This is a genomic window from Acinetobacter sp. ANC 4173 (genome assembly GCF_004331255.1).
GTDB lineage: Bacteria > Pseudomonadota > Gammaproteobacteria > Pseudomonadales > Moraxellaceae > Acinetobacter.
The window spans coordinates 115343-173013 of record NZ_SJOF01000007.1 but is presented as its reverse complement, the minus strand read 5'-3'; the positions used below and the strand labels follow the sequence as shown (position 1 = coordinate 173013).

At 40.1% G+C, this 57671-nt stretch carries 61 protein-coding genes (2 of these 61 running past the window's edge); 37 read left to right on the top strand and 24 right to left on the bottom strand.

Going from position 1 to position 57671, the window contains the following annotated elements; all coding sequences use genetic code 11:
• The 7 genes from E0H94_RS18695 to E0H94_RS10335 form a co-directional block, all read left to right on the top strand.
• Positions 1-165, top strand: the 3' portion of a protein-coding gene (locus tag E0H94_RS18695; protein ID WP_227548573.1) for an NAD(P)-binding protein. The gene continues 105 nt to the left of window position 1, outside the view; 165 of the gene's 270 nt are visible here — the last part of the coding sequence; its start codon lies off the left edge, out of view; it ends in the stop codon at positions 163-165.
• Positions 166-287: 122 nt separating this feature from the next.
• Positions 288-404: a GMC family oxidoreductase gene (locus E0H94_RS18690; RefSeq protein ID WP_264757556.1), complete on the top strand. Its 117-nt coding sequence runs from the start codon at positions 288-290 to the stop codon at positions 402-404.
• 45 nt (positions 405-449) lie between these two features.
• Positions 450-584: a hypothetical protein gene (locus tag E0H94_RS18905; RefSeq protein ID WP_264757555.1), complete on the top strand. Its 135-nt coding sequence runs from the start codon at positions 450-452 to the stop codon at positions 582-584.
• A gap of 508 nt (positions 585-1092) precedes the next feature.
• Positions 1093-1848 carry a thermostable hemolysin gene (locus E0H94_RS10350; protein ID WP_131326451.1) on the top strand — a complete coding sequence of 252 codons (756 nt, stop codon included), beginning with the start codon at positions 1093-1095 and terminating at the stop codon, positions 1846-1848.
• A gap of 5 nt (positions 1849-1853) precedes the next feature.
• On the top strand, positions 1854-3377 hold the full coding sequence (locus tag E0H94_RS10345) for an AMP-binding protein (protein ID WP_131326450.1): 1524 nt from the start codon (positions 1854-1856) through the stop codon (positions 3375-3377).
• Positions 3378-3467: 90 nt separating this feature from the next.
• On the top strand, positions 3468-4346 hold the full coding sequence (locus E0H94_RS10340) for a TauD/TfdA family dioxygenase (RefSeq protein ID WP_131326449.1): 879 nt from the start codon (positions 3468-3470) through the stop codon (positions 4344-4346).
• Between the two features lie 35 nt (positions 4347-4381).
• Entirely contained in the window at positions 4382-5203 is an 822-nt protein-coding gene (locus tag E0H94_RS10335; RefSeq protein ID WP_131326448.1) for an SDR family oxidoreductase, read from the top strand.
• Positions 5204-5272: 69 nt separating this feature from the next.
• Here E0H94_RS10335 and E0H94_RS10330 read toward each other — a convergent pair whose 3' ends face one another.
• Positions 5273-5947, bottom strand: a complete 675-nt coding sequence (locus E0H94_RS10330) for a GntR family transcriptional regulator (protein ID WP_016166428.1) — start codon at positions 5945-5947, stop codon at positions 5273-5275.
• A gap of 137 nt (positions 5948-6084) precedes the next feature.
• Between E0H94_RS10330 and madL the strand changes: the two genes are divergently transcribed.
• Genes madL through E0H94_RS10285 form a run of 9 tightly spaced genes read left to right on the top strand, consistent with a single transcriptional unit; the run spans position 6085 to position 13353 of the window.
• Positions 6085-6483 (top strand): malonate transporter subunit MadL, encoded by a 399-nt coding sequence (gene madL / locus E0H94_RS10325; RefSeq protein ID WP_131326447.1) that lies wholly within the window; start codon positions 6085-6087, stop codon positions 6481-6483.
• Positions 6484-6543: 60 nt separating this feature from the next.
• A complete protein-coding gene (gene madM / locus E0H94_RS10320) occupies positions 6544-7305 on the top strand; it encodes a malonate transporter subunit MadM (RefSeq protein WP_131326446.1) in 762 nt (253 codons plus the stop codon).
• Between the two features lie 21 nt (positions 7306-7326).
• The gene (gene mdcA, locus E0H94_RS10315) at positions 7327-8982 is read left to right on the top strand and encodes a malonate decarboxylase subunit alpha (RefSeq protein WP_131326445.1); all 1656 of its coding nucleotides are present in this window, start codon (positions 7327-7329) and stop codon (positions 8980-8982) included.
• Between the two features lie 5 nt (positions 8983-8987).
• Entirely contained in the window at positions 8988-9296 is a 309-nt protein-coding gene (gene mdcC / locus E0H94_RS10310; protein ID WP_131326444.1) for a malonate decarboxylase acyl carrier protein, read from the top strand.
• Between the two features lie 3 nt (positions 9297-9299).
• Complete coding sequence (locus E0H94_RS10305) at positions 9300-10187, top strand: biotin-independent malonate decarboxylase subunit beta (RefSeq protein WP_131326443.1); 888 nt, start codon at positions 9300-9302, stop codon at positions 10185-10187.
• 4 nt (positions 10188-10191) lie between these two features.
• Entirely contained in the window at positions 10192-10908 is a 717-nt protein-coding gene (mdcE, locus tag E0H94_RS10300; RefSeq protein WP_131326442.1) for a biotin-independent malonate decarboxylase subunit gamma, read from the top strand.
• Between the two features lie 10 nt (positions 10909-10918).
• Positions 10919-11599: a malonate decarboxylase holo-[acyl-carrier-protein] synthase gene (gene mdcG / locus E0H94_RS10295; protein ID WP_131326441.1), complete on the top strand. Its 681-nt coding sequence runs from the start codon at positions 10919-10921 to the stop codon at positions 11597-11599.
• Positions 11577-12452 (top strand): triphosphoribosyl-dephospho-CoA synthase MdcB, encoded by an 876-nt coding sequence (gene mdcB, locus E0H94_RS10290; protein ID WP_131326440.1) that lies wholly within the window; start codon positions 11577-11579, stop codon positions 12450-12452. The genes mdcG and mdcB overlap by 23 nt, the downstream gene beginning before the upstream one ends.
• Entirely contained in the window at positions 12430-13353 is a 924-nt protein-coding gene (locus E0H94_RS10285) for an acyltransferase domain-containing protein (protein WP_131326439.1), read from the top strand. Before mdcB ends, E0H94_RS10285 begins: the two co-directional genes overlap by 23 nt.
• Positions 13354-13753: 400 nt before the next feature.
• Here E0H94_RS10285 and E0H94_RS10280 read toward each other — a convergent pair whose 3' ends face one another.
• Positions 13754-14746: a helix-turn-helix transcriptional regulator gene (locus tag E0H94_RS10280; protein WP_131326438.1), complete on the bottom strand. Its 993-nt coding sequence runs from the start codon at positions 14744-14746 to the stop codon at positions 13754-13756.
• Positions 14747-15004: 258 nt separating this feature from the next.
• On the opposite strand from E0H94_RS10280, the gene E0H94_RS10275 reads away from it, so the two are divergent.
• The 5 genes from E0H94_RS10275 to E0H94_RS10255 all read left to right on the top strand — a co-directional run bounded on the left by E0H94_RS10275 (position 15005) and on the right by E0H94_RS10255 (position 19230).
• The gene (locus tag E0H94_RS10275; RefSeq protein WP_131326484.1) at positions 15005-16552 is read left to right on the top strand and encodes a circularly permuted type 2 ATP-grasp protein; all 1548 of its coding nucleotides are present in this window, start codon (positions 15005-15007) and stop codon (positions 16550-16552) included.
• 28 nt (positions 16553-16580) lie between these two features.
• A complete protein-coding gene (locus E0H94_RS10270; protein WP_131326437.1) occupies positions 16581-17183 on the top strand; it encodes an alpha-E domain-containing protein in 603 nt (200 codons plus the stop codon).
• Positions 17180-17962: a transglutaminase family protein gene (locus E0H94_RS10265; protein WP_131326436.1), complete on the top strand. Its 783-nt coding sequence runs from the start codon at positions 17180-17182 to the stop codon at positions 17960-17962. Before E0H94_RS10270 ends, E0H94_RS10265 begins: the two co-directional genes overlap by 4 nt.
• A 19-nt stretch (positions 17963-17981) precedes the next feature.
• Positions 17982-18716, top strand: coding sequence for a proteasome-type protease (locus tag E0H94_RS10260; protein ID WP_131326435.1), 735 nt, complete (start codon positions 17982-17984; stop codon positions 18714-18716).
• 91 nt (positions 18717-18807) lie between these two features.
• Complete coding sequence (locus tag E0H94_RS10255; protein WP_131326434.1) at positions 18808-19230, top strand: BLUF domain-containing protein; 423 nt, start codon at positions 18808-18810, stop codon at positions 19228-19230.
• Between the two features lie 76 nt (positions 19231-19306).
• Here E0H94_RS10255 and alr read toward each other — a convergent pair whose 3' ends face one another.
• From alr to ppsA, 12 genes are all read right to left on the bottom strand, one after another.
• Positions 19307-20377, bottom strand: a complete 1071-nt coding sequence (gene alr, locus E0H94_RS10250; protein ID WP_131326433.1) for an alanine racemase — start codon at positions 20375-20377, stop codon at positions 19307-19309.
• A 278-nt stretch (positions 20378-20655) separates the two neighbouring features.
• Positions 20656-22101, bottom strand: coding sequence for a replicative DNA helicase (gene dnaB, locus E0H94_RS10245; protein WP_116759547.1), 1446 nt, complete (start codon positions 22099-22101; stop codon positions 20656-20658).
• Between the two features lie 201 nt (positions 22102-22302).
• Positions 22303-22749 (bottom strand): 50S ribosomal protein L9, encoded by a 447-nt coding sequence (gene rplI / locus E0H94_RS10240; RefSeq protein WP_116759545.1) that lies wholly within the window; start codon positions 22747-22749, stop codon positions 22303-22305.
• A 9-nt stretch (positions 22750-22758) separates the two neighbouring features.
• Positions 22759-22986 carry a 30S ribosomal protein S18 gene (rpsR, locus tag E0H94_RS10235; RefSeq protein WP_004278792.1) on the bottom strand — a complete coding sequence of 76 codons (228 nt, stop codon included), beginning with the start codon at positions 22984-22986 and terminating at the stop codon, positions 22759-22761.
• Positions 22987-22997: 11 nt separating this feature from the next.
• Positions 22998-23387 (bottom strand): 30S ribosomal protein S6, encoded by a 390-nt coding sequence (gene rpsF, locus E0H94_RS10230; protein ID WP_116759542.1) that lies wholly within the window; start codon positions 23385-23387, stop codon positions 22998-23000.
• A gap of 269 nt (positions 23388-23656) precedes the next feature.
• Positions 23657-24535: a heme o synthase gene (gene cyoE / locus E0H94_RS10225; protein ID WP_131326432.1), complete on the bottom strand. Its 879-nt coding sequence runs from the start codon at positions 24533-24535 to the stop codon at positions 23657-23659.
• Positions 24536-24545: 10 nt separating this feature from the next.
• A complete protein-coding gene (gene cyoD, locus E0H94_RS10220) occupies positions 24546-24875 on the bottom strand; it encodes a cytochrome o ubiquinol oxidase subunit IV (protein WP_116759538.1) in 330 nt (109 codons plus the stop codon).
• Entirely contained in the window at positions 24875-25495 is a 621-nt protein-coding gene (gene cyoC, locus E0H94_RS10215; protein ID WP_131326431.1) for a cytochrome o ubiquinol oxidase subunit III, read from the bottom strand. Before cyoC ends, cyoD begins: the two co-directional genes overlap by 1 nt.
• 4 nt (positions 25496-25499) lie before the next feature.
• Positions 25500-27488 carry a cytochrome o ubiquinol oxidase subunit I gene (cyoB, locus tag E0H94_RS10210; protein WP_131326430.1) on the bottom strand — a complete coding sequence of 663 codons (1989 nt, stop codon included), beginning with the start codon at positions 27486-27488 and terminating at the stop codon, positions 25500-25502.
• A 3-nt stretch (positions 27489-27491) separates the two neighbouring features.
• The gene (gene cyoA / locus E0H94_RS10205) at positions 27492-28562 is read right to left on the bottom strand and encodes a ubiquinol oxidase subunit II (RefSeq protein WP_131326429.1); all 1071 of its coding nucleotides are present in this window, start codon (positions 28560-28562) and stop codon (positions 27492-27494) included.
• A 299-nt stretch (positions 28563-28861) separates the two neighbouring features.
• Positions 28862-29617, bottom strand: coding sequence for an RDD family protein (locus tag E0H94_RS10200; protein ID WP_131326428.1), 756 nt, complete (start codon positions 29615-29617; stop codon positions 28862-28864).
• A 71-nt stretch (positions 29618-29688) separates the two neighbouring features.
• Positions 29689-32067 carry a phosphoenolpyruvate synthase gene (gene ppsA / locus E0H94_RS10195; RefSeq protein ID WP_131326427.1) on the bottom strand — a complete coding sequence of 793 codons (2379 nt, stop codon included), beginning with the start codon at positions 32065-32067 and terminating at the stop codon, positions 29689-29691.
• A gap of 155 nt (positions 32068-32222) precedes the next feature.
• Between ppsA and E0H94_RS10190 the strand changes: the two genes are divergently transcribed.
• A complete protein-coding gene (locus tag E0H94_RS10190; protein ID WP_131326426.1) occupies positions 32223-33059 on the top strand; it encodes a pyruvate, water dikinase regulatory protein in 837 nt (278 codons plus the stop codon).
• A gap of 131 nt (positions 33060-33190) precedes the next feature.
• On the opposite strand, the gene E0H94_RS10185 is transcribed toward E0H94_RS10190, so the two are convergent.
• The 4 genes from E0H94_RS10185 to E0H94_RS10170 form a co-directional block, all read right to left on the bottom strand.
• Positions 33191-33757: a flavoprotein gene (locus tag E0H94_RS10185; RefSeq protein WP_131326425.1), complete on the bottom strand. Its 567-nt coding sequence runs from the start codon at positions 33755-33757 to the stop codon at positions 33191-33193.
• A gap of 188 nt (positions 33758-33945) precedes the next feature.
• Positions 33946-34944, bottom strand: a complete 999-nt coding sequence (locus E0H94_RS10180) for an LLM class flavin-dependent oxidoreductase (protein WP_131326424.1) — start codon at positions 34942-34944, stop codon at positions 33946-33948.
• Between the two features lie 125 nt (positions 34945-35069).
• Positions 35070-35582: a hypothetical protein gene (locus tag E0H94_RS10175; protein WP_131326423.1), complete on the bottom strand. Its 513-nt coding sequence runs from the start codon at positions 35580-35582 to the stop codon at positions 35070-35072.
• Positions 35583-35821: 239 nt separating this feature from the next.
• Positions 35822-36253 (bottom strand): glycine zipper domain-containing protein, encoded by a 432-nt coding sequence (locus tag E0H94_RS10170; RefSeq protein WP_131326422.1) that lies wholly within the window; start codon positions 36251-36253, stop codon positions 35822-35824.
• Between the two features lie 352 nt (positions 36254-36605).
• Between E0H94_RS10170 and prfA the strand changes: the two genes are divergently transcribed.
• Positions 36606-37694 carry a peptide chain release factor 1 gene (gene prfA / locus E0H94_RS10165; protein ID WP_131326421.1) on the top strand — a complete coding sequence of 363 codons (1089 nt, stop codon included), beginning with the start codon at positions 36606-36608 and terminating at the stop codon, positions 37692-37694.
• Entirely contained in the window at positions 37694-38509 is an 816-nt protein-coding gene (prmC, locus tag E0H94_RS10160) for a peptide chain release factor N(5)-glutamine methyltransferase (protein WP_131326420.1), read from the top strand. Before prfA ends, prmC begins: the two co-directional genes overlap by 1 nt.
• A 122-nt stretch (positions 38510-38631) precedes the next feature.
• Here the strand turns inward: prmC and E0H94_RS10155 are convergent, their stop codons facing one another.
• The 3 genes from E0H94_RS10155 to E0H94_RS10145 all read right to left on the bottom strand — a co-directional run bounded on the left by E0H94_RS10155 (position 38632) and on the right by E0H94_RS10145 (position 41231).
• Positions 38632-39543, bottom strand: coding sequence for a bestrophin family protein (locus E0H94_RS10155; RefSeq protein WP_131326419.1), 912 nt, complete (start codon positions 39541-39543; stop codon positions 38632-38634).
• Between the two features lie 137 nt (positions 39544-39680).
• A complete protein-coding gene (locus E0H94_RS10150; protein ID WP_131326418.1) occupies positions 39681-40031 on the bottom strand; it encodes a hypothetical protein in 351 nt (116 codons plus the stop codon).
• A gap of 180 nt (positions 40032-40211) precedes the next feature.
• On the bottom strand, positions 40212-41231 hold the full coding sequence (locus E0H94_RS10145; RefSeq protein WP_131326417.1) for an AraC family transcriptional regulator: 1020 nt from the start codon (positions 41229-41231) through the stop codon (positions 40212-40214).
• Between the two features lie 139 nt (positions 41232-41370).
• Between E0H94_RS10145 and E0H94_RS10140 the strand changes: the two genes are divergently transcribed.
• The 7 genes from E0H94_RS10140 (at position 41371) to E0H94_RS10110 (ending at position 50017) form a co-directional block, all read left to right on the top strand.
• On the top strand, positions 41371-42141 hold the full coding sequence (locus E0H94_RS10140) for a 3-hydroxyacyl-CoA dehydrogenase (RefSeq protein ID WP_131326416.1): 771 nt from the start codon (positions 41371-41373) through the stop codon (positions 42139-42141).
• Positions 42142-42222: 81 nt separating this feature from the next.
• Positions 42223-43359, top strand: a complete 1137-nt coding sequence (locus E0H94_RS10135) for an acyl-CoA dehydrogenase family protein (RefSeq protein ID WP_131326415.1) — start codon at positions 42223-42225, stop codon at positions 43357-43359.
• Between the two features lie 196 nt (positions 43360-43555).
• A complete protein-coding gene (locus tag E0H94_RS10130) occupies positions 43556-45199 on the top strand; it encodes an AMP-binding protein (protein WP_131326413.1) in 1644 nt (547 codons plus the stop codon).
• A gap of 199 nt (positions 45200-45398) precedes the next feature.
• Positions 45399-45869 carry a spore coat U domain-containing protein gene (locus tag E0H94_RS10125; protein ID WP_131326412.1) on the top strand — a complete coding sequence of 157 codons (471 nt, stop codon included), beginning with the start codon at positions 45399-45401 and terminating at the stop codon, positions 45867-45869.
• Positions 45870-45902: 33 nt separating this feature from the next.
• Positions 45903-46628: a molecular chaperone gene (locus tag E0H94_RS10120; protein ID WP_131326410.1), complete on the top strand. Its 726-nt coding sequence runs from the start codon at positions 45903-45905 to the stop codon at positions 46626-46628.
• 6 nt (positions 46629-46634) lie between these two features.
• Positions 46635-49013: a fimbria/pilus outer membrane usher protein gene (locus E0H94_RS10115; RefSeq protein WP_131326409.1), complete on the top strand. Its 2379-nt coding sequence runs from the start codon at positions 46635-46637 to the stop codon at positions 49011-49013.
• On the top strand, positions 49004-50017 hold the full coding sequence (locus E0H94_RS10110) for a spore coat protein U domain-containing protein (protein ID WP_131326407.1): 1014 nt from the start codon (positions 49004-49006) through the stop codon (positions 50015-50017). Before E0H94_RS10115 ends, E0H94_RS10110 begins: the two co-directional genes overlap by 10 nt.
• Here the strand turns inward: E0H94_RS10110 and E0H94_RS10105 are convergent.
• The gene (locus E0H94_RS10105) at positions 50014-50493 is read right to left on the bottom strand and encodes a spore coat U domain-containing protein (RefSeq protein WP_131326405.1); all 480 of its coding nucleotides are present in this window, start codon (positions 50491-50493) and stop codon (positions 50014-50016) included. The two genes, E0H94_RS10110 and E0H94_RS10105, sit on opposite strands and share 4 nt — an antisense overlap.
• 261 nt (positions 50494-50754) lie before the next feature.
• Here E0H94_RS10105 and E0H94_RS10100 point away from each other — a divergent pair, with 261 nt between their 5' ends.
• From E0H94_RS10100 to E0H94_RS10080, 5 genes are all read left to right on the top strand, one after another.
• Positions 50755-51498: a HesA/MoeB/ThiF family protein gene (locus tag E0H94_RS10100; protein WP_131326483.1), complete on the top strand. Its 744-nt coding sequence runs from the start codon at positions 50755-50757 to the stop codon at positions 51496-51498.
• Between the two features lie 48 nt (positions 51499-51546).
• Positions 51547-52845, top strand: coding sequence for an ABC1 kinase family protein (locus E0H94_RS10095; RefSeq protein ID WP_131326482.1), 1299 nt, complete (start codon positions 51547-51549; stop codon positions 52843-52845).
• Between the two features lie 83 nt (positions 52846-52928).
• The gene (gene folB, locus E0H94_RS10090; protein WP_044740393.1) at positions 52929-53309 is read left to right on the top strand and encodes a dihydroneopterin aldolase; all 381 of its coding nucleotides are present in this window, start codon (positions 52929-52931) and stop codon (positions 53307-53309) included.
• Entirely contained in the window at positions 53266-53715 is a 450-nt protein-coding gene (locus E0H94_RS10085) for a 2-amino-4-hydroxy-6-hydroxymethyldihydropteridine diphosphokinase (RefSeq protein WP_131326404.1), read from the top strand. The genes folB and E0H94_RS10085 overlap by 44 nt, the downstream gene beginning before the upstream one ends.
• A 65-nt stretch (positions 53716-53780) precedes the next feature.
• Complete coding sequence (locus E0H94_RS10080; protein WP_131326402.1) at positions 53781-54308, top strand: hypothetical protein; 528 nt, start codon at positions 53781-53783, stop codon at positions 54306-54308.
• A gap of 68 nt (positions 54309-54376) precedes the next feature.
• Here the strand turns inward: E0H94_RS10080 and coq7 are convergent, their stop codons facing one another.
• The gene (gene coq7, locus E0H94_RS10075) at positions 54377-55012 is read right to left on the bottom strand and encodes a 2-polyprenyl-3-methyl-6-methoxy-1,4-benzoquinone monooxygenase (protein WP_104442025.1); all 636 of its coding nucleotides are present in this window, start codon (positions 55010-55012) and stop codon (positions 54377-54379) included.
• Positions 55013-55016: 4 nt separating this feature from the next.
• Positions 55017-56336: an MFS transporter gene (locus E0H94_RS10070; protein ID WP_131326400.1), complete on the bottom strand. Its 1320-nt coding sequence runs from the start codon at positions 56334-56336 to the stop codon at positions 55017-55019.
• A 201-nt stretch (positions 56337-56537) separates the two neighbouring features.
• Here E0H94_RS10070 and E0H94_RS10065 point away from each other — a divergent pair, with 201 nt between their 5' ends.
• On the top strand, positions 56538-57671 hold the beginning of the coding sequence (locus E0H94_RS10065; RefSeq protein WP_131326481.1) for an autotransporter assembly complex protein TamA. The gene runs 1638 nt beyond the window's last position; 1134 of the gene's 2772 nt are visible here — the first part of the coding sequence; it begins with the start codon at positions 56538-56540; its stop codon lies beyond the right edge, outside the window.

Genomic DNA, 57671 nt, shown 5'->3' with positions numbered 1-57671 from the left:
TTAGAAAAAGGCTTACGCCGCGAAAACTATGACTTTCCAACCACCAATTTAGATACCAAAAATTATTTATGGATGCCTGAGTTAGGATTCAAAGGCACCATGCAATTTACCTTTACCAGTAAGACCACCATCTTACATGGTGTAGATGTGGGTGGCGGCTCATAAATTTATGCCAATGTACATTTGATTCCACCCGATGCGGTTTTTGAGTCAGAGGCATGGACTAAAATTCGCAAAGACTGGAAAGAAACGCTCAAACCATTTTACGGTTTGGCGCAGCGCATGTTATGAGTGGTGTGGCAATGGGCCGTGACAACTCGAATGGTGTGGTGGATTTTACAGGGCAAGTCTTCGGTTATAAAAACCTACGCGTGATTGATGGTTCGATTGTGCCGGGTAATTGAGGGGTAAATCCATCTTTAACCATCACCGCACTGTCATAATTTGCTATGAGCCAAATTCCAGTTTTTTCTGAAGAAAAAGCATCTCAAATCAAGCGTATTCAGTTTAGTCAGCCTTTAGCAGGACAAGTATCGGAGTTAGACGGTACAGGTGACTTGGCAATTGCATTAACTCAAGCCTAATAGATTCAATATTTGACCTATGACTCAGTGGGTAGTTATGGGTCAAATTATCCAATATATTGTTTTATCAAAGAAATTTTTCGATGTTTTGTTCAAGACTAAAACTAGATGAAATCTATAATTAATTTCATTTGAGTTAATTAAAAAAAAGGAGATGCTAATTTTATACTTTATATATTTTAATAAAATATAATTATTTTAAGTATTTGGCATGTATTTATTTTAGTTTCTCAGATGAGGATTTATAAAATATTTCATCAGCAATCGCTGTGTATAATAAATAGTGTAAAAGGTAATAATTTTCAGTTAGATTATGGGTCATAGTTTACAATATATTGTTTTGTATCTTAAGTTTTATGTAATAAAAATAAAATAATATAAATATTTGAATATTAAAAATTAATTATATATTGAGGGTTGTGGTTGTCATAAAAGTGTCATAAAGATTTAAGTAAATTTTAAGTTTCAAAACTTATTTTTTAATGAATCAATTTATGGCGAGATGACTATGACGACATTCATCTTTGGGACAGGTTTTTCAACCAAATTTAATGGTCTGAATTATTATAAGAATCATCTAGTTTATAAAAATTCTACAGCAAAGCTAGAACATTTAAATCTATTAGATAACCAGAAAACCTATCAAATTGTCTCACATAAAAAAAATACGCTGCTTCGTATACATGCTGCACAAGTCGATCAGTCTGAGCGTAAACAGGTTGAAACCTATATCAGCACCAAGTATCAAGAAAAGCACAAAGCCACCTTGTCACATTTTTCCTCGACCTTATTTGTGGGGGAGTTTAAGCATGAAACACAAGTAGCCATTGGCATTGAACCGCTGAAAACCCATCAGGCATTTCTGGAACAATATTTGGTACAGCCAATTGAACAAACCTTAAAGAAAATTGTTCAGCGCGATGTGGCGCGAGAAAAGATTATTGAAATTGGTAATCTAGCCTCTCAGAACATGGAATATGCCAAAATGATGGTGGCTTTTTTGGTGTTTTATCTCACCTTAGCAGAAGTGGAATGGGCAGTGTGTACCGGCACCATAGCAGTACGTTATGTATTACAGCAAATGGGGCTACATTTTCATGTTTTAGAGAAGGCAAATCCAGAAGTACTGGGTGAAGCTCAAAAACAGTGGGGAAATTACTACCAGCAAAAACCTTTGGTGTTGGCGATTAATGTCGCTGATGCTTTGGCTGTGACCCAGCAACATTATGATTTCAAAGTAAATCATTCTGTAATTAGTGGGTGAAGTCTATGAATCAACTTTTCGATGTTATTGCAGCGTATGCTAAACAAACGCCTAGACGTGAAGCGATTGTGACCGAAGTACGTACAGTAAGTTATGTAGAGCTTCATCATGCTGTAGAACGCCTCAGTAAGGAACTGGGGCTGTTACAGACGCAGAAACTTGCAATCTGGGGCATGAATAGTATTGATTGGGTGTTGATTGATTTAGCTGCAAAAAAAGCAGGGATTACCGTGATTCCGATCCCTCTATTTTTTAGTGCTCAGCAGATTTTACATCTGTTAAAAGACAGTGCAGTCGATACGATTTTTATGGCAGATGTAAATCTTACCCTGTCAGCGTATCACCTCGACTGTGTGGCACAAAATCATACATGGTTGCATAGCTTGAATGAGCAAGGCCGTATTCAACAATTACTTAATGCTGAACAGGCTTCTGGCACTTTTATTCGTTTAAATGTGGCTGCACCAACAACGATGGATTCAGCCGTTCCCGCAAAGATTACTTATACCTCAGGCAGCACGGGCACACCTAAGGGAGTATGTCTGGCGGAAGACACGATTCAGTCGATTACAGAATCGCTCAGCTCAGCATTACAGTCGAGCCAATTGGGACGACATCTATGTTTGATTCCCTTCGCTACTTTATTGGAAAACATTGCAGGCATTTATGTTGCCTTGAATATGGGACGTTCAATTGTAGTCGGTAATGTCAGTCATTTTGGACTGGTATCGAACCATGAGTTTAAGGTGGAAAACTTTGCGGCTGCGGTACAGCAATACCAAATTCAAAGCGTAATTTTGCTGCCACAAATGCTTAAAGCGATGGTGGAATATATTCAGCAATTTGACTCTCAGGCTTTTACAAGTTTGAAATTCATTGCAGTGGGTGGTGGTAAAGTTTCGACTGATTTGTTGTTGCAGTCGCAACAGTTGAATTTGCCTGTTTATGAGGGTTATGGGCTATCAGAATGCGCTTCAGTGGTTAGTTTAAACCTACCCAACGCCAGAAAAATTGGCAGTGTAGGCAAGCCATTACCCCATGTAGATGTACAAATTGCGGACAATGGTGAAGTGGTAGTACGCGGCAATGCCATGCAGGGTTATCTCAATGAGGTTGCAGTTGATCCTCTGATTCACACAGGTGATGCAGGCTTCTTTGATAAAGACAGTTATCTGTTTATTACGGGCCGTATTAAGCAAATTATTGTCAGTAGTTTTGGGCGCAATATTTCACCTGAATGGGTTGAATCGAATGGTTCGAATGAACCCGAAATTAACCAGATTGCCATTTTCGGTGAAGCACAGCCTTATCTTTCTGCGGTGATTTATGCCAAGGAAAATGTATCGGATGGCATGTTGGCGCAAGCGATACAGAAAGCGAATGACCGCATGCCTGACTATGCCCAAATTAAGCAATGGTATCGATCATCAGAACCATTTTCACTGAATAATCAGATGTTAACCGACAACGGAAAATTGAGACGCAACGAAATTAAAAAGCAATTTGGGCAGTATTTATCGCTTCAATAAGCCGTCGTTCAGCTAAGCAAGCGATAGCCGTAATAAGACCTGACGATTTAATTTCAAAGCATAAAATTTCACTAAATAGTGAGTAAAGATATGAATATTGAACAATCTATATTTGACCTTGAGCAGAGTTGTAGTTACTCAGCTTCAAGTCATGCAGAAATTAAAAATACCTTACGTGAGCAAGGTTGGATTTTACTCAGACATGAACATTATGACGTGCATCGTTTTAGTGAGTTGATGACAGCCTTATGCCAAAAGCTCACCTATGATCCTGCCCGTGAAAACATTACGCAACAATCTCAGAAAGTGGATGCAGGCACTCAGGCTGTTGGGTTGCATATTGAAAATGGTTCAACGCCATTACCTCCAGATATTATTGCTTTTTTTAGTGAAGTTAGTGCTTCCCAAGGTTCGCAAACCACTGTATGTGATGGACATGCAGTATGGAAAAACTTGTCTGAGCCGCTAAAACAAAAGTTTGCCGCACCGATGACTATTAGCCGCTATTTACCAAAACAGATTTGGCAGAAATATGTGGCGACTGCTTTCAATATTGCTGAAGTGGACTCGGTGACTTGGGAAGCGTTGAACCAATTTATTCAGATGATTCCAGGACAAACGATCACTCCCTCTCACGATGAAGGGGTGGAATACCATCTGCAAATGCACATGATCCGCCAAGATAATTTGAAAGGTGTCCCTGCATTTGCCAATACCATTTTAGGCCCATCTTATAATTATCAAAAACCGAAATTCACCTTTGCGGATGGTCGCGAGATAAGTCAGGAACTGATTACAGAACTTGCGGAACTTTGCGAACAGCATACGCAGGAAATTGAATGGCAAGATGGTGATGTTGCGATTATCGACAACAAACGTTTTATGCATGGTCGACGTGAAATTTTAGTCCCTCTTGAGCAGCGTAAACTCTATATCAGTATGGGTTTAGGATTGAGCGAAACATTTTAAGCACTAGTCTTAATACAATGAAAAGGAATAGGGTTATGTCAAATTTAACTGCAGTGATTGTTGGGGCAACAGGTGGCATAGGTAAAGCCATCGTTGAAAATTTATGTAAAAACAATGTGAATGTGGTACTTGTAGCCCGCAATACTGAAGCATTACAAGTTATGCAGGCAGAACTTAAGGCGCAATATCCTCAATTAAAGCTACAAAGTCTGCGTTGCGATTTGAGCGATGCCGAGAGTCGTGAGCAATTTATTCAAGCATTGACGCAGCAAAAGATTCAGATCAATTACTATATTAACAATGCAGGGGTGAATGATTTTTCTTTGTTTAGCCACCAATCTAGCGACGCGATTGAACAGATGATGCTGATTAACGTGGTGTATCCACTGCAATTGATTCAGCACATTATTCCATTAATGTCGAAAACTGCACCAAGCCAAATTATTAACATGGGTTCGACTTTTGGCAGTATTGGCTATCCAGGTTATGTGAGCTATTGTGCCAGTAAATTTGCCTTGCGTGGTGCAACCGAAGCCTTGGCACGTGAATATTCCAACTCACCGATTCAGTTTAAATATTTTTCACCTCGGGCAACCGCTACCACCATGAACAGTCCAGTAGTAGTGGAAATGAATGCAAAGCTGGGTGTAAAAATGGACAGCCCTGTTTTTGTAGCTGAAGAGCTGTATCAATTTTTACAGAACGACAAGTTGTACTATCAAGTGGGATATCCTGAAAAAATCTTTGTCAAAGTGAATCAGATATTACCCAATGTGGTGTCGAGCTCGATTCAAAAAGACATTGATAAAATTCAAAATTTTGCAGAATTGAACCATCCAAAGATCACGACGGTTTGATAAAAGGGAGCTGTTTTAAGTGGTTGAACTGACGAGCACCCAGATTGGTGCTCGAATCTCTACAAAAGACTAACTTTTGGGCTGAATGCTCTCGATTGTTGAAATAAAGTCTGTAAATTTTTGACCTTGAATGACCACATGGGCTTTCAATAAATCTTCGGCTTGTTGTTCATCACCCGCAAAAATCGCATCTAAAATTGCATTGTGTTCCGAAAAAGAATTATTCATTCGATTATTTACACGAAGCTGTAGTCGTCGATAGGGATGTAAACGTTTATGTAAGGTGGATGCTTGTTCAATTAAAAAAGCATTATGACTGGCCTGATAAATGGCAAAGTGAAATAAGCGGTTGGCTTCATAATAATTTTCCGAATCATTTTGCTTTAAATAATCCTGACACAATAAATGCAAACGCTGTAATTCTTGTTTTTCTTCAGGTTGAATACGACGCGCGGCTAAACGTCCACACATGGCTTCTAACTCAGCCATCACTTCAAACATTTCACATAAAGTCAGTGGGTTAATGGTCGGAATAATGGCGCCACGACGTGGGCGAATTTCGACCAGACCTTCGGCTGCAAGAAGCTTCAATGCCTCACGAATTGGGGTACGAGAAGCACCATAGCGATCACACAGTTCTTGTTCATCAAGTTTGGTTCCGGGTAAGAAGAAACCATAAATAATATCGTCCTCTAACTTTTTACTAATTTGAATAGAAAGAGGGAGTTCTGCAATAGAAGTCATACATCACCAAAAAATTGTATACAATTTATGTTTATTTGAGTACAAAACATTGTACACTGGATACAGATAGGCTATAACTATAGCAAATTATAAGTCAGATTATTAGAAGCAAAGCATGATCCAGGGAGGATTCAGCGATGATTATTTACGGAACAGCCATACTGGCAATCTGCCATCTACTAGGCGTTTATTTAGGAAACATTCTCGGTATGGCGCTTGGCGTGAAAGCCAATGTAGGTGGTGTGGCAATTGCCATGATTCTTTTAATTATATCAAAGGAGGTTTTAGCAAAACGCGGCCACTTACCTCAAACCACACAATTTGGCGTGTTGTACTGGTCTGGTATGTACATTCCAATTGTCGTTGCTATGTCAGCAGGACAAAACGTAGTCGCAGCGCTTTCAGGCGGAATGTTAGGTTTGATTGTTTCAGTTGCATCACTCATCGGAACAGTATTGGTCATTCGTTGGTTGAACAAATCCAGTGGTGATTATGAGTCTTATGAATGGTCTGTTGAATCGGAAAAAGCGGCTTAAGGAAAGCGTGTCATTCACACAGAATAAAAATGGTTTGTACAGCGACAAGGAAGAAATGTAATGGAAGAAATAATTACGGTATTAACCAAAAATGCATTGGTCACAGCATTGGCGGTTACAGGTTTGATGATGTATGTCTCACATCTTCTCTCAAAATATCTCACCAAGGGTAAATTACAAAGTTCAGCATTTGCCATCACTATGGGTTTGGTTCTGGCGTATTTTGCAGGGATTTATACCCAAGGTGAAAAGGGTATTTCAGATATCGAGATTTTTGGTGGTTTTGCCTTACTCGGTGGAGCCATGCTACGCGATTTGGCCATTGCATCGACAGCATTTGAAGTGGATGTAAAAGAAGTTAAGAAAGCAGGTAAAGTCGGCTTAATTGCCTTAACACTAGGTTGTGTGATTCCTTTCATTATTGGTGCAATGGTGGCTTGGGTCATGGGTTATCGAGATCCTGTGTCTATGACAACCATTGGTGCGGGTGCAATGACTTATATCGTGGGTCCAGTAACAGGATCAGCGATTGGCGCAAGCTCAGAAGTAATTGCACTATCTATTGCGATTGGTTTGATTAAAGCAGTGTTCTTTATGGTGGGCACGCCATTACTCGCAAAATTCATGTATTTAAAAAGTCCACGCTCAGCGATGGTTTTTGGTGGTCTGGCTGGCACAACCAGTGGTACAGCTGCGGGCTTAGCAGGTACAGATGTGCGTTTAGTACCGTATGGTGCTTTGGTTGCAACATTCTATACAGGCTTAGGTTGCTTACTCGGACCATCACTATTTTTCCTCACGATCAATGCCATCTTCGGCTAACTCAAACATAAAGGTGATGTCATGAACCAGATGGTTAAGAAGCATTTATGGGATAAGCAGAGAACCCGTAGACAAGAAAAACTCAATCAAGCGAAGCAAAAAGGCTTTGAAAAGAAAGTTGAACATGCACGTGTGATTGAACTATTGGAAACGGTCATTGCTTGCGGAGATCGGGTGTGCTTAGAAGGTAATAACCAGAAACAGGCAGATTTTCTCTCCAAGAGCTTAAGTCAGTGTAATCCAGATGTGGTGAATAATTTACACATTGTTCAGTCTGTACTAGCTTTACCAAGTCACATAGATGTCTTTGAAAAGGGTATTGCTTCTAAAGTTGATTTTTCTTTTGCAGGCCCACAAAGTTTACGTCTGGCTCAATTGGTTCAGCAGCAAAAGATTAGTATCGGATCAATTCATACTTATCTAGAGCTATATGGGCGTTACTTTATCGATTTGACACCTAATGTCTGCCTGATCACGGCACATGCGGCCGATCGTGAGGGTAATCTGTATACAGGTGCAAATACCGAAGATACGCCCGCGATTATTGAAGCCACTGCATTTAAAAGCGGGATTGTGATTGCGCAGGTCAATGAAATTGTCGATAAGTTACCGCGTGTCGATGTCCCAGCAGGTTGGGTCGATTTTTATATCGAAAGCCCCAAGCACAACTATATAGAACCGTTATTTACCCGTGATCCCGCACAAATTACCGAAGTGCAAATTTTAATGGCGATGATGGTGATTAAAGGGATCTATGCACCATATCAAATTCAACGTTTAAATCATGGTATTGGCTTTGATACCGCGGCAATTGAATTGTTACTACCTACGTATGGGGCATCCTTAGGACTAAAGGGGCAGATCTGTACCAATTGGGCTTTGAATCCGCACCCGACTTTAATTCCTGCGATTGAAAGTGGATTTGTCGAATCGATCCATAGCTTTGGTTCTGAAGTGGGGATGGAAGACTATATTAAAGAACGTCCAGATGTATTCTTTACAGGCAGTGACGGCAGCATGCGTTCCAATCGTGCTTTTAGTCAAACAGCAGGTTTATACGCCTGTGATCTGTTCATTGGTTCGACTTTACAAATTGACTTACAGGGCAACAGCTCAACCGCCACGGTAGACCGTATTTCTGGTTTTGGTGGTGCACCGAATATGGGCTCTGACCCGCATGGACGCCGTCATGCTAGTTATGCCTATACCAAAGCAGGGCGTGAAGCCGTCGACGGCAAACTGATTAAAGGTCGCAAATTGGTAGTGCAGTTGGTCGAAACGTACCGTGAACATATGCATCCTGTCTTTGTCGAAGAGTTAGATGCGTGGCAGTTACAAGACAAAATGGACAGCGAACTCCCGCCCATCATGATTTATGGCGAAGATGTGACCCATATTGTGACGGAAGAAGGCATTGCCAACTTACTGTTATGTCGAACCCCAGAGGAACGTGAACAAGCGATTCGTGGTGTGGCAGGTTATACCCCAGTGGGGATGCAGCGTGATGAGGCCAAAGTGGAAGAATTACGTCAGCGCGGCATTATTCAGCGTCCAGAAGATTTGGGTATCGATCCAACACAGGTCAGTCGTGATTTATTGGCGGCAAAATCGGTGAAAGATTTAGTTAAATGGTCGGGTGGTTTATATAGCCCCCCAAGTCGCTTTAGAAACTGGTGATCGACATGGAAAAGTTAAAATTTGAATTACAATCAGCACCGCTGAGTACTGAACAAGCGGCTGTTATTTGTGGTGTGGTTGGCTCTGGAAATTTAGAAGTCTTGGTTTCACAACATGATCAGGCGGATATTTGTCAGATTGAAGTCACCACATCAGCCGTTGGTTTTCAACATGTTTGGCAGTCTGTACTGAATGAGTTTACACAACGTCATGCGGTAGCAGGGCTTAAATTTCAGTTAAATGATATGGGGGCGACCCCAGCGGTGGTGAACCTGCGCTTAAGCCAAGCAATATCTATGTTTAAGGGAGTATAGAACATGGATCAAGTGATGCTCAAAAACAGTTTTTATGAGAAAACAGCACGTGCACGCATTCAAGCGGTTGTCGATGCTCAGAGTTTTAAAGAAATACTCAAACCGACTGAAATTGAAGTTAGCCCGCATCTCTCTGCTCTGGATATTCCGGGAAGTTTTGATGATGGCGTGATTATTGGTACGGCACGTGTAAACGGAACACCTGTACATATCATGGCGCAAGAAGGGCAATTCATGGGCGGTGCTGTGGGGGAAATCCACGGGGCAAAAATTGTCGGTCTTTTACAAAAAGCCATTCAAGATCAAGCACAGGCGGTACTGTTTTTTGTCGACTCAGGCGGTGTGCGCCTTCACGAAGCCAATGCAGGTCTCATTGCCATTTCTGAAATTATGCGTGCCATGTTACAGGTACGAAATGCAGGTATTCCTATTATTACCGTAATTGGTGGTACTTGTGGTGCTTTTGGTGGGATGGGCATTAGTGCATGTTTGAGCAGTGCCATCATCATGACGGAAGAAGGACGTTTGGCACTGTCTGGCCCAGAAGTGATTGAAACGGTCAAAGGCGTGGAAGAATTTGACTCGAAAGATCGTGCTTTGGTTTGGCGTGTCACAGGCGGGAAACATCGTTATTTACTCAATCATGTACAGGCTTTGGTTGAGGATGATATTGCCGATATTCGTGATGCGATTTTAGCACAGCTAGACACTAAGGTAGCCCCTTTAGATTTAGAACAATTACAGCAACAACAGCAACAACTTGAGCAACAGTACCAACGCTGGTTTGGTAAAAATGATGGTTTACAGATTTGGCATGAGATGGGAATTGCACAGCCAGAAAAAATTCCGATGCTGTCTGCCCATGAAGTTGTGTTGTTAAAGCAAGGATGAGCACATGAATACAGAATTACTTTTACAACAGTTGTTTCCTCATCAACTGGATTATCAGATCGAAGGTTATGTAATTAAGGGCAATGCGCAAACCGAAGCGGGTCCAGTACGGATTTTGGGTACGGTTAATGCTGCGCCGATTAATCAAGACATTGCTATTCAGTTGTCTTCTGAAATTTTAAAATTGGTGCAACAAGGTGACCAAACTCCTGTAGTTTTTATTGTGGATACGCAAGGACAAGATCTTTCCCGTGCCGATGAATTACTATGCCTCAACCGTACTTTTGCACATTTGGCATCTTGTGTAGATCTATTACGCCGTAGTGGACATGCCAATCTTGCTATTATTTTCGGTCAAGCGGTCAGTGGCGGATTCCTTTCTTATGGCTTAATGGCCAACGAAGTCTATGCACTGAGCGATTCTCAAGTCAAAGTCATGGACCTGAACGCGATGGCACGTGTGACCAAAATTCCTGTAGAAAAACTGAAACAACTGTCGCAAAGCTCAGCCATCTTTGCGCCAGGGGTCGAAAATTTCTACAAGATGGGCGCAATCAACGCTGTATGGGAAAACTTGGACAGCGATTGGGTGAGTCAAGCATTATTCAATCAACAGCAACATCTGGAAAGTTATATTACAGATCAGCGCCGTGTCGTTGGACAGCAGCGTCAAGGTCGTATGCTTTGTAATCAAATTGTCGAGAAAGTGGCACTCAGCTAAGGAGCAGAAAATGGATCGTCATGACTTAGCTTATCTCTACGATTTGGCAACATTACATTTTTTGGATAGTACTTTACCTGAACCTGCTAAACAAAAAGTGTATCAGTTGCTGAATCAGCACATTCCAATGACAGTATGTCGGCAGGAAAGTTCGGCAGATGGACAGGTTAAGCTGGCGATCAACTGCTTGGTTGAGGGTTGCAAATATCGGGTTGCTTGTTTAGTTGACATTAATGAAATTGAACTGATCACACGACCGCTATCTTTACATACGCTCTTAAAAGAGCATGAAAACACCTTTTCAGATACGGTAATCCATGATTTTGCGGAGGCTTTGCAACAGCTTGGTTGCGAAGTGTATGTCTATGGGTCTTATGCGTATGAATACCTTAGCAAAGAAGCTTATGTACGTCCGACATCAGACTTAGATTTGGTGCTATATCCAAAAAATTTAACACAAATTCCCGAGATTTTAAATCTGATTCAACATGCTCAAGCCCTGAGCCAGATACGTTTGGATGGAGAAATTCAAATACACCCAGCTTGGCATGTATCGTTTAATGAACTCCTGATGATTTATCCAGACCAATCGCAGAGCATTATTGTAAAAGGATTGCAGCGGGTGGATATACTGAGATTAGAACAATTATTAGAAGGGACGCTTGAAGATGCAGATTATACAGAAGCATGAAAGTCTATTAGACATTTCACAGTATGCAATGCGATTAGATCATTTAGCGCGAACAGCACTTTATGAAGAAGTGAGTTTAGAGCAAAAGCCCGGTTTGGTGTGTCCAACTTCGCAGGGCAGTCATACCGATATGGATTTTCCATTATTTCAGCGCAGTATTGATGCTTTACACGGTTATTTTCAATCCCAATGTTTGAATGGTTATCAGCACGTTGCTTTTGAAAATATTCAGCAATGTGGCATTCAAGCTGAACAAAAAATGATGACTGCAACCACGCAAATTAATACCCATAAAGGGGCAATTTTTAATTTAGGCTTTGCCAGTGCAGCGATAGGAAAATGCTTAGCTCAAGATGTTTCAGTGAATGCGATTTCCATTGGGCGTATGATTCAGCAAACATGGCAAGAGGAATTACTGCATCATCTAGAGCGTAATCCCAACAGTCATGGGCAACGGATGCGCAGTCAATACGGCATTACAGGTGCAATTGAGGAAGTCGCTTCAGGCTTTAAAACAGTGTTAGATGTTGCTGTTCCACACTATTTAGAAATTTATGCAAAAACAGAGGATAAAAAGCGTGCATCGCTTCAAGCTTTATTTGCCTTAATATCTCATCTGCAAGATACCAATATTGTTTGGCGTGGCGGTTTATCGGCTTTATATATTGTGCAAGATTTGGCGAAGCAGTTTTTAGCGCGAGGCGGTGTGCTACAACACAATTGGATGCAAGATGTATCTAAAGTGGAAGATTACTTTGTTCAACATCATCTTAGCCCCGGTGGAAGTGCAGACTTATTGGGGGTGACTTTGTTCATGCTGAAGGTGGAACATGAATTTCGCAATATTATTTAGTGGGCAAGGGGTGCAGAACTTAGCTCATGTTCAGCAATTAAAAGATCTTGCGACTGAGTTGAATGTCACTTCACAGCTCACACAATGTTTACCTACATTATTTAATCCAAATTTATCCGAAGCAGACTTATATTCTAACGATTTTGCTCAACCTTTCATTTTTGCCTTACAGTGGTGTCGCTGGCAAAAGTTAAAGCATAAGCTGGATGAAATCATCAGTTTTTCAGGTTATTCATTGGGTGAGCTGAGCGCACTGATTTGTTCAACCGAAATTAGTTTTGAGCAAGGACTGTATTTAGCCCGACAGCGAGGCATGTTAATGTCGGAGGCTGGGCAAGAGTCGAGTGGTTTATTGGCTGTTCAAGGAATAAATTGGAACGGATTAGAACTACTTCTGGCAAAGACTGCGACTGAATTATCAATAAAAATTAGCGATAGTCATTTTATTGTCGGTGGTCTAGAAGCAAATTTACAGCAATTGACACAACAACTTGAACAGGTGGGAACACATTCGGTGAAACGACTGAATGTCAGTATTCCTTCCCATACCTCTTTAATGAATTGTGCTGTAGCTCCTTATCGGCAGGTTTTACAACAACATCAGTTTAATCGTTTGGAAGTGGCTATCATTAGTGGCTCAGGCGGGCATAAATATTATAAAACCAGTGATGCCGTTGAGGCGCTGATTGATCAAATGAACCACGCCATAGATTGGGATTCATGTTTAACCGCTATACAAGAAAATCAACCCGATATTGTGTTAGAAATTGGGCCAGGCAATGCTTTAAGTAAAATGTTATTGGAGCGTAGTCCACATCTAAATGTACGAGCCGTGGATGATTTTAAAACTTTTCAAGGTTTAGAACTTTGGATTGAAAAACAACAGAATATTGATTGCTAAAATAGAATGAAATGAATGTAAGGATGACGGTTGTATTTATCATCACGGGAGTTAGTCATTTGCATAAATTCATTTAAGCAGAAAATATGATTTGATCGGAACAATTGCTTATTTCAGGTGCGGTGAAAGATTCAGTATATTCAATGAACTTAAACCACGCGGAGAAACCAGTGATGACCATTAAATCTATTCGATACAACCGAGGAGAACTTGCTTGCTGAAACATTCCATGTGCAGCAAAAAATACAATTCATGTAGACACTATGAAATGGGGTTTAGAAACATAATGTCTAAGGCTCTAACCTTGCAAGATTATAAATTAAAACAGATAAATACAATAAAAGTATAAAGTCCCAATGGTTGGGACTTTTTTTGCGTGTCACTTTATTAAATTAGCATTTCAGTCTTGTTGTCGGACTGCACGTTCAACTTCTTCAGGCTCAATTTTCTGAATTTTATTACCAAAACTGCGTAGCCACCACGTGAGTTGAGAAGTAAAAGGAACAGTTGCAGAAATCTGAACCAGATTATGCTCAAGAGGTGTAATCACCTGATCTCGACTTAATTGGCTTTCTTCAAAATAATGTGACTCGCATTCTGGAATGGTCAGTTTTAAAGCGACATGATCTGTAGGTTTGTTATAGTCAACTCTAAATCCAAGTGCACCTGAGTCAATATAGGCATCAATATCGAAATTGACAGGATGTAGTGCGCGGGAATCTAGCACTTTAGCTGACTTAAAACGGTGCAAAGCAAAAGTCTGAATATCGGTTTTATCATAACGAGTACAAATTAAATAAATCGTTGCACCTTTTTGCACCAATGCCAAAGGGTTCAATGTATAAATGCTTTCTTCTGCTTGAGGGCGTTTTTGATAAACACATTCCAATTGCTTGTCTTGTAATAGGCCTTCATAAATGGCTTGCTGTGCGGCACGATCAACCATGGGCGGAATCAAAGGTTGATTGGCAGGCACAATACGAACCCGATTAATCCATTGGCGAACATTATTTTGGGTGGATAAACTGCGACGTGCCAAATCAAACCACGGATTCATCTCTTCGAGTAAGCTTGGAGGCAAAAGGTGCTTTAAGTGCTCCTCTACCATCATAAAAGTCACAGCTTGAGAACTGGTCATATGCGGCAGGCTTTGAAGCGGTGCATCTGAACGCCAACGCCATCCTTGAGGGACGGTTTTATTGCTCTCAATTGGAAATCGCTGCGAAATCTGATTCAAATCACGCTGGATGGTGCGCAAGCTGATATCGATGCCTTCTCTTTGCAAAATTTCCTGTATTTCCCGTGTACCCATCCATTTTCCTGCGGAAAGGCGGGAAAGGATTTGCCATTGTCGATAAAGGCTATTCGATGTTTCTTTTTCTTGTACAGACATAATTCAAATAACAACAAATAAGTTGGTAATTAATAAAACAGTGTTAAACACAATAAAAAAACCTAACCCAATTGGCAAGCATTTCTCAACGAATCAGGCAAAGAAAGTTCAATAATTTTAGGCACAAGATCAAGCAGAAATGATATTGAGTACGGACTAAAAGCGTGAATTAATAAGGACTCGGCATAAGGGATGTAAGGAGTGGCATTCTTATTGCTTAATAAAAATGAGTTTGGCTATAACTATAAAGAGGGTCATATGCTTAAAGAAAAAGAGATTGTAGAGTTAAACGGTTTATCACCAGATGTGAATAGTAAGCAATTGACAGTAAAAGTGGAGGGTGTAGCAAAACCGCAGGAAAAAACACAGTTACTTTTTGAGCGAACAAATTCGGTTTTTTTTAATGAAATGTTGGATGATCATGCCGTTTCGGAAACTGCATGTGCAAAAATTGAACATTGGTTGTCGCAATATAATATAGACGAATTACACGCTTTAAATCAGCATGCTAAAGAACATTTTTTATATGAAGGCATTACCTTTACGGTCTATGGAGAAGCAGAAGGAACAGAGCGTACTATTCCTTATGATGTGATCCCTCGGGTAATTGCGAAAAAGCAATGGAATAAAATCTCACTCGGTTGTGCACAACGCGTCAAAGCCTTGAATCTTTTTTTACATGATATTTATCATCAGCAAGATATTCTTAAAGCAGGTATTGTGCCTGAACTACAAGTTCTCAAGCATGAGGCTTTTCAGCCACATATGTGTAATCAGAGCTTAAAAGGCAAAATTTACAGCCAAATTAGCGGCATTGATATTGTCCGAGATCGTCATGGTGAGTTCTATGTGCTTGAAGATAATTTAAGAACGCCATCGGGTGTGTCTTATATGTTGGAAAGCCGAAAAATCAGTCAGAAACTAATGCCTGAATTATGTTTGCAAAATAACTTGCAAGGTATTGAACATTATCCGTTATTACTGAAAGAAATATTGGCCGAAAATGCGTTTAACGATAATCCGTTCATTGTGATTTTAACTCCGGGTCGTTTTAACAGCGCATATTATGAACACTCCTTTTTGGCAAGGGAAATGGGTGTGCCTTTAGTAACATCGCGTGATCTTTACGTCGAAAACGATAAGGTTTATGTCAAAACGGTGCGAGGCAAACAACAGGTTGATGTAATTTATCGACGTATTGATGATGATTATCTCGATCCATTGTGTTTTATGCCTGACAGTACACTTGGCGTTGCAGGTTTGATGTCTGCCTATTTGCAAAAGAATGTGGTGATTGCAAATGCACCCGGTACAGGGGTTGCAGATGACAAATCTATTTATCCTTATGTCGATAAAATGATTCAGTTCTATTTAGCTGAACAGCCTGTTCTTAAAAATGTGCCGACTTATCAGTGTCGTGAAAGTAAAGATCTTGAATATGTATTAGACAATTTAGCTCAACTGGTTGTGAAAGAAGCACAGGGTTCAGGAGGATATGGCATGCTCATCGGGCCACATGCTTCTGCACAGCAAATTGCGACTTTTAAGGATAAAATTTTGGCAACGCCACATTTGTACATTGCCCAACCCACATTAGATTTGTCGGTTTGTCCAATGTTAAGCGATACAGGTCTGTCCGAACGTCACATTGATTTGCGACCATTTGTCCTGAGTTCACCTTATCGTACCGAAATTGTACCGGGTGGCTTAACACGCATGGCTATGCAAGAAGGCTCTCTTGTGGTGAATTCTTCACAAGGTGGTGGCATTAAAGATACATGGGTTGTCGATCATTTACATTCATAATTAACCAAAACGATGAAGGAGCAATTTCATGATTTTACTCAGCACGAATGCACAACAAATTTTTTGGTTAGGTCGTTATTTAACGCGTATTGAATATTTATGCCAGCAATTTCCATTTATAGATGACCAGAAGGCGGTGTCTTATGCACATGCTTTCTGTTTACCTGCATTTGATGCAAGCTCACTCAATGAACTGGTATTAGACCCAGAACAACCCTATTCATTTATTCAACAGTTTCAGTTTGCCAAAGACAATGTTCAAGAATTGAGGGGCGTTTTTTCTGCAAAAACCTATGCAGAATTAAATCAATATATTCGGAATGCTAGCGCGAGTTCGACGTGTATTTGTGATGTGATTGCAGATTGTCGTGAAGTGCTAGAAGCTGAGCCTGAAGAAACTTTCTTATTCTATTCTTTGGGGCAAACTTTAGAGCAATTAGATCGACAACTGCGCTTAAAGCAAGATCAGACACAAACTTTACAGCAAATTTCGGCACTTATAGAAGTTTTGGAGCGAATGGGATGGGACAGTTTGGATACAGCTTGGCAACAACTTAAAGCTCAACCTGATCAAATAAATTTTTATAACTTTAGTGACCAAATTCAATATTTATTTGAGGTGAATGCATGAAACTCATGATCAATCACCAAACTCATTATCAATATACTGAACAGGCGTGTAATAGCATTCAGTATATTAAAATGACGCCATTTAATAATACGCATCAGAAAGTGCATTACTGGGATGTGAGTGTGCCAGGTGAGCGTTGTACGAAGAGAGACGCATTCAATAACATCTGGATTACCAGTTCACAACGTTATGCTTATGAGCAAATGACGGTTATGGCACAAGGGATTGTTGAGCTGAATAAGCAGCCTTCTGTGATGAGTCTGACGGATCATTTGAATCCTTATCAATTCTTGCAACCAACGCCAACAACCATGTGCAATGCAGAAATGAAGGAATTTGCTCATCGCTTCGTGCCAGAATTAACCCATGAAAATTTGGTGAAACTGTCTGAAGCCATTTTGCAGCATATTCCCTATATTTCGAATCAGACTTCAGTCAATACCTCTGCCATTGAAGTATTTCATAATCGTCAGGGGGTATGCCAAGATCATAGTCATGTTTTTATTGCTTTATGCAAAGCTTTGGGCTTGCCAGCACGCTATGTTTCAGGTTATTTATTTGTGCCAAATACATCACACCTTGCCAGTCATGCATGGGCAGAAGTATTTCTGGGAAACACATGGTATTGTTTCGATATCAGTAACCAGATCTTTAGCCCAGATAAGCATATTTATGTGGCAATCGGTCGAGATTATTGGGATGTTGCCCCAATTCGTGGAGTGCGCGAAAAAGGGGGAGTTGAAACGATGCACTCAATTGTTCAAGTACTTGCATGTTAATGTAAGTTAAGGGGAAGAGATGACTTATTGTTGTGCGCTTAGATTAAAAGATGGTCTCGTCTTTATCAGTGATACGCGTACGAATGCTGGCGTAGATCATATTTCAGTATTTCGAAAGCTTTATACTTTTGGAATTGAAAACGAACGTTTTATTACGATTCAAACCTCAGGTAATCTGGCCACAACGCAGGCAGTCATTGGACATCTAAAGAACCATTTGGAATTACAACAAATACCCAATTTGTATAGTGTAAATACTATGTTTGAAGTGGCTGAATTGGTTGGACACACTCTGCAAAAAGTTATTGCAGATGTGACTGAAAATACGCAGGAACAGAGTAATTATTACTGTAGTTTGTTGGTTGGGGGTCAAATCGGTCAAGCCGAAATGCAGCTTTATAACATTTACCCACAAGGTAATTTTATTTGTGCGACCAGTGATACTCCGTATTTTCAAATTGGTGAAAGTAAATATGGTAAGCCAATTCTTGATCGTGCCTTAAGTTATGATATGCCACTGAGTGAGGCTTTACGTTGTAGTTTAATTTCATTCGATTCGACACTACGTTCAAATGTATCGGTAGGAATGCCGCTTGATGCACTCATTTATAAAAAGAATAGTTTACATATTCCTGAAGGCAAACGAATCACTGAAGAAGACCCTTATTTTCAACATATAAGCAAACAATGGTCTGATACTTTGCGCAGTGGATTGCAGAATCTACCCAATCCTTCAGATGACTATTTTAATTAGTTTTTCATACTTATTTTCTTAGGAATAGCGCGAGAAATCGCGCTATTCTTTTATCTGTACAATGAATAAAACAATAAGACAGGAAATCACAATGTACCAACTCTGCTATGCCAGTCAGGCAAAACTACCTTCTGAAACACGACTACAAGATTTAAGAGACATTCTATCTGAAGCCCGAGATTTTAATGTAAAACGAAAGATTAAAGGAGTATTGTGTTATGCAGATGGTTGCTTCTTCCAATGTTTAGAAGGAGAACAAGATTCGGTTTTAAGCTTATTGAATAAAATAAAAAAAGATCAGCGGCACTATGATTTAAGTATATTGTCGCAACGACAAATACAGACTGATTTTCATTTTCCAGATTGGAGTATGAAATATATTGGTAAACATTCAGACATACATCATTTTTTTGCACAATTGGGATCTAGCAAATTTAATCCCGTATTATTGCAGCAAGCATCATTACAGAATTTTTTACAGTTGCTATATCGCATTCCAGATCAGCAGTTATAGATGCAGGTCAGTTGACCAAGTAATGAAACCATAGATACCACTCACAAAGCAGAGTAGTACCTAAAGGCATTTTTTCTTATTCAACTTTTCGATGAGGGCGTTGGCTTAAACGGCATAAAAGCTCATAACCAATCGTACCATTTGCTTCGGCAACATCATCTACTAGACGTTGTTTGCCCCAAAGTTCAACAGGTGTGCCCAGTGCAACACCTAAACCAGTAACATCAATGGCAACCATATCCATTGCGACACGTCCAACAACAGGAAGCATTTTCCCTTGAATCACAACATAATTTTGTTTGACATAGGCTCGAGGGTAACCATCTCCATAGCCAATTGAAACGATGGCTAAATCCGTGTTTTGTAATGCGGTATACGTTGAACCATAGCCAACCTTTTCGCCTTTTTGAATATGACTCAATGCAATAATTTCTGCACTCAAAGTCATCACAGGCTGTAGATCTAAATCTTTTACAGTCCGATCAGCAAAAGGTGTTGCGCCATATAACATAATGCCTGGGCGCACATAATCGAAATGGAGTTCAGGCCAACGATAAATTGCAGCTGAATTACAACATGAAGCAAGAATTGGAGCACAACTTTGTTTTATATCAATAAACTGAGCAATTTGTTGTTCATTTAAAGGGTGGTCGGCATCAGCATTGGCAAAATGCATGGTTAATACGCAGGTAAAGCCTGCTGCTTTTAAGATATTAATGACAGCAATAATTTCACTGGCTTTAAAACCTAATCGGTTCATGCCACTATTGAGCTTAATCCAGACTTTGAGTCCAAGGGCAGTGTATTGTTCTTGATGGGCCAGTAACCAATTCACTTGTTGTGGCTGATGTACAACACATTCCAGCTTTTCTGCAATGACGGTCTGCATTTCATCAGCGGAAAATATCCCTTCAATTAATGTAATTGGCTGTTCATAGCCTAAAGCACGAATTTCCAATGCTTCTTGCAAGCAGGCGACACCAAAAGCATCGCTACTATTTAAGGCTGCAAGACAGTCTTTGATCCCATGTCCATAAGCATTTGCTTTCACCATACTTACGATTTTTGCCTTAGGGGCAAGTTGTTTGACACGGTTTAAATTATATTGAAGTGCTGATTGATCAATACAAACTGTTGCTTGGCGCACCCGAATGACTCCTTTGGGAACAGAGAATGGCAAGATTAAAACAATGGTTTTATTTCAAGTCATCGAATCAGAAATATGGCATGGTATTACCGTTCAGGTAAATATCCACAAAATATGTCAGTTATTGTAGACCTATAAAAATCAAATACCCATCTTATTTCATGGCTTTATTCTATTTAAATGTATGGATTATCGGTTTTGTTCGATAAAGACGGTCTTATGGTAGCGTTATTTTAAGTATTCAGGGTTAAATAAAAAATGGGCTGAACGCCCATTTTTTATTCTTCGTCATTGTACTGACTATAGTATTCAGGTGACAAGTTACTAAAACGCGTATACTGACCTTCAAAAGCCAATCGGACTGTACCAATTGGACCATTACGTTGCTTACCAATAATAATTTCGGCGGTACCCGCTTCTTTCGACTCTTTGTTATAAACCTCATCACGGTAAATAAACATAATTAAGTCGGCATCCTGCTCAATTGCACCTGATTCACGTAAGTCGGACATTACAGGGCGCTTATTGGGACGGTTTTCCAGAGAACGGTTTAACTGAGACAGTGCGATGACGGGACACATCATTTCTTTTGCTAATGCTTTTAAGCTTCGAGAAATTTCACCAATTTCACCCACACGGTTATCTCCCATACCTGGGACTTTCATCAACTGTAAATAGTCGACCATAATACAGCCCAGTTTTCCCCCATGTTGTTTGGCGATACGACGTGCACGCGCACGTAATTCGGTTGGAGGCAGGGCAGAAGAGTCATCAATATACAGATGCTTTTCTTGTAGCTGTAAAATCGTACCAGTGACTTTAGACCATTCATCACCATCGAGTTTACCAGCACGTAAATGACCTTGATGTACTTTGCCGTAAGCGGAAATCAAACGCATAGCAATCGAGTCTGCGGGCATTTCCATCGAGAACACTAGTGCAGGTAAATCACAGTTAAATAGCACACTTTCAACTAAATTCATGGCAAAAGTGGTTTTACCCATTGATGGACGTGCAGCAACAATAATCATATCGCCTGCTTGCATGCCTGAAGTTTTATTATCTAATTCAACAAAACCCGTGGTTAGACCAGTAATGTTACCTTCCATTTGAGACAGTTCATTTAATTTGTCAAAAACATCGGCAACTACGGTATTAATGGCTTTTGGACCTGCATTTTTCTTATTGTTATTGTGTTGTTCAGCAATCGAGAAAATATTGGTTTCTGCTAAATCTAAAATTTCACCGACACTGCGACCTTTGGTGTCATAAGCATTTTGTAAGATTTCAGAACTGACTTTAATCATGTTACGTAAAGTCGAAAATTCTTTAATTTTATTGGCATAGGTTTCGAGGTTATAGAAACTTGACGGAGAGTCAGCCATCAGCTGCATTAAATATTCTTCACCACCAATCGCTTCCAGCAAATTCTGCTTAATTAACCAGTCATTCACCAAAACTGCATCGTAAGGCGAATTTTCTTGCGCGAGTTTTTCAATTGCCCGATAAATGTATTTATGGCGTGTTGCATAAAAATCTTGTTCATTCAGTACATCACTGACTTGCTCGAATGACTCGGCAACGGTCATAAGTGCAGCGAGCACAGCTTGCTCGATGGCTAAATTATGTGGAGGTGTGCGAAATTCTTTGAGTTGATTCGACTCATTTATTTTATTGTCTGCTTTGGATGAGTTTGGGGTAGCAGTGGCATTTGCCTGAGACATATCAAAAACCTAAAGATAAATGCAGGAAAGAATAATGCAGATAGAAGTGCAGAGCATCATGATAATGTCATCAATAATACGCACTCTGGGGTAAAGATAGTATCAAAATTTCAGCCTAATGTGGGCTTGGAATTGATAAGTGAGAAAATTTAGAGATAAAAAAAGAGCATGCGTGAGCATGCCCTTTTTTTTTGCAAGAAATTACTCAGATACGATAGTAACGAGAACTTCAGCAACAACATCATGATGCAATTGGATTGCGATGTTGAATTCACCAGTGTGGCGAAGCGCACCATTTGGTAAACGAACTTCTGCACGGTCAACAACAAGACCAGCATTAGTTAAAGCGTCAGCGATGTCACGCGTACCGATCGAACCGAATAGTTTACCTTCGTCACCAGCTTTAGCAGTGATTACGATGTTAACTTCGTCTAATTGGCTAGCACGTGCTTGAGCAGCAGCTAAAACATCAGCTTCAGCTTTCTCAAGTTCAGCGCGACGAGCTTCAAAAGCAGCAGTGTTAGCTTCAGTAGCTGCTACTGCTTGACCTTGAGGGATAAGGTAGTTGCGGCCGTAACCAGCTTTAACTGAAACTTTATCGCCTAATTTACCAAGGTTTTTAATGCGTTGTAATAAAATAATATCCACAGCTCAACCTCACTTATGATTGTCAGTGTAAGGGATCAAAGACAAGTAACGAGCTTGTTTAATAGCAAGCGCTAATTGACGTTGGTAACGAGCTTTAGTACCTGTAATACGGCTAGGAACAATCTTGCCGTTTTCAGTGATGTACTGTTTTAAAGTGTCGATATCTTTGTAGTCGATGTACGTAACGTTCTCAGCTGTAAAGCGGCAGAACTTGCGACGACGGTAAAAACGTGCCATTGATGTTCTCCTTATGCTTCAGCAGAGTCTTGAGCAGCTAGTTGTGCTTCTTCACGTTGAGCTTTACGCGCACGCTTTTCTTCAGCACTCTTAGCCAATAAAGACTCTTCAGTGATTGCGTTTTCACGACGGATGATTAAGTTACGAAGGATCGCGTCATTATAACGGAACAATTCTTCTAACTCATCAAGAGTAGTTTGACCACACTCAACATTCATAAGAATGTAGTGAGCTTTGTGGATCTTGTTGATTGGGTAAGCCAATTGGCGACGGCCCCAGTCTTCAAGACGGTGAATTTGACCTTCAGCTTCTTTGATGTGAGTTAGGTAGCGTTCTACCATACCAACGACTTGATCGCTTTGATCAGGGTGTACTAAAAGTACGATTTCGTAATGACGCATTGTCAGCTCCTTACGGTTTAAACAGCCCCCAACCAGAATAATAAGTCGGAAGCAAGGAGTCACAACCTAAGTTGTGTCGCATAATTTGCGAAGGATGAATTTTAGATGGTTTAGCGACCAAATTCAAGTCATAAAATAAGTTATGCTGTGAATTTAGGATGGAGTTTAAATATAAATATATTTAAATGAAAGTAGCTAAAGAAAAGTAAGTTTTTACAATGTATTCAGATAGGGCAAATTTTTAAAAGATAGAGAGGGGTCTCTATCTTTTAAAAAAGTGGTAAATGCGGGGCAGGGCTTACATAGCTAAAACTAAAACTAAAACTTAAAGCAGTGATTAAAATCACAGAATATAAGAAATAGCGTTTAGCCCAAACTTGATCATTTTCTGCTTTAAAACCAATAATGGATAAATAAACCCAATAGGCACATAAAGCATTAAAGCTGATTAAGAAAAATAAGTTTGTATAACCAAAGCAATATAGACCATTTAATACTGCTGCAAACAAAACTACGTAAATCAGACTTTCGACTTTGGTACGTAAAATTGAACGTGCAACAGGTAAAATTGGAATACCTGCATTTTTGTAGTCATCGAAACGATAGATAGCAATTCCCCATGAATGGGGCATCTGCCAGAGTGCATATGCTAAAAAAATCAGTAATGCAGCAACATCGAATTCGTTAGAAACAGCCGTATAACCAATTACAGGTGGACTTGCACCTGAGATACTCCCAATCAATGTTTGGTGAATGGTGGTACGTTTGCTCCAAAGACTATAAAAACCGACATAAACAACAAAACCAAGAACAGCGAAACCAAAAGCATAAGCATTGACAAAAAGCCATAACATGCCAAATCCCAAAAGACCTAAAGCTGCTGCAAAAACAAGAGCAATACTAGGACTAATCGTTTTTTGAACAAGAGCACGGTTTTGAGTACGTTGCATCTTTTGGTCAATGTCTTGATCAATGACATTGTTAACTACACATCCTGATGCAACAACTAAAGTTGTAGCCAGTAGGGTAATCAGAAGTAAAAGGAAATCTACAGAACCTTGGGCGGCTAAGAAGAAGCCGCCCAAAGTGGTAACGAAGTTACCAAAGAGAATTCCTGGCTTAGTCAGGAATAAATACTTTTTTAACATGACAACCAGTTTAGAGCATCATGTTGAAGTGAAGGTAATTCATAACCCATACAGAACCAATCAAAAGAACGGCAATTGTAAGAATTGTATAAATAAATGCAATTACGTTCCAACGCTGCTCTGCAGATGAGTTCATGTGCAAGAAGAAAATCAACTGTACAAGAACCTGAGCAATTGCAGTAATACCAATGACTGCAAGAGTTGCGCCACGACCGAAGTTTTCTGGGTTCATTGCCATGTAGAATGGAACAATAGTTAATAACACAGAAACAATAAAACCAATGGTATATTGTTTTACGGTACCGTGAGCTGCATCAGACGTATGATGATCGTGACCCATTAGAGAACTCCCGCCAAATAAACTACGCTGAATACACAGATCCACACGATGTCAAGGAAGTGCCAGAACAAGCTCAAGCAAGCAAGACGACGTGTGTTCGGTAAAGTCAAACCATTTTTCTTGATTTGAATCATTAACACAATCATCCATACCAAACCAGAAGTTACGTGAATACCGTGCGTACCAACTAAAGTAAAGAACGCAGATAAGAACGCACTTGTGCTTGGACCATGACCAGCATGTACAAGGTGATTAAACTCGTACAGTTCCATGCCAATGAACGATGCACCAAATACCCAAGTAATAATTAACCAGATTAAAACTTGGCTAACATTCTTTTTGTATGATGCAAGTACAGCAAAACCAAATGTTACAGAAGAAATTAAGAGAGCAAAAGTTTCAGTTAATACGAAACTTAAAGACTCACCAAAAAGTTCTTTTGCACTTGGTGTACCCGGTGGAACGTGACCACTTAATACAACGAAAGCAATGAAGAGTGTACCGAATAGGATCAAGTCACTCATCAAGTATGACCAGAAACCAAAGACAGTGATGTCAGTATCATCGTGATGATGATGTTCATCGTGTCCGTGGTTATCGTGATGAAGTACTTCAGCCATTGTCTTAGTCCTTCTTCAAGTGTTTTTCAAGAATCGCATAGCGTTCGTTTTCAATGCGCTCAACTTCAGCAGCAGGAACATAGTAATCAACTTTCTTAGTGAAAGAGCTTACGATGAAGCTGATGATTGCAGCAACAAAGGTTACGACAACTAACCACCAAATGTGCCAGATTAAACCGAAGCCCATAACAGTAATGAACATTGCGATTACAAAGCCAGCAGCACGGTTCGTTGGCATATGTACATCTTCATAAGACGTTGGACGTGCATAAGCAACACCATTCTCTTTGTCATTCCAGAAAGTATCGATACCGCTAATTTTAGGAAGATGAGCAAAGTTATAGAACGGAGCAGGTGAAGACGTAGACCATTCAAGTACACGACCGTCCCATGGATCGCCTGTAACGTCCATGTTGTCATGGCGTTGTAAGAAACCAACAATGATTTGCATTAAGAAACATGCAATACCAAGTGCGATTAATACTGCACCAAACAATGCAATTGCGATGTACGGATCCCATTCAGGGTTGTCATATGTATTCAAACGACGCGTCATACCCATGAAACCAAGGATATAAAGTGGCATGAATGCAAAGTAGAAACCTAAGAACCAGAACCAGAATGCTGCTTTACCCCAAGCTTCATTAAGCTTCCAACCAAACATTTTTGGCCAGTAGAAAATGATACCCGCAAACATTGCGAATACAACACCACCAATAATTACGTTATGGAAGTGAGCGATAAGGAATAAAGAGTTGTGTACAAGGAAGTCCGCAGGCGGAACAGCCATTAATACACCAGTCAAACCACCGATACCGAAAGTCACAAGGAAGCCCAGTGTCCAAAGCATTGGTGTTGTATATGTAATGCGACCTTTGTACATGGTGAATAACCAAGAGAAGATTTTCACACCAGTCGGAATCGCAATAACCATCGTCATGATACCGAAGAACGCGTTAACGTTGGCACCTGCACCCATGGTAAAGAAATGGTGAAGCCATACAACAAATGACAATACAGTAATTGCAACTGTTGCATACACCATAGATTTGTAGCCGAACAACGTTTTGCGAGCAAAAGTCGATACAACTTCAGAGTAAATACCAAAGGCTGGTAATACCAAGATATATACTTCTGGGTGACCCCAAGTCCAAATCAAGTTTACGTAAAGCATTGGGCTACCGCCAAGCTCATTGGTAAAGAAGTGGAAACCGAAGTAACGATCTAGAGATAACATTGCAATTGTTGCAGTTAACACTGGGAATGCAGCAATAATCAGAACTGCAGTACAAAGAGCAGTCCAAGTGAAAATTGGCATATCCATCAATTTCATGCCAGGTGCACGCATTTTGATGATGGTAACAAAGAAGTTAACACCAGTTAAAAGTGTACCTAAACCAGAAATCTGAAGTGCCCAGATGTAGTAGTCAACACCAACACCAGGAGAGTATTCAATGCCAGAAAGAGGAGGGTAAGCCATCCAACCTGTAGCAGCGAATTCACCTAAAGCAAGTGAAACCATCATTAAGCCTGCAGCACCAGCGAATAACCAGAAGCTTACAGAGTTCAATAATGGGAAGGCAACGTCACGAGCACCAATCTGTAAAGGTACAGAGATGTTCATTAAGCCAACAACAAGACCCATTGCTACGAAGAAGATCATAATTACACCGTGAGCGGTGAAGATCTGGTCATAGTGTTCTGGGTGTAAATAACCTTCACCGCCACCACGAGCGAGGAAAAGTTGTAAACGCATCATGATTGCATCTGCGAAGCCACGAAGTAACATGACTACAGATACCAAGATATACATGATACCAATTTTCTTATGGTCTACAGATGTGAACCATTCGTTCCACAAGTAGCTCCATTTTTTAAAGTAGGTAATGCCTGCAAAAGCAGCAATACCACCTAAAACCATCAAAGCAACCGTTACCAACACGATTGGATCGTGTGGAATCGAATCTGGACCTAACTTACCTAAGAAGCTCATGTCTTATTCCCCTACAGCCGATGAAGCAGGTTCAACTGCGGCATGTGCTTCAGCAGCAGCCCCGTGAGCACCCGCAGTAGCTGAATGATCAGCACCGTGATAGTTACTCATGTATTTGTTGATTACTGATTCAAACAAGCCTTTTTCAACAGAAGAGTAGTAAGTCACTGGATGTGGCTTAGTTGGATAAGGCTTCATTGCTTCAGCAGCAGCCTTTTCTTCTGGAGTAGTCGCTTTAGCGATAAGAACTTCGATCTGATGATGCGAACGGTTGCCATCACGCAAGGTTGCAAATTCAGCTTGGTCTAAAATACCTTTTTGAATTGCTTCAGGGTTAATTGAACTACCGTTGCCTGCTTTCACAGCTGCGACCCAATCAGCAAACTGAGCTTCAGTCACTGAATGCGCACGGAAACGCATTTGAGAGAAGCCATAACCTGAGTAGTTAGAAGAGAAACCGCGGTAGCCTTCAGCAGGGCTAGTTTCATCTGCTAATAAATGCAGGTGAGTTTGCATGCCAGCCATAGTATAAATTTGGCCAGAAAGTGCAGGAATGAAGAACGAGTTCATTGTGAAGTTAGACGTCAAACGCAAGTTCACAGGAGTTTTCTCTGGGAAGCGAATTTCGTTAACAGTCGCAATTTCTTGTTCTGGATAGATAAAGATCCACTTAAACTGTTCAGCGATAACTTGAACGGTTAATGGTGCTTTATCAGAATCGATTGGACGGTACGGGTCATACTTGTGTGAACCCCACCAAGTTAACCAAGCTAGAATACCAATAATAATAACTGGAACACCCCAAACTACAATTTCAATAGCAGTTGAGTGTGCCCAAGTAGGTTTATAGTCTGCATCTTTATTCGACGAACGATATTTCCAACCAAACCATAATGCCATTAAGATCGATGGAATAACGACCAATAGCATTAAATAGATCGCAGTCATCATCAGGTCACTTTGACCTTGCGCAACTGGACCTTTAGAGTTTAGAAGTACCATATCACCACCACACCCAGTTAAGAGTGCAGCAATCGTTGATAAAGACAATACAGCTAAAATTGTTTGTCTCATTTTACAACCTCGGTGAAGAGTCCCATTCCCTAAATAATATGGGATAGCGATTAAAGTGTCGCATGATTGAGAATTTTGTTTTTGAATGAAAAAAATTCTCAAGCATGTGACACCGCTACGTTGTAGGGCATTATGCCTGATATCGTTAAACTAAGCTATATATAAAGTCGCTTTAAATGTCTGTTATAAAACCTGATTTTAGTGGTCGGAATTAGTTGTTTCAGGTTTTTTTTTATTGAAATATCAAACTTATGTGTAAAAAAAGGGATGAACCGATCATCCCTTAATTTTAATCACGTTTATTGTTTTATCACGATGGTTTTTGCTAGTTTATCGTGCAATGTTTGTCGATTTTTTCCGAATGCGAATAAATAGTCGGCAATCGTAATAAATGGCATAAATAGCATGTTTAAAATGATAAATACAATACTGCGTAACAGAAAGATTCGCGTTAAATTCACTTTCTCGCCATTATTGGCATCTACAATTTTAATTCGCGTTAACTTTTTACCAATACTTTGTCCAGACTTTGCTAGAAAGAATGCCTGAATCGCTAGCATAATAATGATATAGGCAAACATGGTTTGCCACGCTTCGATTGGAATAAGCGTGAAAAGTTGCTGTTGCAATTGCATAGCTTGTGTGGAGGTGTCTGCAGCTTGCATTTTTTGCTGAATGCTAGCTAGCTCATTCACCTGATTGGCATTCAGAAAGAAAGAAGGAATTGCAGCTGCGGGCAGCCAAAGTAATAAATCAATGATTTTTGCTAACGCACGAATATTGACTGAAGCAAGTTCTGGTTTAGATACTTTGCCTTCAACTTTCGTTTGGATAATTGTGGAGTTCTGTAAAGGTATATGTGTTGGTGGAACATAACCTGTTGGTGTATATACAAGTTTCCCTTGGGTTAATTCACCTAAAGCTTTCCATTCCGTCATACCTTCATGCCAAGCCAAATCTGTTAAGAGTATTTGTTGGCTGGCAAGCATTTGATTCAACTGTTCTAAAGTGTATGGACCAGCTTGTTGATTATTTCGTGCCAAGTAAATTTGCATAAAAATAAAATCTCAAAAAATGAAAAGAGAAAAAAAGACCCAACTAATGGGTCTTTTTTTAACATGTTTTCTTAAGCTTGTTGAGCTTTTTCTTCGGCAAGGAAGAACCAAGTGTCTAAAACTGAATCTGGGTTAAGTGAAACAGACTCAATTCCTTGTTCCATCAACCATTTTGCAAGGTCAGGATGGTCAGACGGACCTTGACCACAAATACCTACATATTTACCAGCTTTCCGACATGCATGAATCGCCATTGAAAGTAATGCTTTAACAGCTGCATCACGTTCGTCAAATAGGTGAGAAACAATACCTGAGTCACGATCCAGACCCAATGTAAGCTGAGTTAAGTCATTAGAACCGATAGAGAAGCCATCAAAGTGTTCAAGGAATTGTTCAGCTAACAGTGCATTAGTTGGTAATTCACACATCATGATTACTTTCAGACCATTTTCACCACGCTTAAGACCATTCTGAGCAAGCAATTCAATGACACGTTTTGCTTCATGTACAGTACGAACGAATGGGATCATGATCTGAATATTGGTCAAACCCATTTCATCGCGTGCTTTTTTCAATGCACGGCATTCTAATTCGAAACAATCACGGAAATTTTCAGAAACATAACGGCTTGCACCGCGGAAACCAAGCATTGGGTTTTCTTCTTCTGGCTCGTAAAGCTTACCGCCAATCAAGTTCGCATATTCATTTGACTTAAAGTCAGACATACGAACAATCACAGGCTTGTCAGCAAATGCAGCAGCAAGTGTCGAAATACCTTCTACAAGTTTCTCAACGTAAAATTCAATTGGAGAAGCATAACCCGCAGTACGAGCCAAGACTGCTGCACGAGTTTCACGCGGTAAGCTGTCAATATTTAACAAGGCTTTAGGGTGTACACCAATCATACGGTTAATAATAAATTCTAAACGCGCAAGACCAATACCTTCGTTAGGAATTTGTGCAAAGTCAAATGCACGGTCAGGGTTACCTACGTTCATCATAATTTTGAACGGAAGTTTTGGCATAGAGTTAATTGAGTTACGTTGAATTTCGAAATCTAACGAACCTTCGTAAATAAAGCCAGTATCACCTTCAGCACATGAAACAGTCACTTCTTGGCCATCGGTTAAAACTTCGGTTGCATTGCCACAACCAACAATTGCAGGCACACCAAGTTCACGTGCAATAATTGCTGCGTGACAAGTACGACCACCACGGTTTGTAACAATTGCAGCAGCACGTTTCATTACTGGTTCCCAATCTGGGTCAGTCATGTCAGAAACAAGTACGTCGCCTTCTTGGACTTTGTCCATTTCTTTAATAGACGTCACAATGCGTACTTTACCAGAACCGATACGTTGACCGATTGAGCGACCTTCACAGATTACAGTACCTTTTTGCTTAAGCAGGTAGCGTTCCATGGTGCCGACATTTTCACGGCTTTTTACTGTCTCAGGACGTGCTTGAACGATATAGATTAGACCGTCGTCACCATCTTTTGCCCATTCAATATCCATAGGTGCTTGATAGTGTTCTTCAATGATCAATGCTTGTTTAGCAAGCTCTTGAAGTTCGTGATCATTTAACGCAAATTGTTGACGTTCTGCTTTTTCAACATCAACCACGACCACTGATTTTCCAGCAGCACCTTCTTCACCATACACCATTTTTTGGTGCTTAGATCCAAGATTACGACGCAAAATAGCATGTTTGCCATTTTTAAGAAGGGGCTTAGAAATATAGAATTCATCAGGGTTTACAGCGCCCTGTACAACCATTTCGCCCAAACCATAAGAAGCAGTAATAAATACAGCATCACGGAAGCCTGATTCTGTATCTAGAGTAAACATTACACCCGCTGCACCAGTTTCTGAGCGAACCATACGTTGGATGCCTGCAGATAATGCAACAATGTCATGCGCGAAGTTTTGGTGAACACGGTAAGCAATAGCACGGTCGTTATAAAGTGAAGCGAAAACTTCTTTGATCGCGATAAGAACATTATCAATGCCGCGAATGTTCAAGAAAGTTTCCTGCTGACCTGCAAAAGATGCATCAGGTAAATCTTCTGCTGTTGCAGATGAACGAACGGCAACCGCGATATCAGGGTTGCCGTTTGAAAGGGTAGCGAAAGCGTCGCGGACTTCCTTTTCAAGTCCTGCCGTAAGCGGGGTGTCGACAATCCACTGACGGATTTTTGCACCAGTTTCTGCAAGTGCAATTACATCATCAACATTTAATGCTGCAAGTTCCGCGTTAATTTTAGCGTTAAGGCCACTTTGCTCGAGAAATTCACGATACGCAGCAGCAGTAGTAGCAAAGCCCCCAGGTACTGATACACCTGCATTTGCAAGGTGGCTAATCATCTCGCCCAGAGATGAGTTTTTGCCACCCACGAGCTCTACGTCGTGTTTCCCTAATTTTTCTAGACCAATTACGCGCGCTTCCAAAGTTGTTACTCCACTTTTGCAGTATTAATCACTATCTTGGCATGAATTTAAAACAAATCTGCTTAGCTTTTTAATTTTACTAAGCGACAGTCATGTAAGATCAGTTTACTATAATGATTATATAGCACTTAGACAAATATTTGAGGAGAATTTTAATGTCAGAAGGTAAACAAATAAAGCGAAGTGTGTTTTTTATTTCAGATGGAACTGCAATCACAGCAGAAACTCTCGGACACTCTTTACTGGCCCAGTTTCCAAATGTAGATTTTGACATTCATATTATTCCTTATATTACCTCTGAAGAAGCTGCAATGAATGTAGTTTCTGAGATTAATCAACGAGCTGAACGTGATGGACAAAAGCCATTAGTGTTCGATACTTTGGTTGATCCTTATGCGCGAGATATTATTAATACGGCCAATGCTGTAAATTTAGATGTGTTTGAAGGGCTAATTAGTAAGTTGTCTGAAGAGTTGGGTACACCACCTACAACTTTAGTCGGGCAAACCCATGCTGTGACGGATTCTGAATCGTATAAAGCGCGTATTGATGCTGTACATTTTGCGCTGGATAACGATGATGGCGCTCGTACCCGTCATTACGACAAAGCCGACTTAATTTTGATTGGGGTTTCTCGTTCAGGGAAGACACCAACATCCATTTATTTGTCATTACAATTTGGAATTCGTGTAGCAAACTATCCACTGACGGAAGAAGATTTGGATGACAACCGTTTACCTTCAGTATTGAAAGCACATAAGCATAAGCTGTTTGGGCTTATGATTGATGCTGAGCGCTTGGTTGCGATTCGTTCTGAGCGTAAAGCCAATAGCCGCTATGCAAGCTTTAGTCAATGTCAGATGGAATTACGCGCAATTGAGGGTATTTATATTTCGGAAGGAATAAAGTATTTGAATGTGTCTGAAATGTCGATTGAAGAAATTTCTACTCGTGTCTTACAAATGACGGGTCTAAAACGCCGCATCGGATAATATTGGATCAATCCAGTATTTATACAAAAAAGGAATGGCTTAATCCCCAATCTGAATAACTAGATTGGGTTGTTTTTTGTGCACAATTATTTTAATTATAAATATGAAACTTCATTTGGAGTAATCTGCAATTATTTAGGCAAATTTGTAGTGATAATTAAATCGACAGGATAAATAGAGCCATCTACACATTCAATGCAGCTCTCTGTAATTTTCTTGAGTGGCCAAGTAATCAGTCGACATTTTTCTTGTTGTAGTGCGTGGTAATAATCATCAGATTTTAGAAATTCTTTCTTTTCACGGGTAATGTTAGGGGTTAGTTGTCGTTTTAGCCAACAGTCTTTAATTTGAGAATCCAAAAAACGCAGGGCTAAGATACTTTTGATCCGAGTATTGATGAGGCGCTTATTTTTTATGAGCAATGGATGTTGCACATAGCGGCTATATTTATATTCTGACTGTGGAAGAATTAATGCTGGTTGTATCTGAAAAACATATACTAAGCTTGATTTATTGCGGATTTTTTCTAGTAAGGCCGCAATTTTTTGATCGATCCCAATAATAGCGACTCTTAGCCCGATGCAAGTATCTAGATTTAGTTCAGCCGATGTCTGTATTTGTCCTTTAAATATTTCATAATCTTGTGCTTGATGTTGAAAAATACGGCTGGACGTGTTCAGCTTACTAAATTGCTGCATGATTATTCCTTAATCATTTTTTATTGTCGGATTTTTTGTTTTTTTAATTGAATATTAATTCATCTACTGCGTAAAGTTGATTCAGCTACTCGGCAGTCATTTTTGAAAAATTGCTACTAGGGTAAATTCCAAAAGCCTAAGAAACATGCTCTTAGGCTTGATTGTGATTTAAAAGTTTGGATCAAATGTTATTTTTTAATGTCCATTAGATGGCTAAAGTTCGCTAAGCGTTTTTCAGTATCGTAAATATCACAGGTGAAAATAAACTCATCGACTTGATAGGTCTTGAGTAAATCTTCAAGACCCTCTTTTACGGTTTGAACTGAACCAATTTGTGCTAAGGCAAAGAAGTTATTCACGGACATTTTTTCAACGGGTGACCAGAGGTTCTGCATGCTTTCTACAGGGGGCTTAAGTTTTAGGCTATGTCCACGCATTAAGGCGAGTACACGTTGGAAGGCACTGGTCGCAAGATACTGAGCTTCTTCATCTGAGTCGGCAATGACTGTAGGCACGCCCATCGAAACATAAGGTTGATCCAGATATTCTGATGGTTGGAAATTATCACGGTAAAGTTGAATGGCTTGTCCGAGCATTCTTGGTGCAAAATGTGAAGCAAACGAGTAGGGTAAACCTAAACGTGCCGCTAATTGAGCGCTAAAAAGGCTAGAGCCTAAAAGCCAAACAGGGACATGAGTTGATTGACCTGGCGTAGCAACAATTTTTTGATTTTCTTCAGGCGCTTTAAAGTATTGCAATATTTCCGCGACATCTTGTGGAAATTGATCTTCAGTTTCTTGGCGCCCACGACGTAAAGCACGCATAGTGACTTGATCTGTACCTGGAGCACGACCTAAACCAAGCTCAATACGGTTAGGATAAAGCGTGGCTAAAGTCCCAAATTGTTCGGCAACCACAAGTGGTGCGTGATTAGGGAGCATGATCCCGCCCGAACCGACTTTAAGTGTTTGTGTGTTGGTAAGAATATAGCCCAGTAAGACGGCTGTCGCAGAGCTGGCAATACCATCCATATTGTGATGTTCAGCCAACCAAAAACGTTCAAAGCCCAATTTTTCAGCATGTTGAGCCAGTTCAAGAGCATGGTGTAGAGAAAAGGCAATACTTTTATCATCACGGACTGGGGCAAGTTCCAGAATTGAAAATTTGGTATTTTGTAGAGTAGGCATATCCAGACTCGAAAATTCTATATCGAAATAATACGATATAAGTGGGTTGTTGTATATCGTTTAATTTCGATATGTTGCCTGAGCCCAAAATAAAAGCATCCGAAGATGCTTTGTATTATGTAGGGTTAATCATCCCAACGTTTTTTCTTGTAGTGACCCAAATGGCGTCCATTGTCATGGCGGTAATGGCGATCATTGTAACGTGCATCGTCGTTATAGCGATAATTACGGTCTGAGCGATAGCCACGATTATCATAGCGTTCATCATCACGACGGTCTTCTGACACTTTACGTCCTAGCGCTGAACCACCAGCGGCACCTAAAGCTGCGCCAACATACCCACCATTGGTTCCTGCAACATTTTTACCTACAGTGTAACCCCCAGCACCACCGAGACCACCACCAATAGCGGCAGAAGTTCGATTTCGTCGATCACTCGCAGCAGCGGCGCCACCAGCACCACCGACAGCAGCACCAATCATTGCACCTGTTGTGCCACCCAGTTGTTTACCGATTGCTGTGCCTGCGACACTACCTAAAGCAGATGTTGCTGCAACTCGAGTACCATTATCGGCATAAGCCGTCCCCATCATTGTGGTCGCGATTAATGAGGCATAAATTACATGATTCAGTTTCATGACAAACTCCATTTTTTCATAGTGCTATGTGCTTGAGTCCAATTTAAAAGAGTTAAGCGAATTAAAATGAAAGGCTTTGTGTGTGTGCATGAGGGTTTTGTCATTACTTTGTGTTGCTTCTTCATAACAAATTCACAATTACAGTTTTATAGAAACCATCATTTCAATTTCAGATCCAACTTTTTTAATTCAACATAAAACAAGCACCTAACGGTGCTTGAATGCTTGGACTGTCGGAATTAACGGTAGTGACGGTGGCGTTTTTTCCATTTGCGTGATGATTTGGCTTTTTCTTCAGCTTTATCTTTAGAAATTTTGTTGCCTAATGCAGCACCGCCAGCAGCACCTAGTGCAGAACCAATGTAACCACCGCTAGTACCACCCATACTTTTACCGACGGTATAACCTGTACCACCACCTAAAGCACCACCAATAGCAGACTCTGTGCGGTTACGTCTGTCGCTTGCTACAGCAGCACCACCAGCACCACCAAGTGCTGCACCAATGGTTGCACCCGTATTGCCACCCATGCTTTTACCAACAGCAGTACCCGCAACACTACCTAGTGCACTTGCTGCTGCAACACGTGTTGTACTATCAGCGTGAGTGTTCATTGCTAACATTGAAGATGCTGCCAATGCAGTACTTAATAAAACAACATTTAGTTTCATCGTATTCTCCACGTCCAAAAATGCGGACGAAATTTTTTGATGTGGCAAATCTAACAAAACGCATCGTTATAAATGTGGAGAGCAAGGCGCTAAGTTGTGCTGTTAAGTGGGTGCTTTGTATGAGTTTGATTAAAATCGTTCATTTTATGACTGATTTATCATTATGTGGGTAAATAAGCAGCAATATTGTTAAGGGATAGAAGGATAAATGATGAAGAAAGTGAACGCTTCGGGAGCTTATTTATCAGCATAATAGATATGTCAATTAAAGGGCAGAATCGGTAAACTATGCGCAAATTTGAAATTATGCAGCCTGATTTAGACTGCCTGAGTTATTGAGATAGATTAAACAATGAAAGAATCGTTACGTTTGCGATTAGATCAGCTTTCTGACCGTCATGAAGAGTTAACAGCATTATTGGCCGATGCTGAGGTTATTTCGGATAACAAGCGTTTTCGTCAATTATCACGCGAACATAGTGATTTAAGTGAAATTACAGAAGTTTGGGCGAAGTACAGACAAGCAGAAGAAGACATCGAAACTGCAAATGCCATGTTGTCTGATCCAGACTTTAAGGAAATGGCTCAAGAAGAAATTAAGGAAAATAAAGCAATCATTGAACAGCTTGAAGCTGATCTCAATATTTTGATGATTCCTAAGGATCCAAATGATGCGAATTCTGCCTATTTAGAAATCCGTGCGGGAACGGGTGGTGATGAAGCTGCCATTTTCTCAGGTGATTTGTTCCGTATGTACAGCAAGTATGCTGAATCGAAAGGTTGGCGTATTGAAGTACTTTCAGAAAATGAAGGCGAACATGGTGGTTATAAAGAAGTTATCTGCCTAGTGAATGGTGAAGGGGTGTATGGTCGTTTGAAGTTTGAAAGTGGCGCTCACCGTGTACAACGTGTCCCTGCGACGGAGTCACAAGGTCGAGTACATACTTCAGCATGTACGGTTGCGATTTTACCTGAGATTGATGTAGATACGACTGTAGATATCAATCCTTCTGACTTGCGTATTGATACTTATCGCGCATCAGGCGCTGGTGGTCAGCACGTCAACAAAACAGATTCGGCTGTTCGTATTACCCACATTCCTACAGGAACTGTAGTGGAATGCCAAGAAGAACGTTCACAGCATAAAAACAAAGCCAAAGCCATGGCTTTACTGGCTTCACGTTTAGAAAATGCCAAACGTGCTGCGGCTGATGCTGCAACTTCTGAAATGCGTCGCGATTTGGTGGGTTCGGGTGACCGTTCTGAGCGAATCCGTACTTATAACTATCCGCAAGGTCGCATGACTGACCATCGCATCAACTTAACTTTATATAAGTTGGATGCTGTGATGGAAGGTGATTTAAACGAATTGCTCGATAGTCTGCATCGTGAATATCAGGCAGATCAATTGGCAATGCTTGCACAGCAAAATGGTGGCTAATGAATATTGCACAGGCATTAGCCTTACGTGGAGAGGCTGAAAGTTATGAGCGTCAAGAGAATGCTTGGTTACTTGAGCATATTCTCAAAATTGATGCTTTTGATTTATCCCTCAAATCTGCACAAGAACTCACCGCAGAGCAAGAGCAAGATTATGTAAATGGTTTGGCTCGGATTGTAGCGGGCGAACCTTTGGCTTATGTCACGGGTTCACAACCATTTTGGACATTAGACCTGACGGTGACTAAAGATACTTTGGTCCCTCGCCCAGATACTGAAGTATTGGTAGAAACCGTTTTACGTCTTGATTTGCCCGAAGATACTCGTGTTGTGGATTTAGGTACAGGTACGGGTGCAATCGCATTGTCATTGGCAAGTGAGCGTCCAAACTGGTCTGTGGTTGCAACAGACATTTATGAACCGACTTTGGAAGTTGCCCTGCAGAATGCCGAAAAGCATGATTTAACACAGGTGAAGTTCTTTTTAGGCAGTTGGTTTGCTGCATTGAATCGTCAATATTTTGATGTGATTGTGTCTAATCCACCATATATTGATGCAAAAGATGAGCATATGTTGAATCTAGCTGCTGAACCTGAACGAGCTTTGGTTGCGGACAAACAAGGCTTGGCAGATATTGAGCATATTATTCAGCAAGGTAAAAAATGGCTAGCCGCACAAGGTTGGATTGTACTTGAACATGGCTATGATCAGGGGGAAGCGGTACGTAATATCTTTAAAGCGGCAGGTTTTAAAGAAGTCAGAACAGTCAAAGATTATGGTGGAAATGACCGTGTAACTTTGGGGCAACTGCAGTAATTGTACTGTTTTATAGCTGCAAAATTTAAAAAGCACGACCCAACGGTTGTGCTTTTTTATGTTATTGGAAATAGAAAATAAATCGCGTTCTCAGCATGTTGTACAGTCTAGAATGTGCAAGATTAAGTTAAATTATGATGAGTTGGTTGAATTACAGGTGGTAGTTCAATATCAAGAGATTCTGACATTTCCCGCTCAATTAAACGTACAATTGAATTAAGTGGTAAGTCGTTGTCTTGTAAGCCAAAGGGTTCTTCAATTTGTGAACTTAATGCATCTAAACCCAAAAATAAATAAGCAATCAAGCCCACTAAAATGGGAGTCCAAATCCCTAAACTGGCTTCAAGACTAAAAGGTAAAATAAAACAAAAACAATAAACGGTACGATGTAAAAGCACTGAATATGAAAAAGGCAAAGGGGTGCTTAAAATACGGTCACAACCTGCTTGAATATTGCCTAATTCGACAATATGTTGATTTAGACTATTGTAAATAATGTCAGATATTTCTGTGTTACGTAATGCGAGGACTAAATCTTTTTGAATGACTTCAAGCACATATTGTGCAGCATTAATTTTTTTGCTGAGTTGTTGCAACTGTGTTGAATTAAAATCCACTTTATCGTGATAAAACTTGAAAGATTGAGGCTGCTCTCTAAGACGATCACGTAATAAATGGGTAAACAGCATGACGCGATACATTAAGATGTCGCGACGTTCAGTACTGAGAACATGCGAATCACGAGAGATATGGCGTGAATTGGCAATTAATGCACCCCAGAGTTTGCGTCCTTCCCACCAACGGTCATAACAGGCGTTATTACGGAAACTTAAAAAGATGGAGAGGATGATACCGAAAATGGTAAAGCCAATCGCTGGAACCGCAGGAATAGTAAAGTATTGATGTGAAGAGAGATAAACCAGAATTGCTGAAATCAATATGACGATTAATAGTGCAGGGAGTACTTTAGGAAGTATGGTGCCAGACCATGCGAAAAGTAATTTGAAACTATTATTTTTATCTCGAACAATCATTGATCTATACCATCTCTATCACAACGACAGTGTTCCATAGACAAACTGTGCTGTGCAAGAGATAGTGAAGTCATTTATAAGAAAAGACGGCAACAATGTCGTCTTTTCCACTTCATTCTAATAGCTAAAATAATGTACTAAACGAAATAATCCGCTGGAATTTCGGAAATCTCAACTTTCGATAACGCATCAATTTCTTCTGCTAAACAAAGCGCGACAATTTTAGAGGTATGAGTAAGCATTGTGCCTTGAGTCAGATTTTCACCTGTTTTTAAGCGCAGAATAGCTTCATCGCTTAGCTCGAGTGCCTTCGCTTTTGCCATAGCATCATGTTGCGAAAAAAATTGAGCAATCACATTTTGTAGCTCAACTTCAGAAATATTGAGCAGGCTTTGACTAAATAATTCATCTAATGCTGTTGGGGAGTTCAGAGAATGGGTGAAATTTTGCACGAGATTTTGATCAAGTACATCAATCATCTTAAACATAACGTTTACCTTTAAGTTAAGGCGATAAATAAAACAGGAAGAGTACAGCCGAAAATAAGCATAAAACTATGCTTTAGAATTGAGTGAAAAATATACTAATATGGCGCAATTTGCAATTCAATCTAGATGACTGAGCAGTAATAAAAAAGTTATGGCTTTATCATTTCTTTGTGAGCATGTTTATTCTTTCGATTGACGATAAGCACCAGGACTTAGCCCCGTCCATTTTTTAAAAGCACGATGGAAAGCACTTGGGTCATGAAAATACAGTTCATCACTAATTTCATGTAGTGGTTTATCGGTTTTAGTTAAAAGTTCAATGGCTGTATCGCGACGAATATCATTTTTTAATTGTTGATAATTACAGCCTTCACTATTAAGTCGGCGGCGCACCGTTGCTTCAGACATATTGAGCTGTTGTGCCAATGCATTCAGTTCAATCCACTCCGAAGGCGGGGCTTGCAGTAAGTATTTACGAACTTGAGTGCTGAGCGCATGTGGGTTTTTAAAACGGACCAAGAGATTATGTGGCGTTTGTGAAATGAACTCATACCACGATTTTTTATCCTGCTTAATCTTAATATTTAAATAGTCTCGATCAAATTCTACAACGTTTTGTTCTGCAAAATAGACAATGTTGGAACAGAACCGAATACGGTAATCTTCATCTGTTATCGGTTTTTCGCACTTGAGTTGGATTAAGTTGAGAGGAATACGTTGACTGGCTAACCAACACATTAAAGTATGAATTAACATCAGATAAGTCGCATAACTGAACATGCGCTTTGGCTGCTTTTTATCATGAATAATAATCCGTGCAATATGTTGCTCAAGAATTAATTCGCTTTGGAAATCATCTAAAATTAAATTGAAGAATTTCAAAATATCTTTAAGTGCTTTTTCAAGCGTTTCGTTCTGCATAACGGCTTTAGAAATAAATTGATAGCTACCACGTCGCACAGCGTGGTAATCCATACCAAAAAACTCATCATCCATACGATTAGCCAGTTCAATCCAAAGTTGGGCATATTGTGAAATAGAAACCCGAGCTTTATTGGATTGCATTAATTCTGTGGGGATGCCTGCACTGTGTAAAATTTCCTGAATATTGAGTCCTTGGTGGTGTGCAGAAAGTACTGCCTCTTGTACCAAGGTCATTGAAATGCTGCCTTTGTCAAAAAATAATTGTTGTTCGCGCATGTAAAAATCCAAATCTTTCGACATTCCACTGTCCAAATCCATCATTAATAATGCAATATTTGGAAATTGTACTCAAGCTTGACAGTGTTTACTCTGAAGCTAAAGTCGAGTATGAACTTAAAAAAGATAGGACAGGGAAATGAAAATTCAGAATAAAGTTTTTGTGGTCACAGGTGGTGCTTCGGGTTTAGGTGCAGCAACGGTTAAATATCTGATACATGCAGGTGCCCGTGTTGCTTTTGTCGATATGAATCAAGAACTGGGCTATGCCTTAAAACAACATTTGGGTGAAAACGCGAAGTTTTACCCTTTAGATGTCACCAATGAACATACCGTGAAATCTTTCTTTTTAAATGTAGAGCAAGATTTTGGTCAACTGAATGGCTTGGTCAATTGTGCTGGCATTGCGCCGTCAGCAAAAATATTAGTGCGTGATGGTTTACATGACTTGGCGATGTTTCAAAAAGTCCTAGAGGTGAATGTCACAGGTAGCTTTAATATGATTCGTTTTGCTGTGGAATTGATGGCGAAATATGAATTGAAAAATGATGAAGAAGATCGAGGCGTGATTATTAATACAGCTTCCGTTGCTGCATACGATGGTCAAATTGGTCAGGCGGCTTATTCAGCTTCAAAAGGTGCAATTGTGGCCATGACTTTACCGCTTGCACGTGAACTGTCGCGTAATGCGATACGTGTAATGACCATTGCCCCCGGCATTATGGAAACCCCGATGCTTAAAGGTATGCCACAAAACGTGCAAGACGCTTTAGGACAAATGGTGCCGTTTCCACCACGTTTGGCCAAACCAGAAGAATTTGCCAGTCTGGTTGGACACATTGTTGAAAATACGTATTTGAATGGCGAAGTGATTCGTCTAGATGGTGCGATTCGTATGGCGCCGAAATAAAACTAAATACGTGCATAGATAATAAGTTCGCACAATTCGGATGTGCAACAGACAGAATAGAGAACAAATAAGAGTATTTACATGATTTTAAATGATGAGCAAAAAATGGTTCAGGAGATGCTGCGCGATTTTTCGCAGACACAACTGAAACCTACTGCGGCTGAGCGTGATAGAACTGGGCAATTTCCTGCCGAAGAATTAAAGCAGTTGGGTGAATTGGGAGCATTGGGTATGACCATACCACTCGAATGGGGTGGTGCAGGTCTGGATTATGTCTCACTGGTCTTAGCCATTGAAGAAATTGCAGCAGGTGACGGTGCAATTTCCACGATTGTTAGTGTACAAAACTCATTGCCATGTGGCATTACCTATAAATATGGTACAGAACAACAAAAACAGAAATATCTAGCAAAATTGGCAACAGGAGATTGGCTAGGATGTTTTTGTTTAACTGAGCCACAAGCAGGTTCTGATGCGGGAGCATTGCAATGTCGTGCAGAGCGTGATGGAGACATGTGGGTATTAAATGGAACCAAGCAGTTTATTACCACAGGCAAGTATGCACAGTTAGCAATTGTTTTTGCTGTGACGGATCAATCCGCAGGGAAAAAAGGCATTTCTTGCTTCCTCGTACCAACGGATACCTCGGGGTATATCGTATCGCGAATTGAGGAAAAAATGGGGCAGCATTGTTCAGATACAGCCACTATTGTGTTTGAGAATTGCCGAATTCCTGCGGAAAATATATTGGGTGAAGAGGGTCAAGGCTACAAGATAGCATTATCCAACTTAGAATCGGGCCGTATTGGTATTGCGGCGCAGTCTGTCGGTATGGCTCGTGCGGCTTTAGATTCGGCCATTGAATACGCCAATGAACGTAAGACTTTTGGGGTGGAGTTGGTACAGCATCAAGCTGTGGCTTTCCGTTTGGCCGACATGGCAACACAAATTGAAGCAGCACGACAACTGATTTTGCATGCTGCAAGTTTAAAAGATGCGGGACAGCCCTGTCTAAAAGAAGCCTCAATGGCTAAATTGTTTGCATCTACTATGGCAGAAAGAGTTTGTTCCGACGCGATTCAAATTTATGGTGGCTATGGCTATGTGAATGATTTTCCAGTGGAACGTATTTATCGTGATGTGCGTGTTAGCCAAATTTATGAAGGTGCATCCGATATACAAAGACTGTTGATTGCTCGAGAGATTACCCAAGTTTAAACCAAATTTGCACATTGAGACGTTGTGTTCTTAATGTGCATAAAACAGCAATCAGATTGATGGATTTGGAAATTGATGCATCCTTCAAGGCATGATTAGCTAAGTACAGATCACCCAATTCTAAAATAGATTGTGGAAAACAATAAAAGCTAAAAATACAAGGCGAGGAGCTTTGTGCAAGGAAGAGGTTGTAGTCATGAAGACGTTAGTAGAAGCCCATCAAGAATTTAGTCTTGAAAAAGCAATTCAAGATCATTTAGTTGGAACTCCGCAAGCCCTAAATGCTTATGTTGAATGTTGTGCTCGTTATTTGGGACAGCATAAAACGGCTTTAATCTGGGAAGGTAAACAGGGTGAGTCGGAGCGTTGGAGCTTTGAACAGTTAAATGAAGCTTCAGGTAAATTGGCAAACTATTTCCTGCAATCTGGAATTCAGGCGGGGGATTGTATTGCAGGGCTTTTGCCACGAACCCCCGAGTTATTGATTACTGTGTTAGCGACTTGGCGTATTGGTGCAATTTATCAGCCTTTATTTACTGCATTTGAGTCTAAGGCGATTGAGCATCGTATTGAGGTTGCTAAAACAAAACTCATAGTCACTAATTCTGAACAACGATCTAAGCTGAATCATACCCATGTTGCTCAAATTCTGACTGTACATCGTGACAAACACAGCCTTAAAACCGATCCAGATTTTTGGCAAGAACTTAATGCGAAAGATGCAGAATGTCCTGCGGTAATGCGGCATTTTGATGATGATTTTTTGATGATGTTTACCTCGGGTACGACGGGTTTGGCGAAATCGGTTCCAGTACCATTACGTGCGATTTTAGCCTTTAAAGGCTATATGACCCATGCTGTAGATTTGCGTGAAGAAGATTCTTTTTGGAATCTGGCAGATCCAGGTTGGGCTTATGGTTTGTATTATGGTATTACAGGTCCGCTCAGTTTAGGTCATAGCATTATTATGGATGAACGCGCATTTAATGTAGATCAAGCCATTGAAGTAATTCAAAAACATAAAGTTTCTAATTTGACGGGTTCACCGACCGCTTTTCGAATGTTCTTTGGATTCAAAGAGAAATTTAATGCGTCAATTAAACAACATTTACGTGTGGTGAGTAGTGCAGGTGAACCACTGACGCCAGAAGTGATTCATTGGTTTAATCATGATTTAGACGTCAATATTTATGATCAATATGGTCAAACAGAACTTGGAATGGTCATTGCGAATCATCATGCATTAGCACATCCGAAAAAAGTAGGTTCTGCGGGCTTTGCCATCCCTGGGCATCGCTTCGCAGTCCTGAATGCACAGCATCAGGAAGTAAAACAGGGAGAAGTGGGGACTTTGGCAATCGATTGTTCACAATCCGCTTTATTCTGGTTCAAGGGCTATGATGGACAGAATCGTAAATCCTTTGTAGGAAACTATTATTTGACAGGTGATATGGTTCAACTGAATGAGTTCGGCGGTATAGACTTTATTGGACGTGATGATGATGTCATTACAACGTCAGGCTATCGTGTGGGGCCTTTTGATGTTGAAAGTACATTATTAGAGTGTGAGGAAGTGCTGGAGTCTGCTGTGATTGGTAAGCCAGATCCAGAGCGTACCGAAATTGTGAAAGCATTTGTTGTCTTGAAACCACAATATCTGCCGAGTGAACATTTGGATCAAAAATTACAGCAATATGTTCGCTCCCGCTTATCGAAACACGCTTATCCAAAAGAAATTGAATTTGTAGAAAGCCTACCTAAAACATCCAGCGGTAAAATCCAACGTAATCTTTTAAAACAGCAAGAGATTGCGTTACAGCAAATACAGCGAGCGTGCTAATACTTTTTGAACTAGATTAATTTTGCTCTTGCGCCCTTCGGGGCGTTTTTTTATATCAAGTACTTTATTTTGGGAATTTAAAAGATATTTTTCATGTGGTTAAAATATATAAAAAAACCTTTACAGACAATAAATGAGCGATATAATGCCAACCATTCTTGTGTAACTGTGTCATAAGTCACTTTTTTGGGGTTGTTTTATGAAAAAAATCATTCTTTCTTCAGTTATTGCTACTTTTGCATTTTCTTCTATTGCTGCTCATGCTGCAGGAACTGATACCACACAGTTTCAAGTCAAAATTACTGTGAATGAATCTTGTAAATTTACTTCTAAAGATGATGTAGTGTTCGGTGCTGTAGATCGTTCGACCAATACTGATAGCAGTGCTACGGGTCAATTGAATGTGACCTGCACATTGAATACACCGTATAAAATTGCCCTAGCCGGTACGGGCGCAATGAAGAATACAAATACTGGATCAACCAGCACAGTTCCGTATAAATTGTATCAAGATGCAGCACGTAAAACAGAATGGGATGCAATCAATTTATTAGGAAAAACTGGTAGCGGTAAAGATCAAGCAATTTCCGTTTATGCTAAATTGACTGGCGATACCAATGTTGAAGCGGGTAACTATGTAGATACCGTGGTTGCGACTGTAACTTACTAAGTTTGAAGTGAAATAAACAGAGTGACGCAATATATGAACAAATTTATTCCAAGTATTTGTGCTGCGATTGTTTCACTTTGTTCATTTAATCTTTCAGCTGCGAGTTTGCAGGTTTCACCTATTTCCGTGACATTTTCAACAGGTGAAAAAGCCAAAGAGATTTGGCTAACCAATACCAGTGATCAGCCAATTCGAGCACAAACACGTGTACTCAGTTGGACTCAGGCAGGAGGGAAAGATCAGCTAAATGCTTCCAGAGATTTGGTGGCAAGCCCTTCAATTACTGAAATTAAAGCTGGTGATCGTCAATTGATTCGTGTATTGAACATGCACGTGCAAAATATGGCTAAGCAACAGACTTATCGATTATTGATTGATGAGTTGCCGAACTCGAGTCATGATAGTCAACAAACAGGATTGCAACTTTTATTGCAATATTCTATTCCTGTATTTATTCAATCGACAGAAATTACGCCATCTAAAAGTGGTTTAACTTCACTTGATCAAGTGGTTTTTAATTATAATAATCATAAACTTAGTGTTCAGAATAATGGTAAAAGTCATATTCGTTTAAGTGAATTAAGTTATATCAACCCAAATGGTGAAAAAATTCCCTTAATTCAGGGCTTAGTAGGCTATGTCCTGAATGGTCAAACCATGCAGTGGAATATTCCATTTCATGCTCAAATGCAGCCTAAAGGTAAGTTTGAAGCGCGAATAAATACCGATGGTTTAGCTCAGACATTATCTATTCCATAATTGTTGATGAACAAGTTTCTTTACCATCGTGCTCTATGTCGAGCACTGTTATGTACTTCTTCATTACACGCACAAGTCATTCTGGCAAATGAGATGATTCAGCCGAGTTCTGATGTTGTTGATCAGCAAGAACTCTATTTAAGTGTAGTATTGAATCAAGCATCTAGTTCGGTCTACGGACATTTTATTCAGACACCGCAAGATTTGTTAATTTCTCGAGAAACACTACAAGAATTACAATTAAGTATTCGCACTGCAGATGCTTTAGGCCATACGGGTTTTATTCCTTTATCGCAAATTAAAGGACTCAGTTATCACTATAATTCAGCAGAGCAGCACATTGACTTAACAGTACCAATGGAAGTTTTGCAGGCAAATACGACCTCAGGTTACGAGCAAATTCCCCCCGCTAAAGTCAATCCTGCGCAGATTAAACCTGGCGTGCTATTTAATTATGATCTTTATTCCCAAGCTACCGAAGATGTTTGGTCTTTAAGTGGGTGGAATGAATTACGGTTATTTGGCGTGGGGACAGGGAATATATTTAGTATTTCTGCCAATCATGCTTATACCAAAACCCAAACGACCGATGAGCTTTCAAGTCAAATTTTAGATACGTATTGGCAAAAAGATTTTGCCGATCGGGCGATTAGTTTGACTATAGGGGACAGCCAATCTCGCGCTTTAGAATGGACGCGTTCAACCCGTATTTCGGGGATAAAAATAGCTAAAAATTTCAATTTACAACCGTATCAAGTGACATCACCACTAGAGTCCTTTAAAGGTTCGGTGCTTGTACCTTCGACAGTTGATTTATTAATTAACGGCATACAGCAAAGCACCAGTGCGGTACTTCCAGGGCAATTTGATATACAAGCATCACCGTCAATTACTGGGGCAGGCAATGCGCAGCTTTTGATTACCGATTTAAATGGCCAGCAGCGCGTCGTGAATTTCTCATTGTTTGGAACTTCACAATTGTTGCAAAAAGGCCTATCTGATTGGGAGGTTAATTTAGGGGTTAATAAACTTGATTATGCTGTTAAATCATTTAGCTATGGAGATGAACCTGTTGTCAATGCAACATTGCGACAGGGTTTAAGCAATAATACGACTATTGAGAGTCATGCTGAATATTCAAATGATGTCACTTTGGCGGGATTTGGTGTAGTGCATCGTTTGCCAAATAGTTGGGGCATTCTAAATGGAGCTTATAGCGCTAGTGAATTAAACCAAAAACTGGGGCAATCATATGCTATAGGTTATGAATGGAATAATCCTTATGTCAATTTCTCCTTGCATCATCAACAAAGCGATGGAGATTTCGGTGATTTAGCAAGTGCTCTAGGTTATGGTTACGTTAAACAGTCAGATCACGCTTTTTTAGGTGTAAATACGGATTATGGTCAATTTGGTGGGAGCTATGTGGCGCAAAAAAATCAGAACTCAAAAAATGAATATTTGGTTTTTAACTGGTCTTACTATTTTCCTTCCAAAAAATATTTAACGTTGAATATGACCCGAAATTTAAACGAGCAAGAAAATACCTTTTTTCTGTCTTTAAATATACCGCTAGATCGTCAAACCAATGCCACTTTAAATGCGCAACAGGACACAGATCAGAATAAGTTTTCTGCCAATATTCGTAAAACAGCAATACAGAATGAAGATGATTGGGGCTGGCAGTCGAACCTCGAATTTAGTGATAGCAACAACTATAGCTTGCAAGGTCAGATTCAGCGTGAAACGCAGAAGGGTGAATGGGATCTCGGTTTACAAAGCGCTAAGATTAATACCGAAGACTACACCACGCTGATCGGTTCTGCTCGAGGGAGTTTAGTGATGATGGAAAAGTCAGTGTTCCCAATGCGGCAATCGCTTAACTCTTTTGCTGTGGTTTCAACCGAAGGTGTTTCGGATATTCCAGTTCGTTTAGAAAATCGTGTAGTAGGTAAAACCAATCGGAAGGGTTTAATGCTCATCGATACTTTAAATCCGTATCAGCATAATGATATTTCAATTGATACTTTAGATTTACCTTTGGAATATAAAATTGAAACTACACGTATAGATGCTGTGCCATATAACGCGAGTGGTGTGGTGATTCAATTTCCAATTTACAAAATGCGTGCTGTTCAATTGAGCGTAACAGATCCGCAAGGTGTACCAATGAAAATGGGGAGTCGTGTTTGGGTACAAGATACTTTGCCAGATTTGGCATCAACAGAACACACGATTGTTGGTCGTGACGGGATGATTTATCTTGAAAACCCTTCATCTCAGCAACTCTATGTAGAACAAGATGGAAAGGTTTGTAAGGTGGTTTTACCAGATTTTAGTCAACAATACGGCTTTCTGGATATGGGGAACGTACAATGTCGCTAAGTCTTTTCTTTCAAAAAACAACAATTCGTGCATTTGGTTTATATGGTCTGTTTGCTGTCATAATTATTGTTGGTGCGACCTTACTGAGCCCTTCAGCGCAAGCCGCTTCAGGAAGTTGCTGGTTATCCGGCCCTGCCTTAAATTTTGGTTCAGTGTCTAGCAAAGGCAAAAGTAATTACACCAATTGGCAAGTCACATGTAATCAATATGGACATACACAAACAGTCAATGTTGCGTTATGTCCTTATGCAACAGCAGGTGGATTGGGCTTACTCAATAATAGACGCTTAATGGTCAATTATTCGAGTTGGCCACATAGTTATTTATCTTATGATTTGTTTTATGATGCTGCTTTAACAAAACGTATTGATATTAAAGCCGATTTATCAACGTTACAGTGCCTTTATAAAACCATATCGGTGAATCAAAACAGCAAAATCTTTGATTTGCCTTTATATGGACTGGTTTATTCGGGTCAAAATGTGGCTGCGGGTAGTTTTAGTAATAACAATGACATAGCAGTCACTTTATTGTATGGCTTCAGCGAAGAGAAGCAACCTAGCATAGAAGATGTGATGGCAAAACAATCCTCGAATAAAACTTCAAATAGCCTAAGCGTAACAACTAACTATGAAAATAGTTGTAATCTTATGGCAGCCTCAGATTTAAATTTTGGTCATATTGATGATTTATCTAAAGGTGTTACGAGTAGTACAACCGTAAATCTGTCTTGCCCACTGAATACAACATGGAAAGTCGGCTTGGATCAAGGTTTAAATTATGATGGTAAAACTCGCCGTATGCGAAATGGTGCAGATTACATTGCCTATGAACTCTATCAAGACGCGACGTATAAGCAGCCTTGGAGTAGTACGAATACTTCACCGGGGGTAGGAACGAATGGAGCACAAACCATTCAGATTTATGGAAAAGTCCCACAAAGTACATCGAGTGTCCCACCGGGTGAATATCAGGACTCCATTACAGTAACCTTAACCTATTAATAGGTAATGATAGCAGTGACTTTGTCACTGTAAACCCCTGTAGGGACGTCTGTATTGGATTGATTCACTATTCCCCACACAGGTACAGTCTGGGTATGACCAGTACCAGTGTTGCGATAAGCATTTTGAGTTTCAGCTCCCCAAAGGGTTGTACCATTGGCATCTTGATAAAGATTGTAAGGAATGCTGATGTTATTTACCTCTGTTGAGGTCATTTTTCGTTGACTTTGTAATGCAATGTTATAGGGTGTGCCTTGAGTACACGTTACTGCAAGTTGAGTACTTTGCATATTGGGATTCGATGAACGATTGACTGTACCAAAATCCAAGTTTGTTCCATTCGCTGTTTGGATATTACACATTTCTTTAATGGTAATACTGACATTAAATGAAGTCGAGTCTTGTTGCGCTGCATAAATATAGACAGATGCGGCGGCCAAAGTACATGCGAAAAAGGCGGAATAATACAATTTCATAAAGTGCGAGTTTTATACATTTATACGTTTTATTCCAGCATACCTGAAATATATAAATTCGTCTGAAGTTAAATCATGTAACTGTTCATATTCTAACTAAATGGTGCTTAGTGGACTGAAAAAGTCACATCTTCAGAGTAATAATACTTAGTCGCCAAATCCTAGTTATCCCTTATAATCGCTCAGTATTTATATAAAACTCTCAACGGAAGAACAGTGAACTTGGTATCTGAGAATGATCTGGAATTAACAGACGAAGAAATGCATTTATATAGCCGACAGATCTTGTTGGACGGTTGGGATTTAGAGGCTCAAGAAAAACTAAAATTAGCCAATATTCTGATTGTAGGGTGTGGTGGAATTGGTTGTACAGTTGCGGAGTTATTGGCACGCGCAGGGGTCGGTAAAATTACACTGATTGATGCAGACCATATTGAGATCAGTAATTTACAGCGACAAATTGCATTTACTCAATCGGATATTGGTTTTTATAAATCAGAAATTCTAGCAAAGCGCTTAGTTCAAATAAATCCACATATTCGGGTTGAACATCATATCGCTAAACTTGATGAAACCAATGCGATGTCATTGGTCAGCACGCAAGATTTAGTGCTTGATGGTTGTGATAATTTCACCACGCGTTATTTGGTTAACCAAGTTTGTAAACAGCAGAATGTTGCCTTGATTAGTGCATCTGCAATTGGTTTCCAAGGACAGTTATTTATGGTGGAGGGGGATTCGGCTTGTTACAACTGTCTGTTCCCTAAAGAGCAGCATGATAATGAAGGTCTACGCTGTGCAGATTCGGGTGTACTTTCGACTACACCGAATGTGATGGCCAGTTTACAAGCGCATCATGCTTTATTGTATTTAGGGTTAAACCGTAGCCCACTACTGCAAAAACTGTTGCTCTGGGATGGTTTAACTATGAAACAACGAATTTTGGCATTTGAGAAAGATCAAAATTGTCAAGACTGTCAGGCAAGATCATCCTTAAAGCGGTAATTTTTTGCTAAACTCTGTGCTATGCATTTTTAACCAAATTTAAATATGATGAAAAATAATATCTGGCTAGATGGACTACGCTCCGTAGCCCGTATGGGGGAAACCGCAGTTGTTGCGGCAAAGGCTGGCTTTAAATACGCAACTGAGAAGCCCAGTAATGCCAAGCTAATGCGTGAAACTTTTGAAGATTTAGGTTCGACTTATATTAAGTTAGGTCAATTTATTGCAAGTACGCCTTCGTTATTTCCACGTGAATTTGTCGAGGAATTTCAAGGTTGTCTAGATCAGACACCGTCTTTACCTTTTAGCTATGTTCAACAGGTTTTAGCTTCTGAGTTTGCTGGTCGAAATTTAGATGAAATCTTTGCTTCAATTGAGGAAAAGCCATTGGCTTCAGCGTCAATTGCGCAAGTACATGCCGCAAAACTGGTGACAGGGGAAGATGTTGTACTCAAGATTCAAAAACCGGGTGTAGAAACGATTCTCTATACCGACTTAAATGTCTTGCACTGGGCCACCAAAATTTTGGAAAAAGCAGTACCCAAAGTCAAATTTGCTTCATTGGCAGACATTGTCGATGAAATTAAAACTCGTATGGTACGCGAAGTTGATTTTATTGAAGAAGCCCAAAATATTGATGATTTTGTCAATTATTTGAATGTGACGAATAATAAAGCGGCAACTGCACCCAAAGTTTATCATCAGTTTTCAACCCGCCGTGTGTTGACGATGCAACGTTTATTCGGTGTACCTTTGACTGATTTCGAAGTGGTAAAAAAATACTCTAAAGATCCATCGCAAGTTCTGATTACAGCAATGAATACTTGGTTTGGTAGTCTCATGATGTGTAATAGCTTCCATGCAGATTTGCATGCAGGCAATTTAATGCTGCTTGAAGATGGACGTATTGGTTTTATTGACTTTGGTATTGTGGGGCAGTTGAAACCTGAAGTTTGGACCGCTTGTATGGCATTTATGGATGCATTGCAACGGACAGACTATAAGCTCATGGCAGAGAACATGCTCAGAATGGGGATGACAGATGTCGCCATTGATACTCAGGTTTTAGCTGCTGATTTGGAACGACTCTTTAGTGGTGTTTTGTTGGCTGATCCTCAAGAGATTTTGAGTTCTAACCCAGCGGACTTAAATGACATTATGATGGACATGGTTGCTGCTGGTGAGCGTCATGGTATCCGCTTCCCGCGTGATTTTGCCTTACTGTTCAAACAAATGCTGTATTTTGATCGATTTATGCGCGTCCTTGCACCATATACCGATATTTATGCAGACCAACGTTTGCAAATGGTGCAAACTATCGATCCAAGTTTGATGTTGAAAAATTAATATTCAAATTTCTATTATCTATTCATGGCTAAAAGGCAGAGCCACTAAGCCATGAATAGTTTGAGATATAAGGATCATATTTTATGGATGCGATAGTCATTGAAGGCTTAAAGGTGAACACGGTGGTAGGTTGCTTTAATTGGGAGCGACAGATCATTCAACCTTTAATGTTAGATTTGACCATTCACGCTGATTTAGAAGCAGCAGCCAGTTCAGATGAGCTTGAAGACACATTAAATTATGCCGAAATTTGTAGTATTTCTGCGGAAGTGATTCAAAAAGCTCAACCTAAGTTAATTGAACATGCAGCAAAATTGGTACTTAATGCGCTTTTTTCTACCTATCCTGCGATAGAATCGATTAAAATTACGATTCGTAAGCCTGCCATTATTGCAGAAGCCAATTCTGTAGGAATTCGTATTGAACGCCACCGAAACGATTTACGCCTTAGCACTGGCGAGTAATCTTAATCCCCAGCAACATTTTCGTTATGCCTATCATCAGATATGTGGGCTTGGTGTGGTTGAGTTTTCTAAAATTTATGTGATTCCATGCCGCGATGGTGTAGGGGCAGACTATTGGAATGCAGCTTGCTTATTACATTCAACATTAAATCCTGAGCAAATCATTGCGCAATTAAAGCAATGGGAAGCAGATACAGGTCGTGTTCGCCCATCTCATCAAATATCATTGGATGTTGATCTGATTGCATGGGGAGTGTCGTTAGAGCAGATGCAATTTAATCCTAAAAAAATGCCCTTAGCACTCGATGTGAAAATTCCGATGGCAGATGTGTGGTCACATCCCAGTTTTTTAGACTCAAAACATCAGTTCCCCACAGTGAAATGCCTTGAGGTTGTTAACATATAAAAACGCGGCTGTTCTATTGACTATTTTAAAATGAATATTGAAACAGCTATAAGAGATTCGCTGTTATGAAAATTCATTTTTTTCTATGTACACTGCTCAGTGGTCTAGTCGTGGGATGTAGTGCAAATGCTCCCATGGAAAATACACAAATGACACCACCACCAATTTCTACAACAGATTTGGCTGGTGATGAAACGATGCTGCATGCACTCAAGCAAGCCGTCTATTTGTCTCTTCAGGAACAGCCTTTATATCAATATGCATTCTATGATTTGAATCAAGATGGCATGCAAGATGCGGTTGTAATGTTAAGAGGGTTGGACTGGTGTGGTACAGGTGGGTGTACGGTATTGGTTTTTCAGGGCATGAGTCGTAAGAAGTTTCAACCGCATAGTAAAATGACCGTAACTGATGTGCCGATTGTGGTTTTAAATAGCAAAACACAAGGTTGGTCAGATTTGTCGGTTTATTCACGAGGCTCGGGACAAGTCATTCTAAAATTTAATGGTCGAAGTTATCCGGGTAATCCTTCACTTGAACCCAAATATACAGGTAATTTACTGCTGACTGGAAACAGGGTTCTCATTCAATAACGAAATTTGAAGTATAAAAAAGCAGTGTCATCGGGCACTGCTTTTTACTGCAAAATCTATTGAGTAAGTTAAATAAAATAACTGGTTTTAGTCATGAGTTTTGAAATGGCGGTCATGGTCATGCGAACAGGCATAGGCAAATCTACACCACCTGCATTGAGTGCGGTATCACGATGATGCAGCTCATCTTCATTCATTTGTTCTAGAATTTTACGTGAACGGTTGTCTTGTGCAGGCAGTTGACTAATATGGTGCTGTAAATGCAGGCTGACTTGGCGTTCAGTTTCAGCCACAAAACCTAGACTGTATTTGTCACCTGCAATACCAGCCAGTGCCCCCATCCCAAAGGACAAGCTATACCAGATTGGATTGAGTAAGCTGGTATGGCTATCGAGTTCTTTTAAGCGGTCTTCACACCATGCTAGATGATCTTGCTCTTCAAGAGCGGCTTTTTCCATTTCACGGCGGACATTCGGTAACTTCGCAGTGAGGGCTTGCCCATGATATAACGCTTGAGCACACACTTCACCACTATGGTTGACACGCATGAGTCCTGCTACATGACGTGCTTCACTTACAGCCAATTGCGTTTCTTCAGGAACAGCGGGATTTTCTCGCTGAGCTGCTGTCGTCCCTGGCACGAGACTACGAAGTGCTTGGTCAAAAGAGTTAATGAGCTTATCAATGCCCGTATAGTGACGCATAGGGTTAATCCTCTAAAGAGACTTGAGCTGTGGTGAGTAGTGGTTTTAGACGAACCAGTAGCCAAATGCTAAATATCGCACTCAGTACAGCAGTAATGCAGAACAATATTTTAATATCAATTTTTAAAATACTTAAAATGATAATGGAAAAAATAGCCGAACTGACCATAAATACAGCATTTAAGATGTTATTTGCAGCAACAACGCGTGCACGGTGAGATCGAGGCGAATGTGCTTGCATCATGGCATACAGTGGCACAATGTAAAAACCTCCGCTAATTCCAAGCAGAGTAACCGCCAACATGACATGGTAATAACTCCAACCTTGCTGGAATACATCGGCAAGATGTAGCAGTTCACCCGTGCGTACGGGAACAAAAGCGAGACTGGCAGCCAAATATAAGGCAAATACCGTTAAGCCAATGGCGCCAATTGGAACCATTTTTAAATTAACTTCTGTGCCACCAATTCTGCGACATAACAATGAACCAATACCGATTCCTACAGAGAAAAAGGTCAATAGAAGACTGACGACATTTTCAGATGCATGTAAATTTTGCTGCGTTAGTTGCGGGATTTGGGTTAAATAAGTTGCTCCATAAAACCAATACCAAGAGTTCCCCAATAGCACCAAATAAATGAGCGGAATGCTTTTGGCATACTTTAATGTTTGAAAACTGGTTCTGAAAAAGTTCCAATCAATCTTTAAATCAGGTGTGCTGACATTCTGCTTTAGAATAAAACGGCTAGAGAGATAACCCAAAATTGCAATCGTAACGATCGTCAAGCTAATCCAGAGTAAATTACCATCTGAAGCAGAAATAACTGCACCACCCAAGATCATACCAATTAAGATAGCCATTGAAGTGCCCGATTGAAATAAGGCATTACCCGACATCAATTCATTTGGTTTTAATATTTCGGGCAAAATTGCATATTTAATAGGACCAAAAAAGGTTGAGTGCGTACCCATCAGGAACAGCGCGAGTAACAATAGCCATAAATGTCCAAGTAAAAATCCGGCACTACCAATCAGCATGATGAGAATTTCAAGAATTTTAATGCCACGTACCAAGCGTGCACGTTCATATTTGTCAGCAATTTGTCCCGCTGTAGCTGAAAAGATGAAGTACGGCAGAATAAACAACAGCGCTGCGAGGTTGTTTAAGGTACTTATATTGGCACTTTGTTGATTAATCCATCCATAGGTAATTACCAACAACAAGGCTTGTTTATAAACATTGTCGTTTAATGCGCCTAAAAACTGAGTCAGAAACATCGGTAAAAAACGACGAGTGCTTAAAAGATGTTCTTTTTTTTCCATGACAATGTGAACTTCATAAAGTTTTATTAAGAAATGTGAGCATCTGGTAAAATAGCCATGAAAATCATGTATGATATTTTAGTCCTATGCTGTGGTGAAAAAATCAATAAAATTGAGTTCTTTAGCCAGTATAATTTTCAAACTTTTCATTACAAATACGAAGGGCTGTTGATTAGACCCATCATGAGTTTAGAGTATTCTATGCTTGTAAAAACCAATTTTAAAAAGTCGACTTTAACCCTAAGTGTGAACTCTATCTTGGAGTTGAATCATACCAATAAAAGTTTGTGTTTGAGCGCTTTTTTAATGTTTTTTGCCCAACATGGCTTCGCTCAAGAGATGAGTGTGGCACAACCTGAAAATGCAGCCACATCCCATATTGAGCAGGCGGCTAAAGATGAGCTGAATGCACAAATTCAAGCAGAAGCACAGACGCAGAATTTAAGCCGAGCTGAGCAACTTGAAAAAGTTGAAAACTATCAAAATAAGGTTTCAGTACCTGATAGTTATGTAATGCTCCAAGATCAAATCCAACATACTGGTCAAATCGATGCCTTTAAGCCAATTGCCTTTGACGATTTAGAAGAGCTGCCTGAAACACCCGTCGATCAGGGTATGGCAAATGAAATTTATAAAGTAGCGAACGAAGCAAAAGTTAAGGCAGAAAGATATCGCGCAGGTCAGACTCAAGAAGTAGTAATACGTAATCCGACTCCGCAGGAACTGACCGAAATTAATCAGGCCCCAGTAAATGTCGATCAATTAATGAATCGTATTCAGGCGGACAGCAAAATTGTCGTAGAGGCCAATGAGTCGGGTAAAACATTACCAGAGTTAGGCTTAGTGACTGAGCCAGCAGTAGAAGAAGAAAAAAGCTTCTTTAAACGTTGGTATTATAAGTTAAGACCGTCTAAAAACGAGCTAACTTCGACTAAAGTGCTGCGTATCAAGGCTGAAATCGTCATAGTGGATGCGCAAAATACCAATTCAGATTTGCCAGATAAAGAATATCAACAAGCACTTTTAAATTTAAAAAATAACGTGGGTGCGAAACTGTCTAGCTTTACGCAGGAATCCTATGGTGATTTTAATGCAGCCTTACCCCAGTTAAGAAGCTTAGCCAATTTAGCTGCTCAGGCCGTAGGTTTTTATCATGCTGAATTTCAGTTTGAGAAAACCAGCGAAAGCCGTGTCAAAGTTAGTATCAAACCGAATATGCCCGTCTTGGTTAATAGTCAGAATATTGAGTTTAGTGGTGTCGGTGCAAATAGTCCGCAGTTCCAAGTCATTAGTGTGTTACCAGACTTAGATATTGGGGATGTGTTCAATCACGGG

Bases quoted from the DNA above. Each gene is read 5' to 3' on its own strand.
- E0H94_RS18690 (WP_264757556.1), top strand. From the start codon at position 288: ATGAGTGGTGTGGCAATGGGCCGTGACAACTCGAATGGTGTGGTGGAT.
- E0H94_RS18905 (WP_264757555.1), top strand. From the start codon at position 450: ATGAGCCAAATTCCAGTTTTTTCTGAAGAAAAAGCATCTCAAATCAAG.
- E0H94_RS10350 (WP_131326451.1), top strand. From the start codon at position 1,093: ATGACGACATTCATCTTTGGGACAGGTTTTTCAACCAAATTTAATGGT.
- E0H94_RS10345 (WP_131326450.1), top strand. From the start codon at position 1,854: ATGAATCAACTTTTCGATGTTATTGCAGCGTATGCTAAACAAACGCCT.
- E0H94_RS10340 (WP_131326449.1), top strand. From the start codon at position 3,468: ATGAATATTGAACAATCTATATTTGACCTTGAGCAGAGTTGTAGTTAC.
- E0H94_RS10335 (WP_131326448.1), top strand. From the start codon at position 4,382: ATGTCAAATTTAACTGCAGTGATTGTTGGGGCAACAGGTGGCATAGGT.
- E0H94_RS10330 (WP_016166428.1), bottom strand. From the start codon at position 5,947: ATGACTTCTATTGCAGAACTCCCTCTTTCTATTCAAATTAGTAAAAAG.
- madL (WP_131326447.1), top strand. From the start codon at position 6,085: ATGATTATTTACGGAACAGCCATACTGGCAATCTGCCATCTACTAGGC.
- madM (WP_131326446.1), top strand. From the start codon at position 6,544: ATGGAAGAAATAATTACGGTATTAACCAAAAATGCATTGGTCACAGCA.
- mdcA (WP_131326445.1), top strand. From the start codon at position 7,327: ATGAACCAGATGGTTAAGAAGCATTTATGGGATAAGCAGAGAACCCGT.
- mdcC (WP_131326444.1), top strand. From the start codon at position 8,988: ATGGAAAAGTTAAAATTTGAATTACAATCAGCACCGCTGAGTACTGAA.
- E0H94_RS10305 (WP_131326443.1), top strand. From the start codon at position 9,300: ATGGATCAAGTGATGCTCAAAAACAGTTTTTATGAGAAAACAGCACGT.
- mdcE (WP_131326442.1), top strand. From the start codon at position 10,192: ATGAATACAGAATTACTTTTACAACAGTTGTTTCCTCATCAACTGGAT.
- mdcG (WP_131326441.1), top strand. From the start codon at position 10,919: ATGGATCGTCATGACTTAGCTTATCTCTACGATTTGGCAACATTACAT.
- mdcB (WP_131326440.1), top strand. From the start codon at position 11,577: ATGCAGATTATACAGAAGCATGAAAGTCTATTAGACATTTCACAGTAT.
- E0H94_RS10285 (WP_131326439.1), top strand. From the start codon at position 12,430: ATGAATTTCGCAATATTATTTAGTGGGCAAGGGGTGCAGAACTTAGCT.
- E0H94_RS10280 (WP_131326438.1), bottom strand. From the start codon at position 14,746: ATGTCTGTACAAGAAAAAGAAACATCGAATAGCCTTTATCGACAATGG.
- E0H94_RS10275 (WP_131326484.1), top strand. From the start codon at position 15,005: ATGCTTAAAGAAAAAGAGATTGTAGAGTTAAACGGTTTATCACCAGAT.
- E0H94_RS10270 (WP_131326437.1), top strand. From the start codon at position 16,581: ATGATTTTACTCAGCACGAATGCACAACAAATTTTTTGGTTAGGTCGT.
- E0H94_RS10265 (WP_131326436.1), top strand. From the start codon at position 17,180: ATGAAACTCATGATCAATCACCAAACTCATTATCAATATACTGAACAG.
- E0H94_RS10260 (WP_131326435.1), top strand. From the start codon at position 17,982: ATGACTTATTGTTGTGCGCTTAGATTAAAAGATGGTCTCGTCTTTATC.
- E0H94_RS10255 (WP_131326434.1), top strand. From the start codon at position 18,808: ATGTACCAACTCTGCTATGCCAGTCAGGCAAAACTACCTTCTGAAACA.
- dnaB (WP_116759547.1), bottom strand. From the start codon at position 22,101: ATGTCTCAGGCAAATGCCACTGCTACCCCAAACTCATCCAAAGCAGAC.
- rpsR (WP_004278792.1), bottom strand. From the start codon at position 22,986: ATGGCACGTTTTTACCGTCGTCGCAAGTTCTGCCGCTTTACAGCTGAG.
- rpsF (WP_116759542.1), bottom strand. From the start codon at position 23,387: ATGCGTCATTACGAAATCGTACTTTTAGTACACCCTGATCAAAGCGAT.
- cyoE (WP_131326432.1), bottom strand. From the start codon at position 24,535: ATGTTAAAAAAGTATTTATTCCTGACTAAGCCAGGAATTCTCTTTGGT.
- cyoD (WP_116759538.1), bottom strand. From the start codon at position 24,875: ATGGGTCACGATCATCATACGTCTGATGCAGCTCACGGTACCGTAAAA.
- cyoC (WP_131326431.1), bottom strand. From the start codon at position 25,495: ATGGCTGAAGTACTTCATCACGATAACCACGGACACGATGAACATCAT.
- cyoB (WP_131326430.1), bottom strand. From the start codon at position 27,488: ATGAGCTTCTTAGGTAAGTTAGGTCCAGATTCGATTCCACACGATCCA.
- cyoA (WP_131326429.1), bottom strand. From the start codon at position 28,562: ATGAGACAAACAATTTTAGCTGTATTGTCTTTATCAACGATTGCTGCA.
- E0H94_RS10200 (WP_131326428.1), bottom strand. From the start codon at position 29,617: ATGCAAATTTACTTGGCACGAAATAATCAACAAGCTGGTCCATACACT.
- E0H94_RS10190 (WP_131326426.1), top strand. From the start codon at position 32,223: ATGTCAGAAGGTAAACAAATAAAGCGAAGTGTGTTTTTTATTTCAGAT.
- E0H94_RS10185 (WP_131326425.1), bottom strand. From the start codon at position 33,757: ATGCAGCAATTTAGTAAGCTGAACACGTCCAGCCGTATTTTTCAACAT.
- E0H94_RS10180 (WP_131326424.1), bottom strand. From the start codon at position 34,944: ATGCCTACTCTACAAAATACCAAATTTTCAATTCTGGAACTTGCCCCA.
- E0H94_RS10175 (WP_131326423.1), bottom strand. From the start codon at position 35,582: ATGAAACTGAATCATGTAATTTATGCCTCATTAATCGCGACCACAATG.
- E0H94_RS10170 (WP_131326422.1), bottom strand. From the start codon at position 36,253: ATGAAACTAAATGTTGTTTTATTAAGTACTGCATTGGCAGCATCTTCA.
- prfA (WP_131326421.1), top strand. From the start codon at position 36,606: ATGAAAGAATCGTTACGTTTGCGATTAGATCAGCTTTCTGACCGTCAT.
- prmC (WP_131326420.1), top strand. From the start codon at position 37,694: ATGAATATTGCACAGGCATTAGCCTTACGTGGAGAGGCTGAAAGTTAT.
- E0H94_RS10155 (WP_131326419.1), bottom strand. From the start codon at position 39,543: ATGATTGTTCGAGATAAAAATAATAGTTTCAAATTACTTTTCGCATGG.
- E0H94_RS10150 (WP_131326418.1), bottom strand. From the start codon at position 40,031: ATGTTTAAGATGATTGATGTACTTGATCAAAATCTCGTGCAAAATTTC.
- E0H94_RS10145 (WP_131326417.1), bottom strand. From the start codon at position 41,231: ATGCGCGAACAACAATTATTTTTTGACAAAGGCAGCATTTCAATGACC.
- E0H94_RS10140 (WP_131326416.1), top strand. From the start codon at position 41,371: ATGAAAATTCAGAATAAAGTTTTTGTGGTCACAGGTGGTGCTTCGGGT.
- E0H94_RS10135 (WP_131326415.1), top strand. From the start codon at position 42,223: ATGATTTTAAATGATGAGCAAAAAATGGTTCAGGAGATGCTGCGCGAT.
- E0H94_RS10130 (WP_131326413.1), top strand. From the start codon at position 43,556: ATGAAGACGTTAGTAGAAGCCCATCAAGAATTTAGTCTTGAAAAAGCA.
- E0H94_RS10125 (WP_131326412.1), top strand. From the start codon at position 45,399: ATGAAAAAAATCATTCTTTCTTCAGTTATTGCTACTTTTGCATTTTCT.
- E0H94_RS10120 (WP_131326410.1), top strand. From the start codon at position 45,903: ATGAACAAATTTATTCCAAGTATTTGTGCTGCGATTGTTTCACTTTGT.
- E0H94_RS10115 (WP_131326409.1), top strand. From the start codon at position 46,635: ATGAACAAGTTTCTTTACCATCGTGCTCTATGTCGAGCACTGTTATGT.
- E0H94_RS10110 (WP_131326407.1), top strand. From the start codon at position 49,004: ATGTCGCTAAGTCTTTTCTTTCAAAAAACAACAATTCGTGCATTTGGT.
- E0H94_RS10105 (WP_131326405.1), bottom strand. From the start codon at position 50,493: ATGAAATTGTATTATTCCGCCTTTTTCGCATGTACTTTGGCCGCCGCA.
- E0H94_RS10100 (WP_131326483.1), top strand. From the start codon at position 50,755: ATGCATTTATATAGCCGACAGATCTTGTTGGACGGTTGGGATTTAGAG.
- E0H94_RS10095 (WP_131326482.1), top strand. From the start codon at position 51,547: ATGAAAAATAATATCTGGCTAGATGGACTACGCTCCGTAGCCCGTATG.
- folB (WP_044740393.1), top strand. From the start codon at position 52,929: ATGGATGCGATAGTCATTGAAGGCTTAAAGGTGAACACGGTGGTAGGT.
- E0H94_RS10080 (WP_131326402.1), top strand. From the start codon at position 53,781: ATGAAAATTCATTTTTTTCTATGTACACTGCTCAGTGGTCTAGTCGTG.
- coq7 (WP_104442025.1), bottom strand. From the start codon at position 55,012: ATGCGTCACTATACGGGCATTGATAAGCTCATTAACTCTTTTGACCAA.
- E0H94_RS10070 (WP_131326400.1), bottom strand. From the start codon at position 56,336: ATGGAAAAAAAAGAACATCTTTTAAGCACTCGTCGTTTTTTACCGATG.